This is a genomic window from [Phormidium] sp. LEGE 05292 (genome assembly GCF_015207735.1).
GTDB lineage: Bacteria > Cyanobacteriota > Cyanobacteriia > Cyanobacteriales > Aerosakkonemataceae > Floridanema.
The window spans coordinates 1-57,671 of sequence record NZ_JADEWG010000015.1; the positions used below are offsets into that span (position 1 = coordinate 1).

Sequence of the window (57,671 nt, forward strand, 5' to 3'; positions counted from 1 at the left end):
GGTAGGGGGATGGGGGGAGTTACAGAATTACTCTCTTCATCTCCCCATCTCCCCATCTCCCCATCTCTTCTACCCCTGACTCGTTCCAGGTAAATCTCTACTTGCCCACCATTGGGAGTGAATTTGATGGCGTTGGAGAGTAAATTCCAGATAATTTGTTGCAGGCGGGTGGGATCGCCCGATACTTGCCCAATGTTTGGTAAGACGGCAACAAGCGCGATCGATTTTGCTACAGCAGTAGTTCTAACAGTATCGATCGCAGCTTCAATTACAAAGGATAGATTCACCGAAGAAACATTTAAAGTGAGTTTGCCCCGTAGGATTTTGGCAACATCAAGCAAATCGTCAATTAATTGAGTTTGTAATCTAGCATTTCGCTCAATGGTGGCGAGGGCTTGCTTGAGGCGAAGCTCGTCAAACTTCCTGGTTTGCAACAACTTTGCCCAACCTAAGATTGGGTTTAATGGCGATCGCAATTCGTGAGACAACACTGCCAAAAATTCATCCTTAATTCTGTTGGCGCGTTCGGCTGCTTCTCGTGCTACTTGTTCTTGTTGCAAAAGCCGATCGCGTTCAATTTCCAATTGTTTTTGGTCTTCAATATCAGTTGCCGTGCCAAACCAACTGCTAATTTGACCTTGCACATTCTTTTGCGGAATTGCTTGGTGTAGATGCCAGCGGTACTCTCCATTTGCTCGCCGCATCCGACCTTCGGCTTGATAGGGAATTCCTTTTTCTACTGCCTCAGCCCAGTTTTGACTCATAATAGGCACGTCTTCAGGATGAACAACCGCTGCCCACCCCTCGATTTGGACTTGTTCCAGCGTTAACCCGGTATACTCCGTCCAGCGTTGATTGACATCTATTAACACACCTTCGGCGTTAGCTGTCCAAACCAATTGGGGAATCAATTCTGCCAAACGGCGATAGCGTTCCTTGCTTAAGCGTAAGGCTTCCTCTACTTGTTGGATATCGGTAATATCTGTATTAGTGCCAAACCAGCGCAAGACTCTGCCCTGTTCATCCCGAACTGGAACAGCGCGAGAGAGAAACCAGCGATACTTTCCATCTTTACCACGTAATGGGAAGGTATCCTCCCAAAGTTCACCTGTTTCTATACAGCGACAAAACTTTTTGAGCACCCGTTCCAGATGAGCTGGGTGATGGACTTTCTGCCAGCCCCAACCTTGCATTTCTTCCAGGGTTGTGCCTGTATAGTCAAACCAGCGTTGATTGTACCAAAAGATCCACCCGCTCTCATCTGCCATCCAAGCCAATTGGGAAATGTTGTCTGCCAGGGTACGGAAGCGTTCTTCGCTTTCCGTGAGTTCCTGTTGTGCCAGAGCGAGGTCGGTAACATCCATCACCGCTACTCCGACTCCGATCACTTCACCATTGGGCAAACAAACGGGATAGTGATTAGCGATCGTACTACGAAACACACCGGGTCTGATTTCCCCACTGAATTTCACATTGAAGACAGGTTCTTGAGTTTCCATAATCCGCAGCAACATCGGGGCAAACTGTGGTGCTATTTGCGGCACGACTTCCCACAAGGTTCTGCCCCAATGCTCGCTTAACGGGAGTCCATTGGTTTTAGCTAGGGCTTCGTTGGCATAAAGGAAGCGGAGTTCTCGATCGAACAAAGCTAGAGTAATTGGGGAAGCAGCGATAAATGCTTGCAAGATGGCTTCGCTGCGTTGACGTTCTAGCTCGATTTGTCTGCGATCGCTAATATCTTTAAACAAAATCGCAACTTTGCGGCTTTCTGGTTTTCCAATGCGAAAAGCGGAAACCTCAAACCAGCGCTTCATCACTTCCGAACCATTTTCAAAGCGGACTGGTTCGCCTGTCAGTGCGACTTTACCGTAAGTCTCAAACCAATGATCTTCTAGATTTGGCACTAGCTGACGCGCTGTTTTACCCTGTGCTTGTTTGAGTCCGGTTTGGGATTCAAATAGCGGATTCATTTCCAAAAAGCGGTAATCAACAGGCTTGTTCTGTTTGTCAAACAGCATTTCAACAACACAAAAGCCTTCATTCATCGACTCAAATAAAGCGCGATAACGTTCCTCAGTTTGTTTGCGATCGTGAATATCAATTACTGAACCGATGTATCCTTGAAACTCTCCGTCCTCCCCAAACCAAGGACTTGCAGCATCAATGCAAGAGCGATATTCACCATCCTGACGACGCAAACGATATTCTAGTTGAAAGGCTTCTCGACGCTGATTTGCATTTAAGAATATCTCGCTGGAAAGTTGGCGATCGTCTGGATGCACCGCCTCTAACCACCCAAACCCCAGTCCCATTACTTCAGTTTGCCCCGTGAACTCGTACCAGCTTTTGCTCAGATAAGTGCATTTACCCTTGGTATCTGTCACCCAAATCATCACAGGGGCATGATCTGCCATGTGGCGGAAGCGTTCTTCACTCTGGCGCAAAGCTGCTTCTACTTGAATTCGCTCAGTAATTTCTTCACAAACTGTACTGATGCCAATTACGCGATTGCCTTCCTTCAAGGGCAAAAATTGTTCCAACCAAGTGCGTTTAACTCCGGGTTGTGCCGGAGTTTCACCCTGAATTTTTACATTTAACAGCGGTTCCCCTGTTTCCAGAATCGGGCGCAAAATCTGTTCTAAAGTATCTGCCAGAGTGGGGAACAGTTCTCGCAAGGTTCGCCCAATATGGGCTTCTACAGGCAATCCATTGATTTCTGCTAATCGCTGATTGATCCGCACAAAGCGGAATTCAGTATCTAGTACATTCAAGCCAATGGGGGCGGACTGATAGATAGCTTCAATTTCTGCTAGTTGTTGCCGAATCTGTTGCTCGCTTCGCTGAACCAGTGCTTCACTGCGCTTTATATCATCAATATTAGTAATGGTGCCGATCCAACCTGTGATTTGGTTGTGAGAGTCTCGTGTCGGTATAGCTCTACAGATGAACCAGTGGTACTCGCCATCCCAACGGCGAATTCGGTATTCTGCCTCAAATGTTTGCCCAGATGCGGTTGCTTGACTCCATTGGGCAAGGGTGCGGTCGCGATCGTCAGGATGAACAACACTCAGCCCCGCTGAACCCATCGATTCGGCTTCACTCAAGCCCGTATACTCATACCAGCGTTGATTCCAATAATTCAGTACCCCTGTTGCGTCTGCTGTCCACACCATTTGAGGCATCGCTTCGGCTAATTCTCGATAGCGTTTTTGACTAGCTTTGATCGTGGCGGCGGCTTGGTTACGTTCTGTAATATCTAAAAAGGCTCCGATCGCACCGCGAATCTCGTTCTGGTCGTCTCGTAAGGGAGTCGCATAAGATAATAACTGGCGCACTGTACCATCAGGCGACAAAATCTCAAATTCTGCATCTCGCACCTCTACACCTAGTCTGGCAGCAACTTGCATCGGCAAGTTTTCGCTAAGTATTTCTTGTCCCTTTTGGAAGACTTGATAGGGAGGTTGTTCATCAGCAGGCGCACTTTTCGAGATGTTTTCGCCGTTGCTCATGCCTAACAATTGTCGCAGGTAGGCATTATTCTGCATTTGAGTGCAGGTTGGATCGGTGGCGATCGCAATTCCCACAGGAATAATATCCAACAAGGTTTGCAGTTCCACAACCCGATTTGTCAAATCCCGGTTTAATTTTTGAATTGCTGCTTCAGCTTGTTTTTGCTGGGTTAAATCCACCGCAAACACCATATACTCATCAGTGCTATCCATCCACTCCCAGGCACTGAGTAAAATGGGAACCCGCGATCCATTTGGATGCAACAGTTCCATCTCCGTTAGTGGCATAAAGCCTTGTTGCCGCAATTGTTCTAAGTTCTGTTCTGCCTGCAAAGTCAACTCTGGTGGAATAAAATCATGCCAGTTTATTCCCTGTTGCTCAAATTGTTCCCGCGTGTAGCCGTGCAGGTGCAACATGGTATCGTTCATTACTATCATTTTACCGTTGCGCGAGCCAATACCAATGCCAATGGGAGCGGTGTCAATTAGTCGTTGGGTTCGTTGCTGTTGTTGTTGGACAGAAGTTTGGTACTGTTGCTGAGTGTGTTGAATTTGTTGTTGCAATTCGGAATTTGTGTTGGCGTTAGCCTGTCGTAGGCCGATCGCACTGTCGATCGCTAAATGCAGACTGTCAGGGGTGATTCGGTCTTCGATCAGATAATCCGCTGCCCCATTTCTGAATGCCTGCACCGCTACTTCTGCATCATCACTGCCGATCGCTACGATTGGCGGACAGCGATCGCCCATCTCTGCCTTTAGTTGTCGTAGCGCATCCAAGTTACCAAAGTGCAAAGAATGGAGTTCTAGAAGAATAGCGTCAATCTTCTCTACTTGCGCTGTTACCAGATTTGAGTTATCGTATTTTTCTTTAATAATTGTGTATGTAAAATTTCCCTGTTGCTGTAATTGATACCAGTAATCGTTATTGCTCTCATCAGATTCAGCAATGATAAGAACAGTTCGGTGAGTTGACATACTAGAGATCCTATCGGCAAGGTTTTTCAGAAATTAGGCGATCGGTTAAGACATCGGGACATTTTGCTGAGGCAAGGGAACTCCTGAACAGGGAAAAAATCTTTCGCGTAACCTTGTCTTGGCTGGAGTTAGTCGAGAATACTGGTTTAATTTATTCTAGATTTTATTAGATTTTGTACAGCAAGGGAAAAAATTGCAACATCAAGGAAGTCTGTCCTGCTAAAGTTCCTTTTAATCTATCAAAAAATCACGATTCCTACTTAAATCTAAAGTCCTAAATTGAATCACCAATAACCAATGACACTCCAAGTTCTACTATACTTATCTAGTTATCGGTTGCTGCTATAACCTTGAGCGCATGACAGTTGATTCTTCTATTACTTCGGCATTGGAAAAGCTTCCTGAAACTCCAGAGGAAACAGTTCTGCCCACTGCAATGGAGACGATTACTCAGACTCAAACTAGTGCTGAGTCTGTTACTCCGTTGCAAGTTCACCTGAAAGCTGAATCAGGAAATCTGTTATTAATTTTGCCACCGCAAACTGAACTAAAGGAAGGGCCTGCGGTGTGGTCAGACCTTTGGTTACAACTAAAACAGCGTTTAAGTGCGGGGGAAAAGTTTTGGGAACCAAATACTCTGGTGCATTTAATTGCGGAAAATTGGTTATTAGATGGGCGGCAGTTACAAGAAATTGCTGAGGCGCTGGCGGAAAGTAAACTGGTGTTGAAATTAGTTCAAACTAATCGCCGTCAAACTGCTGTAGCGGCTGCTGCTGCTGGTTATTCGGTAGAACAGGAATCTGCGATCGCTTATATTAATCAATATCAGCTCACATCAACTAAACCAGGACAGCCTTTTTTAGAACCGCTTTATTTGGAAACCACTTTACGTTCAGGGGTAGAAATTCGTCACCCCGGAACTGTCATTGTGTTGGGAGATGTTAATCCTGGTAGTTCCATAATTGCTGATGGTGACATTATAGTTTGGGGTCGGTTGCGCGGTTTTGTTCACGCTGGCGCAAGGGGTAAGCGCGAGTGTTTAATTATGGCATTGCAAATGGAACCAACTCAACTCCGTATTGCTGATTTTGTAGCAAGAGCACCGGAAAATCCCCCGGCACAATTTTCCCCAGAGGTTGCTTATGTAACTGATGAAGGTATTCGCATTGCAAAAGGACTTGGTTTTCAAAGGCCCGATCTTTCTTAAAAATCTCCAAGGGCAGAAGAATTTCCCAATTATCAATTACCAACTACCGACTACCTATTACCTAAATTATGGCGCGAATTATTGTTGTTACTTCTGGCAAAGGAGGGGTGGGAAAAACTACCTCTACTGCTAATATTGGCATGGCTTTGGCATCTCGCGGAAATAAAATAGTGGTTTTGGATGCTGATTTTGGTCTGCGAAATTTGGATTTATTGTTAGGGTTGGAAAATCGCATTGTTTACACGGCTTTAGATGTAATGTCGGGTGAATGTACGCTGGAAGATGCTTTGGTAAAAGATAAGCGTCAACCAAATTTAGCGTTACTTCCGGCAGCACAAAATCGCACTAAAGATGCTGTAAATACTGACCAAATGAAGCAGTTAGTTACAGATTTGGCGCAGCAGTATGATTATGTGCTGATTGACTGTCCGGCGGGAATTGAAATGGGGTTTAAAAATGCAATTATTGCAGCAAAAGAAGCGGTGATTGTAACTACGCCGGAAATTTCTGCTGTGCGAGATGCTGACAGAGTAATTGGTCTTTTAGAAGCCCATAGTATCAAGAAAATTCATTTAATTGTGAACCGCATTCGTCCGGCAATGGTACAGGCAAATAATATGATGTCTGTGCAAGATGTACAGGAAATTTTAGCGATTCCCATATTAGGAATTGTCCCGGATGATGAGAGGGTAATTGTTTCGACAAACAAAGGGGAACCATTGGTTTTAGCTGGGAGTAATTCGCTGGCGGCGATCGCTTATAACAATATTGCCCGTCGATTAGAAGGAGAAAAAGTGCCTTTCCTAACTTTGGAAACTCCACCAGAGGGTTTATGGGAACGGATGAGTCGCTTTTTTCGCAAAAAATAGAGCTAATCTAAATTATTAGCTTCTGTTTTTCTTGTCTCTCTAAGGGATTCAGCATTCAGATAATAGCTTTTTTATGCTTTTGAATAATTCTTACTTTAAAAATCTAAGAATATCTGATTTTATTCTCTTTTGGGTAAAGTATTATGTTCAATGAGTTTCTGGAAAAATTATTTTCATGGAAAAGTGATAATAATAGTCGCGATCAGGTGAAGCGGCGATTAAAATTAGTCTTGGGACACGATCGCACAGGACTTTCTCCCCAAGATTTAGAAGAAATGCGAAAAGAGATTGTAGAAGTAATTTCTCGTTATGTTGAACTTGATACCGAAGAGTTGGTGTTTTCTATTGAAAATAACGAAAGATCTTCAGCTTTAATTGCTAATTTACCAATTCGCCGCGTTAAAAATGAAGAGAAATCAGAGCAAGTGGAAAATGAAGAGAACCTAGAAAATGAAGTTAAAGAAATTCAACTAGAAAATGAAGAGAAAATAGAAAATGAAGTTAAAGAAATTCAAACAGAAAATGAAGAGAAAATAGAAAATGAAGTTAAAGAAATTCAAACAGAAAATGACAATTAATCAATAACTAATCACAAATTAATTATGAAACCCAGATACGCTGTTATTCCTTTAGCAGGACTTGCTTCTCGTTTATATCCAGCAACTAAAGTTGTGCCTAAAGCATTGTTACCAATTCCGGGAAAAGATGGTACATTGCGTCCAGCTGTAGATTGGATTGTGCGGGAAGCTTTAGATAGTGGTGTGGAAGAAATAATATTAATATTATCTCCTCGTGATGGGGAATTAGTTACTCGGTATTTTACAGAACCACCAATAGAAAATATAGAAACTGTTGGGGGAGAACGGATTTTAAATGCTTGGAATGAGTTAAAGGATTTAGGCGATCGTTTGCGGTACGTTTATCAACAAGAACCTGCTGGTTTTGGTGATGCAGTATTGCAAGCAAAAGAAATAGTTGGTTCTCAAAGTTTTGTCTTACTTTTGGGAGATCACCTTTATCGATCGAATTCTCCGATTTCCTGCGTGCAACAAGTGTTGAGTGTCGGAGTAGAATTTGGCAAAGGTGTATTAGGAGTCTGTCGGCGCAATGAATCAGAAATTCATCAATATGGTGTTGTGGGAGTGCGGGCAATTCCTAACCAAACTAATATTTACGAATTAACTGATATGCGAGAAAAACCTTCTTTAAATACAGAAACAGCTACGCTTCGCATTCCAGGAAATCCACCACAATACTTTTGTATCTTTGGAATTTATTTACTTCCAGGTCAGTTCATGGAGTATTTAGAAAATGCTAAACAACAGCAATCTTCCAAAGAATTGGATCTTTCGGCAGCATTGCAAACTTGGATTAATAAAGATGGTGGTTTTGCTTGTGAAGTTGCAGGTAACTTTTTTGATGTGGGTACGCCAGCAAATTTCCGAAGTACAGTTATTAATTTTTCTGAATTATTCTGAAACTGCATAGGCGCAAATAGGTCAGATATATCTAAGATTAGTAGTGCTAGTTGTCAATAATTTACAAATGAGGTGACACAATTGTAATTATCAGTCAATGTGGACTAAATGAAGCAATTATGGTAGTTGCATCAAAATACTGGAGATTGGTGAGACTTGATGCCACAGGTAGGCGCAAAGTCGAAGAGATTGAGTCTGCTAAGGTGTTTTTTCAAACCGAATTTTCAGCATGGTTAAGTCAAGCAGAAATGGACGATCGCACAATTCAAAATCGTCTGTTACACTTGCTGCATGAAAGCGATCGATCTGCGTTAGCGGAAAGTTGTTTGCGCTGTTTTATTTCTAACAAAATCGATCAAATTTGCCTGCAACTAGAAGAATTGTTTGGCAAAAATCATGGTTTTACGCGCTGCGATTTATTTTCTTTCGTTTTAGATGACGTTTACCCTAAGCAACTCAAAACTAAAGCTGAGGCGCAAAATTTTCAGTACAAATCTTTGGCGACGGAAATCTTAGAAACTTTTGATTGTCACAAGGGGAGTTTTAATAGTTGGATCGCTAGATTAGTCAAACATCATCGAGAATTGAATGCTTTTTTATTACAACATGGTGTTTATTTAGTAAGTGATTGGGCGATTTTAAATGACACTAACATCAAACAATTACAGCGAATTTTTTTGGAGTTTCATCATTTAACACCTGGGGAAATTAAACAGTTTAGTTTACTTTTGGAAACTTATCATGCTGTTTATCGTCGAGATAGATTAAAGTTACGGCAAACAGGAGGAAATGGTGGACAATGTTTACCACCCACAAGTCCCCAAATTGAGGAGATGATCTCATATTTTCAGGCTAAATCTGGTATACAGTTACCATCTGAACAAGTGGTGAATCAACTCCGCAAGATGGCAGATAAATTACGAGAATATCGGATCTACATCCGAGGAGGTATGGCTAAAACTGAACCTTTATCTGATAGAGAAAATGTTGATTTAGGAAATAGTAGTCAAGATGAGGAAGAAATAGAGTTTTTAACTGCATACAGAACGGCTTTTCGGAATTGTTTAGACAAGTCTATAGAGTCAGCAATTAGCGATCGCTTAAATCGCACTTCCCGACAAAAAAACTACAGTAGTGAACAGTTTATTTTTGGGATTCATTTGTTTCATTGTCAGCAATTATCTATGAGTGAAATCGCTGCTTTAATCGGACTAGAATATCAATATCAAGTTAGCCGTTTACTCAAATTAAAGGAGTTTCGTGCCGATGTGCGTCAGCGAATGTTAAAGTGCTTACATGATTGTGTTTTACAAAAAGCAACTGCTTACACAGACCCCGATCTTCTGCCTCAATTAGAACAAAAAATCGAAGTTGCCCTCAATGAACAAATTACGCAATTAATTAATGAAGCAGAAGCAGAATCTACTACTCCAAATCGGCGGGAACAAAGCTTATTTGCTGCTAGACTTTGCCATTATTTAAAAAAAGTTTTGCAGAATTAAATTTTCCAGTTTTTCATTGAATCACAAGTATACTTCAGGGGAAAATATGAGCTATTCACCAAATAATTATACCGAGTTTAGTTTAGATTTTACAACTGTACCTACAGAAGCGATCGGACTTTTACCAGAACACATTGAGTCAGCAATAAAAATTAGCAACTCAGTTCAAAATTCAGACCAAAGATGGCTGATTTATTTGCATAGTTTAGCTTTATTTGGATTTGTAGAGTGGGTAAGAGAATGTGCTCCTGAATTATCGATTCATAAAGCAAAATGTTCTGTATTAAATCCTACACTTGCTAATTTAATTCCGGGAGTTTGTAACTTAGAGATCGGCGATTTTAAAATTTGTTTAGTAGTTCAATGTACTTTGGACGATCGAGAAATATATCTTCCCAGAGTTGCGATTGATTTGCCAGAATTTATTCCCCATTTTTATGTAATTGTAAGTGTTAGAGAAGAGTACGATCAGGTAATAGTTAAAGGTTTTATCCGTTACGATAAGTTAACTGAACTAATTTCTGAATTAAATTTACAACCTAACTTAGACTGGACTTATAGTATACCAAGTGAGTGGATAGAAAATGAGACAGAAAAACTATTATTATATTTGCGTTGTTTAGCAGCTACAGCAATTAATTTACCGGAAATTTCAGGCGGGCGCTTAGAAAAATTAGCAAGTATTCAAGCCGAAATTTCCAGTTTATTAAACAGCTTAATATCTCCAGATGTTCCATTGTGGGAAGTTTTAAACTGGGAACAATTAGCTACTATTATTAGCTTGGAATTTGCCGCCATTGCTGAAACAGAAACCGAAGACGAGTCAGCTTTAACTAACTTAGATAGTTTACTGCAAATTCTCACTAGACCAGCGTTAAATGTAGGGCTTTGGTTACAAGATAAAATGGATGAATTAGCCCAGGATTTAGCTTGGATTTTAATGCCAGCTTTCGTTACTAGTCCGGCAGCTTTACGCAGCACTACAGAGGAATTTCAATTAATTGTTGCTGATTTATTAAACCTTGGCGTAGACATTCCTACTCATGCTAGAGGTGCTTATCAAAAAATAAAATTAAGTGAGCAACAATTCAATTTATACGCGGTTACTTGGCCGTTTTTAGCGGAAAATAATGTCCCTGAATGGATGTTATTACTCATATTAGGTGCTAATTATGGCAGTACTTTACCTACTGGTTTAAAACTCCGAGTAAGTGACTCTACAGGGATTTTAGTCCAACGCAAAGTAGGGCCAAATAGTCCTGATAGTTATCTTTATATTCAAATTGCTGGTGCTTGGGATGAAAGATTTTTGGTGACAGTTAGTTTGCCCGATCGCGAAACGGGTCAAATTTTATCTGTAACTTTACCACCATTCACTTTTAGAATGCCACAATAAAAAGGGTGAAATCAAATAATCCTCAAATTTAACATTTAAAATCCAAAATCTAATGATTTCAAAGGCAGTTTACAAACTGAAAATTGAACGGATCGATCGCACCTGTAGATTTGAGTTATCTTGGGGTAACGGACAGCAACTTTTTGCTACTTTAGAATATCCTGAATCATTAACAAAACTTTATCAAGAATGGCAAAGAATTTACCTCAGTTTCTATAACTCAGCATTGCGGGGACGAGTACAAAGTAGCGGTAGCGGTGTCATGCCAAAAGTTGATTGGCACAATAAATTAATCGAAGCAGAAACGGAATTTTTGCAAGCATTTAATCATTGGTTACGTAGTGCTGAATTATTCGAGATTCGCCAGAAAATTATGATGAGTAATTCAGCGAATATTGCTACTGTAACCACTACTATTTTACTTACTTGCTATCAACTAGAATTAGAACGTTTACCTTGGGAAGCGTGGGAAATTTGCACTAATTTGGCACAAAAAAGCCAAGTTAATATTATTCGTACTCCACCCCAAATTCGCGAGGAAAACTTCTCAGAAATTCGCCAAAAACTGCGACAAAAAAGTAGAATTTTGGTAATTGTTGGTGATGATACTGGATTGCATTTTCAAACAGAATTAGCCGCTTTAAAATCTCTCTCTCGCTTCACAGAAATTAAGTTTGTTGGTTGGCAACCAGAACAGGAAGAATATATAATTCGCCAAAATGTTTGTCAGGCGATCGCAGATCCCCAAGGTTGGGATTTATTATGTTTTTTGGGGCATAGTAACGAAGCGGAAATTACAGGAGGAAAAATTGCGATCGCGCCCAATGTTCATTTAACAATTAGCGAAATTTCCCCTTACTTAACCCAAGCTAAACAACGGGGTTTGCAATTTGCGATCTTTAATTCTTGTTGCGGTTTAAATATTGCAGCTTCCTTAATTAACTTGGGATTAAGTCAAGTAATAATTATGCGGGAACAAATTCATAACCAAGTAGCAGAAGAATTTTTTCTGCGGTTTTTACTAAGTTTAAACAACTTTAAAAACGTTTATGAAGCTATGTTCTTTGCTAACGAATATCTCCAGCAAGAAAAACTGAAATATCCCTCTGCTTACCTAATTCCTTCTATATTTGGACATCCCAATGCTGAGTTATTTCAGTTACAACCAAACAGCATTAGCCAAAAATTAAAGCAACTTTTACCAACTCGAAATGAAGCGATCGTACTTTCCATATTAACAGCCGCCAGTTTATACATACCACTGCAAGACTACTTATTAGATCTCCGCATACTTACCCAAGCTGTTTATCGCGAAATCACTAATCAAATTCCCGTTCAAACAACCCCACCTCCCACCTTATTAGTCCAAATTGATGAAAAATCTATAAGGCTAGAAAAAGATATTTCTAACCCTAAACCTATGCCACGACACTATCTGGCAAAGTTAGTAGATAAACTCTCAGAATTAGACGCAAAAGTTATCGGTATTGATTATTTATTACATCGTCCTAGTGAAATAGAAAGTAGAGATAAAAGATTAGCTCAATCTCTGATTAACGCCGTTCAAAAACCTAAACCAAGTTGGATTATTTCTGTAACAAATGAAGGAATAAATGGCGAAAGATTGAAACCTTTACCAGAAATAGTTAGCCCGAATTGGAGTTTACAAGGGGAAATGAATTTAATCGGCGGATTTATGCAACTCGCCACTCCAGAAATTAATGACCCTCATGCTTTGCCTTTTTCATATTTATTAGCGATCGCTTATCAGTTAAACTTTAAAAATAAGAATAATGTTCCTCAACCACAATTACAAAGTCAGCAAGAATTTTTAATTCAGATTCAAGAATCTCTCAAATTAAAAAATAATAGCTTATTTTCCGCTAGATCCTATCTGCAACCACTTACCGAATTCTCTTATATTTTCGGTCAAATGTGGTTGCATCCTGTCATAGATTATTCAATTCCTCCAGAACAGGTGTACGATCGCATTCCTGCATGGCAATTACTCAATAATCAAATTAGCACTTCCCAAAAAAGTCACCTGCAAAAACAAGTAGTAATCATTGCACCAGGAGGTTACAAAGAAGCGGGAGTTGCAGTATCTGGATTAGACTTTTTTTCTAAACCAGCCGCAATTTGTTATTGGCGCATAGATAACGATTGCTTAAATCAACGGCGAGAATTTACAGGTGCAGAAATCCATGCTTACATGGTGCATCATCACCTCAACAATAGTATGATTATTCCTATTCCTGATTTGTGGATGATCGGAATTGCGGGATTGTTGGGTAAATTTACCCTGATAACTTTAAATAACCGTCATCGTCAGCAGGAAAAGCATAAAAAATCACTTGGTAAAAACACTTTGACATCAGAGAAAAAGCAGTGGATAATTTTAGTTATTAGTGCATTGTCTGGATATGGAATAATTAGTTTACAAACTTATGTAACCAGCGGAATTTTGTTACCTTGGTTACTACCATCGGTGACATTTTTTACTTATGCTATACCAATATTTGTGAGGAAGAATTAGCATGATTAACCAGAAAAAATTGTTAATTATATTGCTAACTTTAGGAACATTAATCACCAGTTTATTTACTATAATTGGGCAAGTTTATAGTGCTGATTCTGTTCTATTTAGGCAAGAGAAAAAACCTTTACAAAATCTACTTTTAGCACAAAGAAGACGACCTCCGCGCCCACCTATTCCGGGTGGTAGTGATTTGTATCAGGACTTAGTAAACCAAGCGAAAAAAGAGGAAACGCTTTCAGTTCGTGGAGTGAGAGTATGTCCACTTTCTCCGGGAATAGTAGGGATAAATGATACTTTTAGCGATCGACCTTTGTTCCTTTGGCAAGGAGGAAACATTCAACGAGTAGAATTACGTCGTCCCGGTTCAGAGCAAACTGTATGGGAACAAAAAGTGCCCCCCGGAGAATCAAAAATTATCTATGAAGCAACACCATTAGAAATTGGTCAAACTTACCAATGGTCTTTATATAATTCTGCTAATGATTACGTCAGTTTTATATTTCGTATTATGGGTGAAACCGAGCGTCAAGAAATTGCAGCTGAGTTAGCAGAAATAGAAAAATCGCTCAAACAACAAAACGCTACTCCCGAACAAATTGCTGTCGCCAAAGCTGAATATTTTGGCGCAAAACGCCTTTGGTCAGATGCTTTACGAGAGATTTATTTAGTAGAAAATCCCTCTGCTGCATTAACTAAAACTGCCCAAGAAATTACTAATCGACTATGTGGAAGAAGCATTTGATTCCCAATCCAGATTAACAACCTTTTTTTGATAATTGTAGAGACGTTTCATGAAACGTCTCTACAGCAAGTATTTTCAGGAATAACTATCTAAAACTTCCTCAATTCCCTGAATCCAAGCTAATAACTCTTCGCGAATATCCATTACCATTTCATATTCATCAAATTGTCCTTGTTGATCGTAGATTTGTGCAGCTTGTGTAAAGTCTTCAATTGCTGCTTGATAAGCTAAGGGATGATCGAAAGCGCAGCTAGCAAGACCGCGATGATAATAAGCATTAGCATCAGCCGGATTGAGTTTAATTGCTTGATTGTAATCAGCGATCGCAGCTTCACAATCAGTCATTTCTGCCCGGACAATGCCGCGATTTTTGTAAGCTTTTCCATACTTAGGATTTAGTTTCAAACAGTGAGTAAAATCTGCAATTGCTAATAATTGTTTGCCCAATTGATATTGACTAATACCCCGATTTAGAAAAGCCGAACCATCTTCTGGATTAATTTCTATAGCTTTGTTGTAATCTGCGATCGCACTCTCAAAATTACCTTGTTTAGCATTGGCATTCCCTCGATTGTTATAAGCCGAAGAATAAAGAGGATTGCGCCGCAAAGATTCATCAAAAGAAGCGATCGCTTCAGCTAAATCTCCCAAATAAGAAAGCACAGCACCCCGACTGTTGTAAAATACTGCATCATTTTGCTCAAGCTCAATTGCCCGGTTATAATCAGCCAATGCTGCCTCATAATCACTCAATGCAGTATGAGCATTACCTCGGTTATGATAAGCACCAGCATTATTCGGTTCTAATGCAATTACTCGATCGTAATTTGCGATCGCAGCTGTATAGTTTTCTAATGCTAAATGAGCAGTACCAAGTTGATAAAGAGCCGCAACATTATCCGGATCGTTCTCTAATATCTGATGATAATATTTTAGTTCAGCATTGTAATCTCGCACTTCCAAGCGGACAAACCACTGACTTTTATCAGCAGCAATCGCGTTATCTTGACGATGATTTTCTTGATTATCAGGTGTGCCGAATGAATTTGTTTGGTGATACATAACCTGAATAAAACCTGTGATTTACTTAACTCCTAACTTTCCGCAAACTTTATATACTAGAGCTTCTAAGCTTCTGGATTTTACTCCAAAACCAATGTTGTCCGTCATTACAGACAATATTGGAGTCAAGCGACAAGGTAAAGATATCAATCATTATGTTGGTATAGTGACCTTAAAATTACCTCAGTTTAGCGATCGACCATAACTGATCGACATGATTATCCCACAGGCTGGTGTGATAAAACTCCATTAAGGAGACATATTTCTGGTTTTTTATGTTATTTCACGATTTACTCTATGAATACTGCAAAATTTAACGCTCTTGCTATCAGTCCCAGGAAATTCAGCCAGATTTTTGCCCCATTTTTTCCTACGAGAAGACAGAAGGCAGAAGGAATACAAGTGCCAATCATCTCTAGTGTCGCCGTCGCTGGATTGGGATTTTGGCTACTTTCCGCAATTTTGACCACAATTCCCGCAAGAAGCGCAGAACGAATCGCTGTCGTTTATGGCCCAATACAATTTTCCCTTTCCGTTGAATCATTGGAAGCCTTAGTTAAGGAAGGTAAAGTCACAGAAGAATTGTCTTCATACATTGGTCAAATCGATCCCAAAAACTTAACTGACTTGCGGGAAATTATGCAAAGGCGTTTTGAAGCTAATCCCACTGTAATTTCCCAATTTACTAAAGCTCAATTAGGACAAACGGTATTAGAAAGATTAGGAAGAGTTTTACAAACAGAACAAGGACAAAATGGGGCGAATTCCTTGCGAACTGCTTTTATTGCTGCGGCTGGCGATCCTGAAGGTTTAAACTTACTAAATATGTTACGCAGGTTTCCCGATCGCATTGTCCGTGTAGACTTAACTCAAGGTTTACAAATCATTGGCGAATTTGAAAAAATTCTCCGCAATACAGAAGCCAGCATTAAGCTAATTCAACAAACATCAATAGCCGAAGCATCTGCCAATTCCAGCTTTAGTTTTAGCCAACTTCCAGACTTACGCCGACCAGGATCTTTCACTTGGCAACAAGAAACTCTCACCATCAACGACACCGAAAGAAATCGTCCTTTAATGGTCGATCTTTACCTACCCAAAACTAACACCCCAGCTAATGTAATTGTGATTAGTCATGGTGCAGCGGGAAATCGCAATACTTTATCACTTTTAGCTACACATTTGGCATCTTACGGATTTGCGATCGTTGTCATGGAACACCAAGGCGACAGCTTAAAAAGATTCCAAGATTTCTTCACTGGTTTAGCTGATTCTCCCCAACCCCAAGAATTAATCTACCGACCACTAGAAATTAAATATGTATTAGATGAACTGCAACGCCGCGAACAAACAGAACCAGCACTCAAAGGGCGATTAAACTTACAACAAGTCGGGGTAATTGGTCAATCGATTGGTGGTTATACCAGTTTAGCTTTAGCCGGAGCAAAAATTAACTTTGACTTATTAAGGAAAGATTGCTTAAATAATCAAATTTTCAACTTGTCGTTGTTAGTTCAATGTGAAATTTCTCGGCTAACTCCTGCCAATTACGAATTACGAGACGATCGAATCAAAGCGGTAATTGCTATTAACCCTTTAACGAGTAGTATTTTCGGTGAAACAGGACTAGGCCAAATTCAAATTCCAGTGATGTTTGTTGCTGGTTCTGCTGACATTTTCACTCCCGCTTTCCCCGAACAAATAGCCCCCTTCACCTGGCTAACAACACCCAATAAATATTTAGTTGTAATCGAAAATGCTAGCCACTTTTCTCTATTAGGAGGTCGTGAAGAAGATAACAGTGCTTTACCGCCATTCCCGCGCGAATTAGTCGGGCCAGATCCCGCTTTAGCCCGTCCTTATCTGAATGCGTTAAGTGTAGCTTTTTTCAAAACTTATCTCACTAATCAGCCTGAATTTCAACCATTTTTGAGTGCTAATTACGCTAGAACAATTAGTCAATTACCATTCAATTTAAGCCTTGTAGAAAAGCTTACAGCAGAGCAATTAACCGAAGCATTAAACAATAATTCAAGTAATACTGTGAAGCCAAAAAATAATCCCAATAGGTAAACCTTCGAGACTTCCGACTTCTTGAATAAGTCGGGAGTCTGGATTCTGCTATATCATTGAATTGTTATGTTTCTTCTGACTTTCACCTTGAAAGGTTGTTTTTATTTCTACACTCGCCACCCATGAATCTTCTCCCCATCATAACGGGGGTAGCTAACCCATATTTGGTATAATCTCCCATTCAAGCGACAATCAATTTACGAATTTCATCAGCCATTTTCTGACTCGAATTATCGGCTGTAATTATTTCAATTTGCTCGGAATTTCCCGCACCTAAACCTAATTCTACTGCTCTTTTAATTTGTTCTAATTGCCAAACGGAACCGCGAGAAACTGCCTCGGTTGTTCCTAATGAACGCAAAATTCCCACTGCAACTACATCAACAGCTACACGATCGATCCCTGCCAAAATCACCCCAGATTTAACTAATTTTCCAGTATCAGGCCCCCCATTGACAAGGGCTTCTACACCATCGAGTAAAACAAGTTTTGCTTGGTAAGCTTTGTTAATTTCCGCTATCATTAATCTTTGGTGCGGTGAGTTGTGCAATTCACTCATGTAATTGTAAGAATTTCCAGGAACATATTTCGCCACCATCCCCACAGTGTTTTTTAATGATAATGTGAAATGACCGCCAAAACGATGGGTTTTTAAACAACAAGTATTAATAATTGCCCCAGAATTTAAAATTGGACGGGCAAAAGCAAACCCCTGTTTCCAATGCGTACCTGCTGCGGGAAAACTCTGCCAATCTGCGGCAGATAATTCATCAAAAACAATGGTTTTTAATCCATAACGTTCTGCTAATTGAAACACGCCTTTTTTCTGCATTGCTTGGCGCGTTTCTGCCATGCCAGATCGATCGCCTATTGTAATCTGTTTCCCCCCTGCACTTTGTAACTCTTTCACCAAAGCTTCCAACATTTTGGTATCAGTAGCAGCCGGGGCAGGATCGGCGGTATTATAATTAGGTTTGAGGAAAATTGTTTGCCCAGAAATTCCTTGAGGCTGAAGTAAATCTAAAGCTTTTAAAGTACCAGCAACTCGATCGTCACTGCGAACTAACACAACTTTACTAACATTTTGTCGAGTAGATTGAGCAACAGTACTATACTCAGTTGTGGGAGTAGCAAGTTGTTTAGGTGCAATATTTTCTGCATTCGGTGAAGTAGCTGCGCGACAAGCAACTGGTAATATTGACGCGCCTGCTGCTAATCCAGCAAAACGTAAAATTTGCCGTCTTTTGTACTTAGAAAAGCGTTTGGAATGTGTCATAACTTTGTTAGTGCGATCGAACAAACTTGCCCTAAATCAGATTATAACTACCCATTTCAAAGACAACAATTACATCTGTGTTTATCTGTGGATATTTGTGGTGAAATTTTTCTTAATTCTCCGGTAATAAAGTAGTATTAATTGTGACTCCCGATGCCTGACTTAAAGCTTTTTGCATCGCCCTTTCATCAGTGAATTTTTGCTGAAGCAACCTTCCCTCTAAAACCAAGTTTACCTGACTTTCGCGAAACGGCCAAGGAGACACAGATATTTCTAAAGGATGATTTTCTTTATTCTTTAAAGTTAACGTAATTTCCCCATTAGCAGTAGGTACATTTTCAACTATTTTCTCACCAGTAAAACCATGACAAATAATTAAAGAAAGTGCATCCCAAACAGCTACTAATTTTTGATTACGTTTAACTACTTCTGGTGTAATATATGGCGAATGATAGATGTCTTCTTGCAATTTACTAATCAATTCTTCCTGAAAAGCATACTCATCTTTCAGGAAATTTTCGACTAATTCTTTTGTTTCTGGGAAATTTTCCCAACCGCGAAAGCGTTCATATAAACGAGTACCGTGTAGCGAAATAAGTAACGCCACATATCTACCCCAAGGTAGAGCTAAATTGCTGGCAGTTGACCAAATTTTAATATGATTTTTCGTTGCCAATTCAGAGAAAGAATGAGGATAACCTGTTTGGGGATTTAATGTTGGTGCTTGTTCCCAACTTAACCAACCAATATCATGTTGTTCCGCAGCTAAACAAACTGGTTGATTAGGAAAAACTTGACCAAATTGTTCGTTACCCCACATCCTTGCTAATTGTCCTGAAATCCAAGCATGGTGGGGTTGGGTAATACAAATAACTTCCTCTGGCGATGATAAACGCAGTAGCATAAATTACTCGATTTTGTGCATATTAATATCCTATCGATTTTATGGATTTTTGGTCTGTTGTAAGCGCTTTAGCGCGATTTCTTACTGAAGTAGGAACAACGGACAATTGGGTTTGTTGTAAGCGCTTTAGCGCGATTCCCACTGAAGTGGGAACAACGGACAATTGGGTTTGTTGTCGGCGCTTTAGCGCGATTTCCTACTGAAGTAGGAACAACGGACAATTGGGTTTGTTGTAAGCGCTTTAGCGCGATTCCCACTGAAGTGGGAACAACGGACAATTGGGTTTGTTGTCGGCGCTTTAGCGCGATTCCCACTGAAGTGGGAACAACGGACAATTTAAACTTTTGTTTGTGCTTGAATAGCAGTAATCGCTACTGTGTTAACAATATCGGTGACAGTACAACCGCGACTTAAGTCATTTACAGGTTTTTTCAAACCTTGTAAAACAGGGCCGATCGCTACTGCATTTGCCGATCGTTGTACAGCTTTATAAGTATTGTTTCCGGTGTTTAAATCAGGGAAAATAAATACCGTTGCGTGTCCCGCAACTTCACTACTTGGCAATTTTGTTTTTGCTACTGAACTATCAATTGCGGCATCATATTGAATCGGCCCTTCTATTTTTAAATCGGGGCGTTTTTCTCTGGCAATACAAGTAGCTTGTTTAACTTTATCTACATCTGCTCCGTGACCAGAATCACCTGTAGAATAAGATAACATTGCCACAAAAGGTTCAATACCAAAAGTTTGGGCGGTAGTTGCCGAACTAATAGCAATATCTGCTAATTGTTCAGGCGAAGGATTAGGATTGACCGCGCAATCTCCATAGACTAAAACTTGATCTGCTAAACACATTAAAAATACGCTAGAAACGATCGAACAACCTGGAACAGTCTTAATAAACTCTAATGCCGGACGAATTGTATGGGCAGTTGTATGAACAGCACCAGATACCATGCCATCTGCGGCTCCTTTGTACACCATCATTGTGCCAAAATAACTAAAGTCGTGCATGGCATCTCTGGCAATTTCTTCAGTAATTCCTTTGTGCTTTCGTAATTCTAAATAAGTTTGTACGTAGTCATCTTGCCACTCAGAGAGCAAAGGATCGAGGATATTTACCGGATTCAAATTTAACCCCAAAAGAGAGATTTTTTCTTTTATCTCCTGTTCATTTCCTAATAGAGTAACATCTACAACTCGGCGGCGTAAGAGAATTTCTGCTGCCCGTAAAATTCGATCTTCTGCACCTTCAGGAAACACAATATGTTGCTTTTTCGCCTTGGCACGCTCAATCAATTCATACTCAAACATAATCGGTGTAATTCGAGTAGAACGAGTCACTGAAATGCGTTTTTCTAGTTTGGTTAAATCTACATGAGATTCAAACAATCCCAAGGCAGAAGCGATTTTATTTTGGTTATCAGGGGTAATTTCTGCATGAACTAAACTAACCAATTTAGCGGTTTCGTAAGTATCAGTTTCGACACCAAAAATTGGAGTATTAAATTTGCGGAAACCTTCCAACAATTTCTTAACTTGGGGAGCCATATCAAAACCCCCAGTTAAAATCATTCCCGCTATTTTAGCATAATTTACTGAGAAGGTAGCAGCCAAACATCCTAATATTACATCAGCGCGATCGCCTGCCGTAATAATTAAGCCACCTTCTCGCACATGATCGAGAAAGTTTGGTAACTGCATTGCCGCTACTTTATAGCTTAAAACTTCCCGATTTAGTTGGTTGTCTGAACCATATACTAGTTTTCCATTAATTGCTTGAGCAATTTCTCTAACTGTTGGTTTACCTAAAGTTTCTTTTTCGGGAATAATAAATACAGGGTCTTCATAAATCCAGAGATTTTCTAACTGTTGAGTAACCGCTTCTAATCGCTCAGGATTTACTAAATTGACCATTGTAGCGGCAATTGTACATCCCTCTTCCATAAAAGCTTCACGTTCGGTACGAACTGCATTAACTACATCCTCTGGAGTTTTACCTTGTCCATTTGCCACAATTAATACTGGGGCGGCTAAATGATTAGCAATGCGCGTGTCAAAATTATCCACAAATGCCGGATCAATTTCTGTCGAATCAATCCCTTCACACAGGATAAAATCGCAATTTTTTTCTAAAGCTTTGTATTTTTCAATTACCTGTTTGATCAGTTCATCATAATGCCCATCAGCAACTAAATCTCGCGCTTGTTCATGTGTTAGTCCGTACTGAGATTCGTAATCAATTTCTAGATGGTAACGCTGACGGATCAAGTTGATATCGTTATCTGGTTTTTGCCCTGCATGAATTACTGGACGGAAAAAACCAAGTTTGTGGATACGCTTTGATAACAATTCCATCAGTCCTAGCAGGACAAGCGATTTACCACTGCCTGCTTCAATTGCTGCGATATATAAATTTTGGCTCATCTGAGTTTATTTAATAACTATCTTCTGATCTTCCTTAGTTGTTAGTCCCTACTCCTGATAATAAATCAAGGTTTTTTCAGGAATCAGAAGGCATTGTATTAATTACCAGGCGAGTAAAGTGTCGTCAAGCCAACAATTAGGGTAATCTTATCACTTATTTAATCATGTTAAAGGAAAGTTAAAACATAAATAAAAAGTTAAATTTTTTATCCTATTGCTAGCCATAAGATCCTATTCCTTGTAAGTTCTAAAAGATATAGCAGGCAAGTTAAAAGACAGTTTTTATGATTTGGTCATGACAAGAAGTTAGGAGACTAGCATGAGTTACGCTGCAACTCCGGTACGAACTAGTTCAGGTGTGGTGATTATAGCCCCATTATCTGGTCATTTATTACCGATCGAACAAGTTCCCGATCCAGTATTCGCGCAAAAAATGGTTGGGGATGGTATCTCTATTGATCCTGTAGGTGAGACTTTATTTGCGCCTTGTGATGGCGAAGTGATTCAACTGCATCCTTCCCATCACGCCGTAACTATCAAAACGGCAGAAGGTTTAGAAATATTGATGCACATTGGATTAGACACTGTTACCCTCAGAGGCAAAGGCTTTACACCGAAAGTTAAAGAAGGTGACAAGGTAAAAACTGGAGATGCACTCATTGATTTTGATGCGGATTATGTTGCCTTAAATGCCCGGAGTTTGCTAACTCAATTAGTAATTACCAACGGTGAGAAAGTGGCAAATTTTGCGCCGCGTTCTGGTGTTGTGACTGGGGGAAAAGATGTAGTTTTGGAACTCAGTTTAACAGGAAGTGAGACACCAACTGCCGAAAAAAGCACAACTGGTAAAAAAGTTATTTCCCAAGCAATTGTAATTCCCAACCCCACAGGATTGCACGCCCGTCCCGCCGCAGTTTTAGCGAACTTAGCTAAAAAATATAAATCCGATCTTCGCTTAAAGTTTGGGGAAAAACAGGCGAATGTGCGTAGCGTTGTCGGATTGATGGGGTTGTCGATCGACAATGGTGATACAGTTTATTTGGTTGCAGAAGGGGAAGATGCCGAAACAGCAGTTGCCGAACTGACGAAAGAAATGCTTGCTGGACTAGGGGAAGAAGGATTATCACCTGCACCTGCACCCGCCAGTGTTGCTCAAGCTGAGATTAACACACCTGCACCGCGTCCGCGATCGGAAAATCCCAACATTATATTAGGTGTAGCAGCTTCTCCAGGTGTGGCGGTGGGAAATACTTACCGGATTCGACACCAAGAGATTAGCGTAGCAGAAACCGGAGAAAACCCAAATAAAGAAAGGCGGAAATTGGAAAATGCGATCGCACAAGCCAAACTAGAAATAGAAGCACTCCGCGCCAAAGTACACGGACAAGCAGACGCAGGAAAAGCCGCCATTTTTGCCGCCCATCAAGAACTGCTAGAAGATCCAGAAATTGAAGAAATGGCAACCGCAGCGATTGACGAAGGTAAAAGTGCGGCTTTCGCTTGGAAAAAAACCTACACTTATCAAGCTCAACAACTAGCAAAACTACAAAACGAACTGTTAGCGGCGCGGGCGAATGATTTGCGAGATGTGGGTGGAAGAGTGTTGCGAATTTTAACAGGCGCAACAGTAGAAGAAATTAGTTACCCCGACAATACGATTTTAATTGCAGAAGACTTGACACCTTCCGATACGGCGACGATGGACCGATCGAAAGTCCTGGGTTTTTGTACAGTTGGTGGAGGCGCAACTTCCCATGTTTCCATTCTCGCGCGATCAATGGACATTCCCGCAATTGCTGGAGCAGAACCGAGAATATTAGACCTTCCCAACGGTACACCAGTAATTTTGGATGGTAGCAAAGGCACAATGCGCCTGAATCCTACCCCAGAAGAAATGGAACGAGTCAAACAACTGCAAATCAGATTAGCAGCCAAACGCCAAGCCGACTTAGCCGCAGCATTTGAACCAGCCACAACAATTGACGGTCATCGCGTCGAAGTAGTAGCCAACATCGGTAATATAGAAGATGCCGAAAAAGCCGTTGCTTTGGGTGGCGAAGGCGTAGGTTTGTTGCGTTCCGAATTTGTATTTATGGAACGAGACAGCGCCCCCAGCGAAGACGAACAAACCGAAATTTATGAAAGTATAGCCCGTGTTTTAGGCCCCGATCGGCCCTTAATTATTCGTACCTTAGACGTTGGTGGCGACAAACCTTTACCTTACTTATCCATTCCCCACGAAGAAAACCCATTTTTAGGCGAACGAGGTGTGCGAATAGGATTCGATCGACCAGAAATACTCCGCACCCAACTAAGAGCAATTTTAAGAGCATCTCACGCCGGAAAAGTAAAAGTAATGTTCCCCATGATTGCACGACTAGAAGAATGGCGCATGGCAAAAGGAATGCTAGAAGAAGAACGGCAAAAACTAGGAATTTCGCCCATTGAAGCCGGAATCATGATTGAAATACCCGCCGCCGCAGTCATGGCAGATCAATTTGCCAAAGAAGCCGACTTCTTCTCCGTCGGCACCAACGACCTCACCCAATATACCTTAGCAATGGATCGCGGACACCCCAAACTAGCCCCTTACGTAGACGCATTAAACCCCGGAGTCTTAACCTTAATCGGTGTCGCCGCCACCGCCGCACGCCATCAAGGAAAATGGCTGGGCGTGTGCGGTGGAGTCGCCAGCGATCCGCAAGCCGTACCATTATTAGTAGGCTTAGGCGTTACCGAACTCAGCGTCAGCGTCCCCACCATCCCCAGCATTAAAGCCCAAATCAGAGAATTAAAACTCTCTGATTGCCAGAAATTAGCTAAATTTGCGATCGCTCAAGCCACAGCAGCCGAAGTCAGAGCATTATCTCCCTTACCAGAAGAATAAAGAAAAAACAGCCCACAAATATCACTTTCTCTTTCTTCTCTTTCTTCGCGTTCTTTGCGTCCTTTGCGGTTCATTAAAAAAAACTCTTTCACAACTTAAATAGGACTGCGATAGGAATCCTAAAATATTTTTTTGAACCGCAAAGGACGCAAAGAGCGCAAAGAAAAGAAAAAGAAGAAAAAAGGTATTTTCTAATCTACTTCAACCAAGAAACCTTTATGTGGAAAAAAGCATTTGCCTTACTCCAAAAGATGGGAAAATCCTTAATGCTTCCCGTCTCAGTGCTACCAGTTGCAGGTTTATTACTCGGACTTGGTAGCGCCAGATTTAGTGACCCGAAAACCTTTTGGTGGATACCAGAATTTTTAGCAAAGATCATGAAACAATCAGGCGATTCGATCTTTGCTAATTTACCTTTAATTTTTGCGATTTCGGTTGCGATCGGATTTACCGAAAATGATGGAGTTTCCGCCTTAGCTGCGACTGTAGGTTTTGCTGTATTTGTTGCTTCTTTGGGTGCAGCTTCAACCACTTTATTTAATGTTCCCAGTAGCGAACTAAAACAAGTTTTGGGTATTCCCACTCTGGATACTGGGGTGTTTGGTGGCTTAATTATTGGTTGTGTAGCCGCTTATATTTTTACTAAGTTTTTTCGCATTCAATTACCGCAGTATTTAGGGTTTTTTGCGGGTAAAAGGTCGGTGCCAATTATTACTGGGTTGAGTGCGATCGCGATCGGCATTTTAATGAGTATCATTTGGCCCCCCATTGGTAATGCCATCCAAACTGCTGCTAACGCCGCTGCTTCTGGAAAAAATGTGGCTCTAACTGCGGCAATTTATGGAGTAGTAGAACGCGCATTATTACCTTTTGGTTTGCACCATATTTGGAACGTACCTTTCTTTTTCCAAATCGGATCTTTCACCGATCCTATTACTGGTAAAGTCGTTCATGGTGATATTACTCGGTTCTTTGCTGGAGATAAAAGTGCTGGGATTTTGGGCGGTGCTTATCTGTTTAAAATGTTTGGTTTACCAGCAGCAGGTATTGCAATATGGCATTGTGCCAAACCAAAAAACCGCACCGTCACAGGCGGGATCATGATTTCAGCAGCGTTCACTTCTTTCTTAACAGGAATTACCGAACCTTTAGAATTTTCCTTCATGTTTGTTGCCCCCATCCTTTATGTAATGCACGCATTTTTAGCGGGGTTTGGTGACTGGTTATTTGTTACCCTTGGCGGTAGAATGGGTTTCACTTTCTCCCAAGGTTTTATCGACTTTTTCCTATTCTGGAAACTGGGAACTAATGTCTGGTTAATTTTAGCTTTTGGGCCATTGTTTGCCGCTTTATACTATTTCTTGTTCCGCTTTACCATTAAACGGTTTGACCTGAAAACTCCGGGAAGGGAAGATGAAAATATTATTGAAGGTGTGGAAGGTGGAACTGCGATCGCAGCAGCAGGTATGACTATGGCAGCGGAGTTAGTAAAAGCTTTCGGTGGACGCAGCAATATTGCTACTTTGGATGCTTGCATTACCCGTTTGCGAATTACTGTCAATGATATGTCTAAAGTAAACAAAGCTAAGTTGAAAGCTTTGGGTGCTTCCGGTGTTTTGGAAGTTGGTAATAATGCTCAAGCAATTTTTGGGCCAAGGTCAGAAAACCTGAAAACTGATATGATGGAATATCTCAAAATTGCTGGCCCAGAAGCAGATATAGTAGATCCACCATCAGTCGAAACTACCCCAGGAAATACTTTAACTGACAATGGTGTTGCACCAGCTGTGGTTCGAGATCCTAATGCGGCGCGTCGGGTAAAAGATTTAATTCATGCCCTTGGTGGTGCTGCTAATATTCGCAATGTAGAACCTGTAGCTTTAACTCGTTTGCGTTTAGAAGTTGCTGATAATTCGGCAATTAATCAAGAAGCTTTAAAAGCTGCTGGTGTGGAGGGAATTATGCAATTGCCAAACCATAAATTGCATTTATTAGTAGGGTTGAATGCCGATCAATATGCCGCAGAAATGAAGGAACAATTAGCCAAATCTTGACCTGAAACCCGACTTCTTGAAGAAGTCGGGTTTCTAATTTATGTATACTTGCATTTACAAAATGCTGTAAATTAAATTGCTGACTAATGAGAGTGCTAAGGCTCCAATTACTGCACTCCACAAGCCTGCACGTAGGCGAAAACCTTGGACTAAAGAGGCTGCGATCGCAAAAGTGACAGCCGCAATAATAAATGTGGAAATTCCCGAAAGTAAGTTAAATGTCACCAAATTAGGAATAAAGAAAAATAACCCTAAAATTGGTCTAACAATAGCAGCTACTACACCAATAACTGCTGCTGAAATGTAAGCTTTAGCTGGACTATCAATTTCTACTCCAACTGGCAATTTAGTAATAATTAGCAAACTAGAGGCGCTAACTATCCAAGCAATTAACAGATCAATAAAATCCATATTTATTTCCCCTCTCATCTCATCTGTGGCTGTTTAAATTCACCACAACAATCACGTTAAATTGCCAGATTCTAAATTTCCTCTACAAATTGGTGTAAATATCAATCCATCTGAAGGCACAAAGAAGAAAGGTAGAAGGCAGAAGGCAGAAGGCAGAAGGAAAGAAAGGGACAAAGGGTAAAGGTGAAAGGGGTATATTTATTATCTCCCCTGCTCCCCTGCCCCTCTGCTCCTTAACGCGATCGCGGACTCTCTGGTGTCACCCCAGGAGTAGCAGTTGTCGGAGGAAGCGTTCCGGGTACTTGTGCGCCTGGGGTAGGAAATGTTCCTGGTACTTGTGCGCCTGGGGTGGGAAGAGGAAGCGTTCCTGGAGTTCCTGTACCTGGGGCAGGAAGTGTTCCGGGTACTTGTGCCCCTGGCGTGGGGATGGGGAGTGATCCGGGTACTCCGGCATCTGGGGTAGCAGTGGGGAGTGTGCCAGGAGTAATGACACTGGGAACGCTTGTACTTGGGGTGGGGAGGGGAGATGTGCCAGGGGTTTCTGATTCAGGTAATGTGGCTAAGGCTACGCGATCGCCTCCCACTGCCTGCATTTTGTCCAAAACTTGCACCACATCATTATAAAAAGCTGTTTTGGAAGCATATAAAACCATTATTCCTTGGGGATTTTTTTGATTAAATTCCCCCAATTTTTGTTCTAATTGTTCTGGAGTTACTAATTGATTCTCTACATAAATTTGATTGTAGGGATTGATGCTGACTAATAATCTAGAAGCTATTTGTGGTGTAGTCGCGTTACTAGCTTGAGGCAAATCCACAGTAATTGCTTGCTGTCTAGTTAAACCCAAGGCTGCCAACAAAAAGAAAGTCAATATACAAAATATGACATCAATTAGCGGCAAAAGTTCTATTCTGGCTTCATCAGATGCGTTATCAAGATTTATTTTCATGGGTGTACAAATTACCTAACTCAAGATTACTGAAAATTTTTTTTATTAATAGGGAAGTTTTGGGAAATCTTTAAACTATCTCCTCTGTTCCTCTGCTGCCTCAACAAGCAATTTAAAAGATTAATAGCTTAGTGCCGATGTCAGTGCATGATTGCAGCTAAATGAATCGGCACTCAACTTTTGATGGAGTTTAATCTTTTCTACTGTCTTCTACTGTCGTGTCTGAATTGGAAGTAAAGTGGCTTTTATTAGTATCGGTACGATCGTCTACATGGACATTTTCTGAAGTCGTTGATGCTTCCGTTACATGAGCGGCTTCTGTATAATTATCGGCAATCGTTGCTGTTTCCGGTGTTTGTGTGAAATCGCTTTCTTTATAATTGTCGGTAATTGTTTCTGGTTCTGGTGTTTGTGTGAAATCGCTTTCTTTTACCTCTGAATTATCATTTTTGAGCCGATTTCGCAATCTTTGAAATAACCCAGTTTTACCCGGTGTAGTAGGATGATTTTCCTCTGTTGGAGTTTCTCTTATTGGCAGTGACGAATCTATTTCTGGAGTTTGCACAATGGTTTCTGCCTGCATTTTAGTTGTTGATTCTGGTTCAGCAAAATCTCTGTTATTTTTCGGAGAAACTCTCTCTTCTTCTGGTTGAATTACTGGTTTTTGTGGTGGCGCATTTCTCTTTTTGTTTTTCCGACTTGAACCTGAACTAGATTGTGACCAATATTGACGATAAAGTAATTCTAATTCGCTACCAGATCGATGAAAAATTTTCATCTGATTAAAGAGCAAAACTTGAAACAAACGGTAGAAAGCTAATGTGAAGATCGCCACTACTAACCCGGAAGCTGTACTAATCAAAGCTTCCCCAATTCCCAGAGTTACCCCACTCGTAGAAGGGGTTCCTAAATCGCTAATCCGAATCGATCGCAACGAAACAATTAAGCCCCAAACTGTACCAAACAAACCCAACAAGGGCGCTAAACCAATAATCCCTTCTAAAATTTTGTCTCCACCGCGCATCGAGTTTAACTCTTCATGGGCTGTACTTTCCAGCGCCAGCTTAAATATCTCTGGATCGGGTTGTCCCAAACGCAAGGGTGCATACAAAAACCGACCGATCGGCTTATTGTTGGCACGTCTGGCAATTTCCGTCGCCGCTTCCCAATCCTGCACCGCCGCATCTAAAACTCGGTTAACGATATCCCTTTCTTTGCTGAGAATTCTTGCCCAGAACCACAGACGCTCCAAAATCACGGTCAATGACAGGATCGACAGACCTAGCAAAGGCCACATTGCTGGCCCACCTAATCTAAAAATTTCTACGATGTTCACAGTTTTGGGTTTCCTCCGTACTTTCCTCTTTGCACAAAGTTCTGTCGCCCAGGTCGCTGGTAACGAGTCTCAGGCAATTTACAATTGTAAAGAAATAGAGAGCAGCAATGACGGTTATTACCTAAATTAATTTCAGAAAATCTAATGAACTCTGGGAAAAAGAGCAACAAAACCTAATGACGGATATCCACACCAGTCTCTTAATGTGGCTTTTGTCACAATGAAAGTAGCTGGAGGGTAAATAAAAATGAAAAATTTCCTTGAATCATTTTACAACTGGTATCGCGGCACAATTCGTAATCCGAAATATCGCTGGTGGTTAGTTTTAGGAACTTTGGCTTATTTGTTTAGTCCAATCGATATTGCTCCTGATTTTTTGCCCATCGTGGGATGGATTGATGATGCAGCAATTACGGCGCTCTTAGTTTCAGAAGTATCTCAGATCTTCATCGATTATGTCAAATTACGCCAAGGTCAACAACCTAGCGAAGTTGGCGATCGTACTGCGGAAGGCAACCAAAGTGTTGATGATACAGTGGTGGAAGTAAAAGCAGTTTCTGTCGAATAAATTAAAGATCCATAAGCTGTAACTAACCCTTTCCTAGCAGGTGAAAGGGTTTATTGTTTTGTCTGTTTGTTAATTTTAAGATGAAATGAGTTCTTTTTTTATTGGTCAATTCACTTCACTAACCAAGCCGAGAAAAATGTAGTAATTACAGCGATAATTGTTGTCAATAACACAAGTTGCTGGTTATATAATTAATGCTGGGATTAGGTTCGTTGTTGCCCTGTTTTCGCTCTTATCCTTGTTGCGATCAAAGCGAAGACAGGGCAATAACATACTCTTACGCAAGTAACTAGCTAATTGAGTTAATTAGTTATTTCTGCCGCGCTGCAATAGTTTATTCGTGGTTTGAGATATCATAGATTAGCTTACCGATTTGCAGTAATAGTAGCTGGAAAGTGATTCTGCGTCAGCCGATCGCTTAAAGTAGTGAAACTTGTGTAAAGTAAGTGTTATTTATTACATAGTATGACTGAAGCAAATATTCCCCAACCTTATGGTTTAACTGGACTGACTGAGGATGAGGCGATCGCTCGCCGTGCTGCTGGAAAAGGTAATAATGTTAAACTACAAACCAGCCGTTCTTATAAACAAATTCTTCAAGAAAATCTTTTTACTTTTATTAATTGGATTTTCTTTGCGATTAGTGCAGTATTTTTTCTATTAGGTAGAATTGGCGATAGTATCCTTGTAGTAGTGGTAATTTTGGGTGGAATATTAATTAATATCTACCAAGAAATTTGGGCTAAAAGAAAGTTAGATGAAATTGCTTTACTCAACAGACCAAAAGCTACTGTAATTCGAGAATGTAGAGAAAAAAATATTGACCCCACAGAGATTGTTTTAGGAGATATCCTACTAGTTAGGTCTGGAGATCAAATTGTTGTTGATGGAGTGGTAGTTGGCGAAGGTCGCATGGAAGTTGATGAATCTTTGCTAACTGGTGAATCAGATATGATTCTGAAATTAGCGGGACAATCTGTTTTTTCTGGTAGTTTCTGTGTTAGTGGTAGTGCTTGCTGTGAAGTCCAAAAGGTAGGAGCAGAAACATTAGCTTATCAATTAACAACTGGTGCAAGAGCTTATCGGCAAGTTCTAACTCCTCTTCAGAAAGAGATTAATGTGGTAATTCGAGTTTTCATGTTAATTGCCTGTTTTCTCTGGATTTTAGTGAGTATTAGTTTTCTCAGTCGTTCCTATTCTTTATCTGATTTGTTGCAGAGGGCTGCGGTAATTGCGGGGTTAGTACCAGCCGGGTTGTTGTTAGCAATTACTTTGTCTTATGGGCTAGGTGCTGTGAAAATGATCGGGCAGAATGTGTTGATTCAGCAAGCGAATGCGGTAGAATCTTTAAGTAATGTTGATGTACTTTGTTTAGATAAAACTGGGACTTTAACGACTAATGAAATTAATTTAGAAAGGATTTATCCTTTAGATATAAATGAAGGAGAGTTACGATCGCTTTTAGGAGATTTCGCCGCTTCTACTAAAGTGGGGAATAAAACTAGTGATGCGATCGGTTTAGCTTGTCCGGGAACAGAGCGATCGCTAATTGCTGAAGTACCTTTTTCTTCTAGTCGCAAATGGAGCGGAATCGCATTTGACGATCCATTAAAACCAGTTATTTATGTTTTAGGCGCACCCGAAGTTTTGGCAAAAGATATAGATTTAAGTCCAGAAATAAGTGAATATATCGCTGGCGAAACTAACAAAGGTTTACGAGTTGTATTGTTTGCTTATAGTTCTGATATTGTAGCAGTAAAAAACAGGCGAGCGGAAACAAATAATCAACCAGTAGATGTAGCATTACCAGCAAATTTAATTCCTTTAGCAGTAATTAGTTTGAGTGACCAATTGCGCCCCGAAGCTTACGAAACTATTCAGGGTTTTGCTAAAGCTGGAATTGAAATTAAAATTATTTCTGGCGATCATCCCCAAACAGTAGCCTCATTAGCAAAACAAGCAGGTATAGGGAATGATTTAGCCGTAGTTTCGGGACAAGAATTAACTCAAATGAGTCCGATTGAATTTACCCAAACTGCTAAAAACAGCACAATTTTTGGTCGGATTACTCCAGAACAAAAAGCTAGATTAGTGGAAAGTTTACGCAAAACTGGACACTATGTAGCGATGATTGGTGATGGGGTGAATGATGTGCTTTCCTTAAAAAGGGCAAATTTAGCGATCGCAATGGAAAGCGGTAGTAAAGCCACTAGAGGCGTAGCTGATATCGTATTACTTAAAGACTCTTTCGCAGCTTTACCTTATACTTTTTTGGAAGGTCAACGAATTCGCAATGGCATTTTTGATATTTTAAAATTGTTTTTGGTACGGGTATTTTGTGTAACTTTACTAATTTTTGCTACCGCAATTGTTACTGATAGCTTTCCCTTGGAAAATAAGCAAAGTGCTTTAGTTTCCTTAATCGGGGTAGGATTACCAACCATTTGTATTCCTATATGGGCAAAACCGGGAATTTTCCCAAGGCGGAGTATGGTACAGTCAATGCTGCATTTTACTATTCCAGCTACTATAACAATTACTTTAACTGCCCTCTTAGTTTATTTATATTATTTAGTATGGGCTGTTTTAGATTTGCCGCCTGGTGCGGATATATCCCAAGTTGATTATTCAATTCCCCGCAGTGCTTTAGCGACAATTTTAATTTTATGTCAATTGTTTTTAATTCTCTTTTTGAAACCACCTACTAATGCTTGGGTAGGTGGAGAAAGATTAAGTGGTGATTGGCGATATACTATTATTGCTGTCGGTTTATTATTAGTATATATCGTAATTATATCCGTGCCACCTTTACGGAAATTTTTTGAACTTTGGCATTTTGGAGCTTTGGATTATTTATTTATGGGTTTAGTAGCATTAGAATGGTGTTTGATAGTCCGGTTTATGTGGCGAACTAAATTTTTAGATAAGTTTTTGGGTGTAGATTTGGATTAGAAAGTTTTAGCTAATTAATTAATAATGAACGATGAAGATTTAAAACCAAAACAACTAGATCGAGTTAAGCTGTTAGATTGGGTGATGATTATTGGTGGTGCGATCGCCCTCGTCACTACAGGTATCATTGGATTAGGCATCAAAGCTTATAATAACGCCCTAGATCCCGAACGAGCCGAAGCAGTAGCTAAAAGTATTATTGATTATCGGATTCCCAATGGTTCTAAAGGGAAATTCGGCATCAAATTTGCTGGAATTAAACTTGCCATAGTTCACAGCAAAACCTCGCCGCCTGATGTGGAAATATTTGTCATGCAAACACCTTTAAACCGCGATACTCAAAACCAAGAAGATATAGAAAGACTCAGAACTCCTATCGAACCGACACCAACAGAATTTGAAATTTCTTCTTCCTATAACCAAAGCTTGAAATTTTGCAATCAACCGCTGAGTGTTACCATTGACGAAGGTCATTATACCTTAGAAGATCAAAGCTCAAGTATCCCTGCTGTACAATATAGTGCTAGTACTATTATCAATAATGAAAGACTAGTGGTAGAAGTACAAGCACTAGGGAAAAATGCTAAACAAAAAGCTTTAGCTGTTTTTAAATCAATCAAGTGTAAGTAATTACTGAATCCTTGATTTTTAAAGTAATGTTTGGGGAGAGTAGCCTAAATCTTCAATAAATTGAGTACAAAATTCTTGAATTTCCGTCGTAGTTGGGCTACCGTGAGCAACTACAGCTACCTGATAATTGGCAATTACATAGAGGGGAGATTTCCCAATTTCTAAAGCCCACATTGCCATTTTTATTTGAATTTCCGGTTGATAAACAATCCCAAATTCATCTAAGATAGCGCGGAAATCGCCTTCTTCTTCCGAACTTAAATGCCCCAAAAATTTGATTTTAACTACCCAACCATCTAAGTCATGAATCACGGTAATAAAATTAATTCCTAACCAGGGTCGAGAATTTAAGTAATCGATGATTCGCAAGGTTAAACTAGCATTTGCGAAATAGTAAATGTATTCCATAAATTCACCTAATTTTCTCAAGTTTAATGAGTCCGAAACATTCTCAGTGATTAGTTGAAAATTAACCAAGTATTATTGAATTTTATAAAAATTTGTTGCTAGTGTTGCTAGCTTTTTCTGTGCTGTAACAAACAATCGCTTATCCCAAAGTTGAATATACCTTTCCTCAAGTCTTCCCTTATATCTTTCACTAAAACAGTCAGAATCTAACACTTCTGTTAAAATATATTTTAATACTTTAAAGTGCTTGTTTAAATCCTCTTCATTAGCCTTATCGGTGATGATTAATTCTTCCACCAAATTCCAATAATCTAAATAACCGTTTAATACTCCCAAGTCAATATCGCGAACAATTTCCCAATAGGGAATCGCATCAGGTTCAGACAAAAAATTTACTTCATCAAAACTAGTATCTGGGGAAGAATGTTGCAAGTTTCTACTCTTCAACTCGTCTATGCACAAAGTCGCAAATTCTTCATCGGACTTTAACAGATTACTCAAGAAATTATACGCCCATAACAGGTTAGTGTACTTGTCTTTTTGTTCGGCTAACAGATGAGGATGATCCTTAACGGATTTTATATGTTTTCGCATTAACAGCTTAACTGTACAATAAGCGTCTTTCCCTGACATATTGGTTCTCCAAGGAGGTTGATCGGAAACGGTAAAGGAAGAAGTAAGTAGATATGTTACCTAGCCATACTTTTAAAGTAATATTTGTGACTATATTTAGTCTTCACCAAACCAGGTGAAATATTATCACCCAACTAGGTGAAGGGGCGAAAATTTGACATTAACGAAGAGTATCTTTATTAATTGTTTAACTCAGATCTTGCTCCAGAAAGGAGGTAGAACCTCTGGGGATCGCGTTCCTGGGTTGAACCTGGGAACGAGAAATAGAGGCTCCGATCGGGAGTGCAAGATTTCAGTTAAGTCGAATGCCCTGATTTCCTTGCCTTTAGCTGATCTCCGGTAAAAGATCGATCCCGAAGTCAGACCGAAGAACAGGGATAATAGTTTAGGTATTCAGACGGACTCTCTCATACTTTATTATTTGCAACCAAATCAATGTGGAAGCCTCGTTCACTTCGGCAATTAATCTGGGGAATATCGATTTGCAGTTTTTTAGTGGTAGTAGGTTTAGCTGTTGCTTCCGGGAGTTACAAGCATCGCCCGTTGTTGGCGTTGTTGAATTCTTTTTTTGCTGAGGAAGAGCAAACACCAAAGGACAATACTTCTGGGACGTTATCGCTGTTACCTAATGGTAGACCGCGACTCGATCCTTTACCTGCGGCGAAGGAGGTTTGGCAATGTGAAGTGGTTGTGGTTGGTGGTTCTTTGGGTGGGGTGGCGGCGGCTTCCCAGGCGATGAAATCTGGGGCGAGGACTTGCTTGATTGAGTTAACGCCTTGGTTTGGGGGACAGATTAGTTCGCAAGGTGTGTCTGCGATCGATGAATCAGACACAATGATCAGGCGGGATAATTTTTCCAAGAGTTGGAATTCTTTTAAGCAGTTGATTGAACGGCAACAGATTAAGTTGCCTGCTTGGTCTAAACAAAAGCAAAAACTGACTGTTGATGATACTAATAGTTGCTGGGTGGGAAAGCTGTGTTTTCCACCAAAGGCGGGAGAACAAGCTGCGCGACAATTGCTGAATTCTTCTGCTAAGTCTGCGCCTGGAAGTCGTTGGGGGGCGGGAATTGCTTTTAAGGGGGCAGAATTTGATGCTACAGGTAAGTTGATTACGGCGATTTATGGGGTGCGACGAATTCCACGCGATCGCAATTATGTACCTAGCGGTCGCCTTTCGCAAGATTTAAACTCTTGGTATTCTTGGTCAAGTACTGATGTTTATGAGAAAGTACCAATTCGTTTGGAAGCACCACCAGGGAAAAGATTGATGGTGATTGATGCTACAGATACAGGCGAATTGGTAGCTTGGGCGAGAATTCCCCATCGCGTAGGTTCGGAATCATACACTACTACTGGGGAAGTTAATGCTTCACTCAAAGATAATCCTGATTGTACGCAAGCTTTTACTTTTACTTTTGTTTTAGCAATTAAAAACGATCGCGGCATTAGTCGGGCGGCTTTATCCCAATATAAACCGATATTTTCTAGAGAGGAACATCGGGAGCATTTTGATTTAATCGGGTTTCCCATGTTTGATGGACGTAGCCTTTTTAAATATCGTCGAATTATTAGTGCTAGGGGTAATCCGAAATTTGAAGGTAGTCCATCTTTTGGCGATATGACTGTAGTTAATTGGTTTCACGGTAATAATTGGAATTTGATGAATCCACCTTTGTTAATGGGTGAGGCTAGGTTGATTCAAACAGGACAATACCTTAATTGGATGGGTGGAATGTCTGCTACTGCGTTGCAGCATGGCGAGGATCGGGCTTTGTTATTTTCTGAGTGGTTAATGGAAGTACAAAGTAAGACTAATTCTCAGTTTCCTTTGGCACATTTATCAGGTAAAGATTCGCCTATGGGTACACTTTCTGGGTTGAGTATGATGCCTTATTTTCGCGAGGGAAGAAGGATTATTGGGAGAAAAGCTTACGGACAAACTAATTTTATGATCCGAGAACAAGATATCAGGAAAGATATGACTGGGGGGCGGAATTTTCAACCGACTGCGATTGGTGTTACTCATTATGATGTGGATATTCAAGGTTGTATGTATCGGAATTGGGTTCAACCTTGGGAAGCGCAAAGTGCAGGAACTATGGAAGATAAAGTTAAGCCTGTAATTATCCCTTTGGAAAGTTTGATTCCGCAAGGTGTGGATAATTTACTGATTGGAGGAAAGGCGATCGCTGTGACACATATTGTTAATGGTGTAACTCGCATTCATCAGGGAGAATGGAGTATTGGTGGTGCAGCGGGCGCAACTGCGGGTTGGATTTTAAAGCAGAATAAACCAAAGTTAACGCCAGCTGCGATCGTTCCTAGTAAACTAATGCCCAAGTTACATCAATACTTAAGAGATCAAGGGTTACGCTTTACTTGGTATCAATCGAGATAAATATTATATTCATTGCTAGGGAACTCTTCAGTATTTTTCCTGTGGCGCTGTTAGCATTTAAAGGCGTATATATATTAGGTAATCAGTCTTTCCTGGTAGTCTGATATCTTTGTGTTGTTTAATGTTAGTTAGCAAGCTAATTAGGGAATAATAGGTTTATCGGTAAATAGTGAGAAGAAATGTGATGCCATCAAAAAGTCGATCGCTCAAAATAGTATTACTAAATACATGATTCTTTTAAATAACGTTACAATCCTTTACTTTACCGCTAAGATTAATGAAGACAGCTAACGAAACTAACATAGCTCTTCGGCATAAAAGTATGAAAATGCTTCTTATAGAAGACAATTTAGATGATGTAGAATTAATTAGGAAAATATTGTTAGAAACCTATACAGAAACGAGCTTAAATTTTACTAATGTTGACTGTCTGCAAGCAGGTATACAAGTTTTAAGTGAAACAAAGTTTGATGTAGTTTTATTGGATTTAACGTTACCTGATAGCCAAGGATTAGAAACAATTATTCATGTGAAAAATTACGTGGCAAAAACTCCGATTGTGGTCATGTTAACAAGTAATGACCAAAAATTAGCTTTGTCAGCAATTCATGGAGGCGCACAGTTCTATTTAGTAAAAAGCAGTATTGATAGTCAGATTTTACTTAATGGTTTAGAATATGCTGTGGAACGCCAGCGCACAGAAAATGAAGTTCATTTATTGTTAGAAGCAACTACGGCTATTAGTCAGTCCCAAGATCATAATGAAGCTTTAGCAGTGACTTTGGATTTATTGTGTAAGCATATCAATTGGGATTTTGGTGAAGCTTGGATTGCTAATGATTATCAAAAGTTAAATTATAGTCCTGGTTGGTATATTGGCGATCGCCGATTAGAAGAATTTGTCGAACATAGCCAAAATTTAAAACTTTTACCCGGTGAAGGCTTACCTGGCAGAGTTTTTTTGTCAGGTAAACCTGAATGGATAGAAGACCTTTATTCAATTGAAAAATCAAGTTTTTTGCGGTTGGAAATTACAGCTAAATTGGGGTTAAAAAGCTGTTTCGCTGTACCGATTATTGGCGATACTAAAGTATTAGCTGTCCTAGTCTTTTTTAAAAAAGAGAAAACTGGCGAAGACCAACATTTGCTAGAGCTTTTAAATGCTGTAGCTACACAGTTAGGTTCACATATTCAACGCAAAAAAATCGCAGATGCTTTACAGTTAAGTGAGGAACGGTTACATTTAGCGATCGCTGCAAGCAATTTAGGTTTATGGGATTGGAATATTAGGACAGAAGAAGTATATTTTAACTCTTACTGGAAGCAGATGTTAGGTTATAAAGAAACAGAAATAGAGAATAATTTTACGAATTGGGAACAACTTATACACCCTGAAGATTTGCCGAGAGTATTGCAAATTTTAAATGATAATTTAGAAGGTTCTACTGATTGCTATGCTGTGGAATTTAGAATGCAAACTAAATCTGGCGAATGGAAGTGGATATTTTCTCAGGGAAAGGTAGTATTGCGGGATGAGTTGGGAAAACCTTTACGGATGACGGGAACTCATCAAGATATTAGCGATCGCAAAAAAGCAGAAGAAGCTAACTCAGAACTGACACGCAAGTTTCAAGAGTCCCAAAAAATTGCTCACATTGGCAATTGGGAATTCGATGTATTGGCAGGAACAATTACTTGGTCAGATGAACTATCTCGAATTTTAGGTGTAACATCAAATAAAATAGCCAGTTTTGATGAACTAATAGAATTAATTCACCCTGAAGATAGGGAAGCATTTTTAAATGTTGTAGAAACAGCCTTAACTGAAGGTACACCTTATGAAATCGATCATCGAATTATTCGTCCTGATGGAGTAATCAGATATCTTAATAGTAAAGGAAAAGCATTACGCGCTAACCATAAACCTCAACACCGCAATAAATTCGGCTATGTATTGCGGTTATTTGGTATTTCAATAGATATTACAGAACGTTATCAAGCAGAAGCAGCTTTACAACAGCAATTTTTAAGACAGCGTTTATTAGCTGCAATTATGGAACGGATTCGTCAATCTTTGAATTCGGAAGAAATTTTACAAACAGCAGTAGAAGAAGTGAGACGGTTTTTGTTAACCGATCGCGTAATTATTTACAGATTTAATCCTGATTGGAGTGGCATAACTGTTGTAGAATCGGTAGGTGAAGAATGGATGCCAATTTTAGGACTTGCAATTCAAGATAATTGCTTTGTTGAAAAGTATGTTCCGCTTTATCAACTGGGAAGAATTCGAGCGATAGAAGATATTTACAATGGTGAATTATATAGTTGTCATGCTGATACATTAGCAAAATTCCAAGTAAAAGCTAATATCGTTCTTCCTATATTACAAGGTGAAAAATTATGGGGATTATTAATTATTCATCATTGTAAAAGTATGAGAAAATGGCAAGATTCCGAAATTGATTGTTTAAAGCAAATTACTGTACAACTAGGAATTGCTATTCAGCAATCAACTCTTTTTGAACAAGCGCAAATTGAAATTGTTGAACGTCAAAAAGCTGAGTTAGCTTTACGGGAAAGTGAAGCTAAATTGCAGGAAAAAAATCAAGAATTAGAAATTACCTTAAAAGACTTAAAACAAACCCAAAGTCAATTAATTCAAAGTGAAAAAATGGTGAGTTTGGGTCAAATGGTAGCCGGAATAGCTCATGAAATTAACAACCCAATTAGTTTTATATATGGTAATCTCAATTATGCTAATCAGTATGTTCAACATCTTTTTAAATTAGTGCAATTATATGGTAGTTATTATCCTAATCCACCTGATGAAATTCAGCAGCAAATCGCCGAAAATGACTTAGAATTTATTATGGAAGACTTTCCTAAACTTTTGATTTCTATGCAATCCGGTGCGGAAAGAATTGAAAAGATAGTAAAATCATTACGCACTTTCTCGCGCTTGGATGAAGCAGATATGAAGTCTGTGGATATTCATGAAGGGATAGAAAGTACTTTAATGTTATTGCAAAGTCGTCTGAATTGTCCAGAGAAAAAATTAAAAATTCAGGTAATCAAATATTACAGCGAATTACCATTAGTAGAATGTTATGCAGGACAGCTAAATCAGGTAATTATGAATTTGCTATATAATGCGATTGAAGCATTAGAAGAAAAGCAAAAAAAACTGAGTATAAAAGAGAATTCTCCCGACCTTAGTACCATTACTATTAGGACTTATCTTTCTGCGCTCGGATATGTAGCAATATCAATTGCTGATAATGGTTGTGGCATACCTGAATCTATTCGTAAACGAGTATTTGACCCATTTTTTACTACTAAACCTGTGGGTCAAGGAACAGGTTTAGGCTTATCCGTTTCTCACTCAATTATTAAACATCACGGCGGTCAAATTATCTGTAAATCCACATTCGGAAAAGGAACAGAATTTATTATAGAAATTCCTCTAACACAATGTAGTTCTATGGTACAAATGCCATTACAGCAGCAGGAGAACCCGAACCATCTTTCAATCGTAAAATACCAATAACTAAAGTTGTTCCTGTGGCAGGTAACTGTTCTAAATTAGTAAGATTTTCCAAAATAATTCGAGGTTTTTCTAACATTAAACTATTAACTGTAAAACAAGTATCTTGCCCGGAATCTACTCCATGAGTATCAATTCCTAAACCAAAAATTGTCCGTTCTTTGAGTAAAAATAAAACCGCTTCTTTGCTAATTCCCGGAAAGTGCATTTGTCCCGATAAATCGGAATTTAAAAACTGTTCATTGTCTAACCATTTTTCTTGCCAACCCGTATAAACTAGTAAGATGCTATCAGCAGTAATTTTACCGTTTTGTTGTTCCCAATCCCAAATATCATTGATAGTTAAGAGATAATCAGGATTAGTTTTTGCTTGATAACTAATATCAATTACTATCGCTGATTTAACCAAAGATGATGCTAAATATCGATCGATTCCAATTCCAGAACTGTGAAAACTTAAAGGTGCATTGATATGTGTTGCGCTATGTTCTCCAAGGGAAAAACGCCGCAAATAGTAACCATCTTTTGCTAATTCGGCAACAGTTTCTAATTCTACTGTTGGGTCTCCAGGCCATTGGGGAATGTTAGTATCTATAATATGGCTAAGATGAATAACTTGGGAATATTTAATTGTTTTTTGTGGGGTTTTTGCATTAATTAATCTTTGCAAAGTTGCAGCTTTAATTTCTTGAGTTTGTCCAGAGACAGTAAAAACTAATGCTTCTCGATAAACTCTTTGTGCTGGATGAGATTTTAGGTTAGCTGCACCACTAGAAACGGTAATTGCTGCATGAGCGCAACGTACTGCTAAGGCGATCGCCCAACTCCGCAATTTATGTTTCTCTACTAATGGCAAATCTGTGTTTTCTTGTGCTTCCTTAATTGCTTGACGACAATGATTAAATTCTGAATATAAATTAGCAAAACTTTCCTTAATAAAAGACAAAGATTTAGTTTTAGTAGCAGCTTCTACAATATCAATTCCTGCCAAAGCACAACCTAAAGCTAAAAAAGTAGTTTGTTTGAGGATACTTTTGCGATCGTTCTCATGAATCCAACCTTGAGGTTTAATAAAAACAACTTTTTCCTGTGCTAAAAACCATCCCTTCAAATCAGCAGCAACAGTATTAGTAGATGCCATCGCCGCTAATTTCATCGGTGCATCAAAACTGATTAAACCTTGATTTTCCTGCTGAATTTCTACTAAAGGAACTACACCAAAAACCGCTTCACCATTAGGTAAAGTAGCAGCAACAATAAAATCAGAAAATATTTTCCAACCAGTTACCCAAGGTACTGTTCCTTCTATTAAAAAACCCCCTGTTACAGGAATTGCTTTAACAAGTGGTTCGCCATCCCGTCGCAAATGAGAAAAACCAATCCCTAATAAACGCTTTCCCTGACTCATCAAAGGCAAATATTCTTGTTTTAAAGCCAGGTTTTCACTTTGAGAAATCATCGCCGCTGCACTTTGATGTTGAGTTTGCAAAAATGCCAAAGCACCAGAATATCTAGCGATTAACTCTTGGTAATCATCAAATGTTTCTTGATTAACTGCTAAACCGCCCCATTCTTGAGGAATTCTTAAGCCTAATAATCCTAACTCTGCAAGTCCGTTGAGTGCTTTTTGCAATGCTTGAGAGTCATAATCTATCACTGCGGCGTTTGGTGCGATCGAGTTAATTAAGTAGGATTTAGTTTGCTCTAGCAAAGTATGTAATTGATTCATTTTCATGATAATTATAACAGTCCGTTGTAACGACTTCAGTCCTTGTCTTGTTAGCTAGTAGGACTAAAGTCCCTACAACGAACCAAATTGATCGCAGTCCGTTGTAACGACTTCAGTCGTTGTCTTGTTAGCTAGTAGGACTGAAGTCCCTACAACGAACCAAATTGATCGCAGTCCGTTGTAGCGACTTCAGTCGTTGTCTTGTCAGCTAGTAGGACTGAAGTCCCTACAACGAACCAAATTGATCGCAGTCCGTTGTAGCGACTTCAGTCGTTGCCTTTTCAGCTAGTAGGACTGAAGTCCCTACAACGAACTAAATTGATCGTAGTCCGTTGTAGCGACTTCAGTCGTTGTCTTGTCAGCTAGTAGGACTGAAGTCCCTACAACGAACCTGTTTGATTAGAGAGTAATTGCTTCTAGATTAATGTTGAATTTCTTATTGATTGTTTCTATCACCTGACTTTCTTCCGGGGTAATTACTCCGTCTAACTGAGCAATTTTTTCACATTGCGCTAACAGAGGAACAGCAAAATCACTATTAATTTGAGCTAGCAAACTTTCTAATGATGGGGGAGAATTACTATTAGCGGCTATCGCCTCCAAAGATGCTGGGCTAAGATTTAAAGTTTTTAATTCGGGCAACATTTCTTCCCAAGTTTTTTCGGGATTTCCAGCTAAATAAACATGAATCAAAATTTGATCCATGATGACTTCTTGGGAAATTGCACTCTTTAAAAATTTTTGACTTTCTGACTGAGCAGTTTCTAAAGTCGCTTCCATTGTAATAGTTGGAGTTAGTTTTGCTTCATAAAAATGACAAGCTGCATATCCCAGTGCATAAAGCAATGCTGCATTTGTACTTGCACCAATTGCGGCTCCAGCAAGAGGTATATTTCTGAGAAAACCCAATCCTGCTTTAACTGCATAACTGCTACCCAAATTTAAAGCTTGACTACCACCAATAGACAAACCAAAAACAGCGAGAACTTCAGCTTTTCTTGCTGGTTCTCGTAAGTCAAATCCGTAAGCACAAGCAATTTGTAAAATCATTTCTGCTTGTATTGCTGTAGTTGCTGCTATATCAACAGCAAACATAGCAGCTGCTAATCCGGGAACCAAACTAGTAGCTAATCCTGACCCTCCAACATAGATAACTTTTTCTAGCATTATGCGATGTGCGATCGCATTTGGCTGTTCATGAGGATATTTTTCCTGAAGCCTTCTGACCTGAGTTTCAGCTTTAACTATATCAATTTGATCTAAAAGTTTTAGCAACCAATCTACTTGTGGTAGAGCTTTGGTAAATTGTTGTAATTGAGGATTGTTAGTAACTAAATCAAGGACATATCCTACGTTTTCTGGTGCTTGCATCGCAGCGTTACCAATTGCACCACCAACACCAACAGCAGTTTCAGCAACAGCTTTACTGGCACTAACAGCAGCACTTCCAACTACTCCAGCAGTTCCAACAGCTGCACCAGCGACACCTTTACTGGCACTAACAGCAGCACTTCCAACTACTCCAGCAGTTCCAACAGCTGCACCAGCGACACCTTTACTGGCACTAACAACAGCACTTCCAACCGCTCCAGCAGTTCCTACGGTTGCACTAGCGACACCTTTACTGGCACTAACAGCAGCACCTCCAACTGCTCCAGCAGCACCCTTCACTGCTCCTAACCATCCTCCCCAAGAAGAAGGTTGTTTTTTTACAGTTAATTGACTTGCTGGTTCAACATTGACAATAGCAGCAGAAGATTGATCTTCATCAACTATTTCCGGTGTAATTACAATTGAATCTACCTGTTCATTTAACTCAAATTCTTCTTGCCAGTCAGGGAAATCATCGCCCGTCTGTTGTCCAAAAATCTTAACTTTTTGGCAGAATTGAATACCTAAATCAATCAATCCCTTACGAATAACTGAAACTACATAAACTTGCTCTGGAACTTGGGCTGATTCTACTTTTATTTGCAAACAATCATTTTTTAGAATAGCTTTTGCAGTACAGTCTTGTGAGTTCAACCACTGATTAATCAGTTTAATCAAAGCATTTATATCACCTTGTTTGGCAAGTTCTTCAAAGTTCGGTACATTCTGCGTCGCAACTTCAAATTCCTCATTCCAAGCAGGAAATTCTTCGCCTGTCTTTCGCCCAAAAACCTTAACTTTTTTAATAGATTCAGCCCCTAAATTGCTCATCCACTTATTAATTAATGGAACTAATAACTGTTGATTTGGTACTTGGGCAGCTTCCAGCATGATTTGTAAGCAATCGTTTTTCATGACAGCTTTCGCTGTAATACCTTTGGGTTGCAGGAAACGATTCATGAAAGTTGCGATCGCTTGTGCATTTCCCTGTTTAGCAAGTTCCGAGAGATTTTGTTGTTCCATATTTAGTTAGGTTAATCACACCTAACTCAAGTATTCCCAGCTACAACAGAACACTAACACATTTAGCAAATTTCAGTGTTATGGTAATCTTAGAAAGTTACAGTCGAGACAATAGGTGTATCTAGGGGCGATGAGTTTCTAACCAAACTGGCAAATCAGGAATAGAATCAAAATCCAAAAGTGTTGATAGCTGTCATGATAGAACAGCTACCATCTAAAGTCCAGGTTGCTGCTATAACAAATAATCAACACAATAGCAGTTAGTGCCATCACCTATTACCTAAGATATTCCGCAATGAAAGCCGATCGTAAATCCACCACACCCAACATTAAAATCCCCGAATTACTCTCACCTGCGGGTAATTGGGAATGTGCCAAAGCAGCAGTTGAAAATGGCGCAGATGCCATTTATTTTGGTTTAGAACAATTTAATGCAAGAATGCGGGCGCAAAATATCACCACAGCGGAATTGCCCAAATTAATGGCATATTTGCACCTGCGAGGAGTCAAAGGTTACGTTACCCTCAACACCCTAATTTTTCCCCAAGAATTAACTCAAGCAGAACAATATCTTCGCACAATAATTGCTGCTGGAGTTGATGCAGTCATCGTTCAAGATATCGGAATTTGCCGTTTAATTCGCCACCTTTCCCCAGATTTTCCTATCCATGCTTCTACCCAAATGACTATTACCAGTACAGCAGGAGTAAAGTTTGCGAAAAGCTTGGGTTGCGAATTAGTTGTCCTCGCCCGTGAATGTTCGATAAAAGAAATCGAAAAAATCCAAAAACAACTCCAAGAAAAACAAATTTCCCTCCCCTTAGAAGTCTTCGTTCACGGCGCTTTATGTGTGGCTTATTCTGGGCAATGTTTGACTAGCGAAGCATTAGGAGGACGATCGGCAAATCGGGGAGAATGTGCTCAAGCTTGTCGAATGCCTTACGAATTAATCGCAGATGGTAAATTGGTGGAATTAGGCGATCGCAAATACCTGTTAAGTCCCCAAGATTTAGCTGGATTAGATGTACTTCCCCAATTAGTAAAAGCCGGGGTAACTTCTTTAAAAATCGAAGGTCGATTGAAAGCGCCAGAATATGTCGCCAACGTGACTCGCGTTTATCGCCAAGCATTAGATCGAATCAGCGCCCAATTATCTGATCCCCCTAAATCCCCCTTAATAAGGGGGACTTTGAACAATGAATTAGATCCCCCTAAATCCCCCTTAACAAGGGGGACTTTGAACAATGAATTAGATCCCCCTAAATCCCCCTTAATAAGGGGGACTTTGAACAATGAATTAGATCCCCCTAAATCCCCCTTAATAAGGGGGACTTTGAAGAGCGAAAACTTGAATCCTGTCCCCCCCTTATTAAGGGGGGCTAGGGGGGATCAAAATGTTATGAATCAAGACCAAAAGACTAATATATACAATGTTGGAGATTCGATCGATCGCTACAACCTAGAAATGGCATTTTCTCGCGGACTTTATACAGGTTGGTTTGCAGGAATTAACAATCAAGAATTAGTTCATGCCCGTTTCGGCAAAAAGCGGGGAGTTTACTTAGGCGAAGTTACCCAAATTTTTCCAGATAAAATATCAATCAAATTACAAGCACCAATTAAACCCGGAGATGGTGTAGTATTTGATAGCGGACATCCCGAAACAAAGGAAGAAGGCGGCAGAATTTATGCTGTAGAAACTAAGGGGAAAGAGACAATTTTAACCTTTGGTAAACGCGATATTAACTTTCGACGGGTTCAAGTTGGCGACAAACTTTGGAAAACTTCCGATCCAGAATTAGATAAACAATTACGCCAAAGTTTTAACGGCGAAATTCCACAATTTCAGCGCCATTTAAAATTAGAAATTCATGGCGAACTCAATCAACCTTTAATTATCATTGCCACAGATGAATTAGGCAACGTTGTCCAAGTAGAATCTGCCATTAACTTAGTAGAAGCACATACCAAACCTTTAACAAATGAGCGTTTACAAGAACAATTGGGAAGGTTAGGCAATACTCCTTTTTACTTAGAAAAACTGACTAATCATCTCAATGCTGATTTGATGTTACCCGTGAGTGAGTTAAACCGTTTACGCCGAGAATTTGTCACTCAATTAGAAGAATTACGCCAACAACCAAAACGCTGGCAATTAAACTCAAACGTTAAACTCTCAGAGTTATTACCTACCAAAGAACCCTCAAGTTTAACCAATCCCAACTTAATCGTTTTAGTCCGCAACCTCGAACAATTACAAGCAGCTTTAGAATCAGGTATTTCCACAATATACTGCGAATTTGAAAACCCAAAAAACTATCAACCAGCAGTAAAAATCGCCAGAGAATTTCCCAATACCCAGTACCCAGTACCCAAAATTTTCGTCGCCCCCCCAAGAATCACCAAACCAGGAGAAAATTGGATTTTGCAGCAAGTTCGCGCTAGTGAAGCTGATGGTTATCTGGTGCGAAATTATGACCAATTGGAATTTTTTGCTGGAGAACTTTGCATTGGTGATTTCTCTTTAAATTTTGCTAATGGATTAACGGCTGATTACTTAAAAAATCGCTATGGTTTGTCAAGGTTAACTGCTTCTTACGATCTAAATATTTCTCAATTAGAAGATTTACTCGCTAGTTGTCCAACTGATTGGTTTGAGGTGACAATTCATCAATATATGCCCATGTTTCACATGGAACATTGCGTTTTTTGTGCTTTTCTTTCCGAGGGAACTGATTATACTAATTGTGGTCGTCCTTGTGAAAAGTATGAGGTGAAATTGCGCGATCGCACAGGCACCGAACACATCTTACAAGCTGATGCAGGTTGTCGCAATACTGTATTTAATGGTAAGGCGCAAACTGGGGCGGAATATGTGCAACGTCTGCTTGAGTTGGGGTTAAGGAATTTTCGCGTTGAGTTCATTAATGAAAGTCCTCAGCAAGTTAAGGAGATTATTTATCGTTACCATCAATTGTTATCTGGGGAAATTTCTGGTTCTCAGCTTTGGCGGAATTTGAAGTTGCAAAATCAGTTGGGGGTTACTAGAGGTACTATGGGGAATTAGTGGTTTTTTACCACAGATGAACACAGATGTTTATGTGAGATTTTGGCTGGGTGGATAATGCTTTTTTTCAAACGCAGATGAATGCAGATGAACGCAGATGAACGCAGATGTTATTGTGAGATTTTGGTGGGGTGGTTAATGTTGGTTTTTTGTAACCGTACATAATATAATTGCATTTTCAACGGTTATAATTCAGATAGCAGCGGCTTGTGAAATTATTTATTTACCATACTCCCGAACTCACTCCTTCTAGTGAAGTTCCTGATTGTGCGATCGCAATTGATGTTTTAAGAGCTACAACTACAATGGTGACAGCTTTGGCTGCGGGGGCTGAAGCGGTGCAAGTTTTCAGCGACTTAGATAAACTGATGCAAGTAAGCGATGCTTGGCCTACAGAAAAGCGGATTCGCGCCGGAGAACGGGGAGGCGCAAAAGTAGCTGGCTTTGATATGGGTAATTCTCCTTTGGATTGCACTCCTGAGCAAGTCCAAGGACGACGTTTGTTTATTAGCACTACCAATGGTACACGCTCTCTGGAACGAGTCCAAAAAGCTGCGGCTGTTATGGCTGGCGCTTTTATCAATCGTCGGGCTGTGGTGAATTATATTTTGTCTGAGCAACCGGAAACTGTCTGGATTGTCGGATCGGGCTGGGAAGGTAGTTTTTCTTTAGAGGATACTGCTTGCGCTGGTGCGATCGCTCAAAGTTTGATCGATGAACTGAAACTACCAATTGATGAACTCGCTGGCAATGATGAGGTTGTTGGCGCAGTCTCTTTGTTCGATCGGTGGAAGGACCGATTGCTAGAATTAATGCACCACGCCAGTCACGGGAAACGCCTACTGCGCTTGGACTGCGATGAGGATTTGAAATATTGTGTCCAAATGGATCTGTTGGATGTTCTCCCAATCCAACGCCAACCAGGAGTTTTAATGAAAAAATGATTAAATACAGCAGATTTTTCGCTTGAACCTCAAAGGGGAAATTTACTAAAGTTAAAGGTTAAAGATTAAAGAGTAAAGGTAAAGCTTTCCTTTACCCTTGACAACCACCCTAGCGAATCGGCGTTAAATTATCTAATGAGCCTCTAAAATCAAACCATTGGAACTACCTTTAAAGATATGCCCAGATCACAACGTAACGATAATTTCATCGACAAAACTTTTACCGTCATGGCAGATATGATTCTCAAAGCTCTGCCTGCTAATAAAAAAGCAAAGGAAGCTTTTGTTTACTACCGTGATGGGATGTCAGCGCAGGCGGATGGAGAATATGCCGAAGCTTTGGACAACTACTACGAAGCTTTGAAATTGGAAGAAGACCCTTACGATAAGAGTTATATTCTTTACAATATTGGGTTAATTCATGCTAGCAATGGTGAGCATGAAAAAGCTTTGGAATACTATTACCAAGCTATCGACTTAAACCCCCGTCACCCTTCAGCTTTAAATAACATAGCCGTAATTTACCATTACCAAGGAGAAAAGTTGAAAGAAGCGGGAAATTCGGAAGAAGGAGAAGCTTTGTTGGATAAAGCGGCTGAATACTGGCGAGAAGCAATTCGCATTGCTCCGAATAACTATATTGAAGCGCAAAACTGGCTGAAGACGACTGGGCGATCGCAAATTGACGTATTCTTTTAATCTTGCTAAGATCCCCGACTTATAGAAGAAGTCAGGGATCTCAATGACTATCAACAATTAAACCAAAATTATGAGTATCGATCGCGAACAAGTCCACAAAGTTGCTTTACTTGCCCGTTTGGAATTAACCCCAGAAGAAGAAGAATTATTTACTACCCAAATGGGCAGTATGTTAGATTATTTTCAACAATTGAGCGAGTTGGATGTGAGCAATGTTCAACCAACAACTAGAGCAATTGATGTGAGTAATATAACCAGAATAGATGAATTAAACCCTTTTGCAGAACGGGAAGCTATTCTGAAAAATGCTCCCGATCAAGATGGGGACTTTTTCAAAGTACCACAAATTTTAGGTTCAGATGAATAAGCATTGATTGTAAATATAAAACTTGGAGGAAATGCAGCTTTTTTTGAGTTAGCATTTCTTCTTTTTTTTATGCACACTGTTCCTTTTTAGACTAGCTAATCTCCAACTTCCGCATTAAGATAAGAAGCAGGGGGAATTGCCATGTCAACCACTGTTCAAGAAGTTTACAATCAAATAGTCTGTAACCTTTCACCAACTGAGCGACTACGATTAGCAACTCTTATTCTCAACGATTTGGTGCAAAAAAATCTGTCTATTGTCGAGCAAAGTGATACTTGGACTGAGCAAGATCAAATCGATATAACAACTTTTTCCTTGCAATACGCAGCTACCCTTTTTCCTGAAAACGAGGAGATTTAAGAATGTCGTTTAATCCTGGTGATGTGGTGACAGTAGATTTTCCTGGTGTCACGGGTATTAAACGTCGTCCTGCTGTAATTATCTCGTCAGCTACCTACAATACAACCCGCCCAGATGTAATAGTTGGACTTATAACTACCCAGACAGATGCTTTAGGCGTAACTGATTATATACTTCAAGATTGGGAAACAGCAGGTTTAAGAGTCGCTTCTGTTTTTCGTAGTTTTATAGTTACTCTACCACCATCCGCTAACGTAATTTTAATTGGTCATTTGTCAGAACGTGACTGGAAGGAAGTTCGCGCTTGCTTGAAAGTCGCTCTTGCAGATTTAGAATAAAAAACGTATGTTCACAAAGGATTTAGCATCTCCTTTTCTCTTTTATCTTAATCTAATGTTTAGGTGGGCGATCGCCCTAATTTAAAACTTGCTAAAATCAGCTAAATATCTAATTCATTACGAACAATTACAAACGCTTAAAAATTTCCGAAGTTTGGTTTTGGGAAGACGGACAATTATCATTTTACGTTCTGAGAAATGAAGAATACGAAAATGTTTCCCAGTCGCAACTTCTCCCCAACTTAAACGTACCTCTTCTCATCCGCTGTATTAACCTGACCAATCACACACAAGCCCTGCGAGAATTTCGCCAAGAACTCCAACCTAAATAATAAATCTCTCTCTTCTTTCCTTCTCTGCGTCCTCTGCGTCTCTGCGGTTTAATAATTATTAATCCCCTGAAATATGCACTAATAATTCCCTTTGATGACTTCTTTGGCGATGTTCCCAAATATAAATACCTTGCCAAGTTCCTAACGCTAACCTACCCCGATAAATTGGGATTTGTTCGGAAGTTTTGGTTAAAACTGTGCGAATATGCGCTGGCATATCATCTGACCCTTCGGTAGTATGAATATACAAGCGATTATCTTCGGGTACTAATTTAGCAAAGAAGTTAGATAAATCTGTTAATACATCTGGATCGGCGTTTTCTTGAATAATTAAACTCGCAGAAGTATGGCGCAAAAACAGCGTACAAAGTCCGGTTTCTATGCCAGATTCAGCAACTACTGATTCTATTTTAGAAGTAATTTTATATAATGATTTGCCTGCGGTTTTAATTTGCAAGAGTTTTTGATAGTGAGGCATGATTATTTGGGTAGTGGGTAGTTGGTAGTTGGTAGTTGTGAAAATAGAATTAATTAGTTTTAAAATAGTTAACTATGGTTTGAGCGATCGATTCTGTACCATCTTTTTTAATCATACTTTCTGATTGGCGGGGTGGTTGTAAATCTTGCCGTAAAAATGCCCATTCACTCTCGAAAAATTCCCCAGGCTTAATAATTTGATGGTAGCTGTAATTTTGAATGCCTTCTAATAATAATGGTGATTCCGCAAAACCTTCTCTGGTTAAAGTAACAATGGGAGTATTTAACCTTAATGCTTCGGAAAAAGTGCTAAATCCAGGTTTAGAAATTACTCTGCCACAGATAGGCATAAAATCTATGGGGCGATAGTTATGTTCGGTGATTTTAATTATATTAGGATAATCGGGCGCAAGACGATCGAACATGATAAATGTCCAATCAGGAAATTGCTGAATATTTTGATAGGGAATTTGTTGTAATCCTAGACCACCAAAGCTGAGTAAAATAGTTTTTTCTTTTGGGCTATTAATGCCAAATTTGTCGCGTAATTCTTCTGAGTTGTAGCGGGGAGTACCTCCGGTTAAACCACGATCTTCTATAATTGGAAATGCACTCATTGGTTCGTGCATGGGAAGGCGAAAAAGGCGATCGCATTGACTAAAACAATCATGAATCCAATCCGCTATTTCAACAAATTCTCCTCCCCAAGCACTATAAATAAAATCCCAACCAAAATTACTAATTATCCAACAAGGAATCCCCGCAGTTTTTGCGATTACTGGTGCGAGTGGGGGAATATCAGCTAACATCAAACTCACGCGATTTTGCTGAATAAAACTGACTTCGCCTGCAATTATCGATCGCTGTTTTTCCCTAATTTCTCTGAGTTTTTGCAAAGTCGCTTCTAGATCCATATTGATGCTATCAAATTGAATCACACCAATATCAAATCCGCGAGGACGATGAATAAAATCTCCCGGAATATAAGATTCCAACAACCAACGAGGCGCAGTTGTTACCAATATTAGTAATATTTCTGGATTTAACTTTTGAATTTCGGCTGCAACAGAAGCGGTTCTAGCTGCATGACCAAAACCGTGATTAGTGATAGAAATGTATATGCTTGGTCTGGAAGTCATCAAAGATTTTTAATTGAAAATTCAGTATATATGAGCGCACAGATTTCCATTATATTAGGATACCATAAAAATAATTAATTTGGTAAAAGCACACCCAAACTTACATTAAAAAAACATTAACCACCCCACCAAAAACTAACGCTAACATCTGTGTTTATCTGTGGATATCTGTGGATATCTGTGGTTAAAAACAATATTAACCACCCACCCAAAATTAACGCTAACATCTGCGTTTATCTGCGTACCCTACGGGAAGGCTATCGCCTACATCTGCGGTTAAATTTCCCAATTTCCTTCACCAACCGATCGATTTCTGAAGGCAAAGTAAAGTAATGAACACAAGCGCGGACACAATCAGGATAACGCAAAGTGCGAATCTGAAAACCTTGCTTTTCCAAACTTTGTACTAATTCCTGATGGGAAACCCCTGTAACTTGAAAAGAGACTAAGCCAGACTCAGGTGGAGACTTCAACAAACAATTAACATCTGGAAGTTCGCTTAACTTTTCCCAAAGATACTTGCTTAAATGGCAAATTTGCTGATAGCGTTCTGCGGGAGAAGCGAGCGATTGATGAATATTAATTGCTGCGGTTAATCCACAATATAATGGATAGGCGGAAGTGGCAACTTCAAAGCGTTTTCCATCAGGTTTCCAAGTAGTAGATTCTCCTATTTTACTACTAATAATTCCCCGCCAACCAATAAAAGTAGGATGTAACCTTTCTAAACTTTCTGGGTTTACATAAAACCCGCCCACACCTTCTGGCCCACATAACCATTTATGACCTGTAAAAGCGTAAAAATCAACGCCTGTTTCTGCCAAATTTAAAGGTAACATTCCGACTGATTGGGCGGCATCAATTAAAACTTTGGTTTCAGGGGAATTTTGCCGACAAGCTTGTACAATTTCAGTTAAAGGTAAAACTTGTCCAGTGTTCCAAATAACGTGACTTAATACTACTAGTTTGGTGTTAGGTTTTAAGTGTTTGGCGATCGCCTCTAGCAAATCTCCACCATTCACAGTTTCTAACAGATTACAGCTATCAATTTCAATACCAAATCTGCGTTTAATTTCCCCAATAGCTGCCACAATTCCAGGGTGTTCGCAATCAGAGAGAAGTAAGCGATCGCCAGCTTGCCAATCAATTCCCCATAATCCAATATTGCACCCTACAGTAACATCTTCAGTTAAAGTAATAGTTGCAGGTGAGACATTTAATTCTTTAGCGATCGCTTCCCTAGTTTGCTGCGATTTTTGCCCGATCCAAGCATCAGCTTCCTGAGAAAAAGGCCCGGAATTTTGTATATACTGAAATGCTTGAAAAATTGCCTCCAATGCTACTTGTGGCATTGGGCCTTGACCGCCATAATTAAAATAAGCTTTACTTGCTAAAGCTGGAAATTGTTGGCGAAATTGTTCTAATGAAGTTAATGTGGGGAAAATGCTATTCATAGGGATGTATTTAAACTTGTAAATCTTGCAAGGTAGCTGCAATAAAGTTAATCAGCAGCACTCTTTCTACATTGTTGCCGCAAATCATCTTCACCATCAGCAATTCTTGGAAAATATCTGTGGCAGGATCTAAATAGAAAGAACAAGTCCAACCAGACATCAAAGCCCTTTCATCTTTAAAGAATTCTACCACATCAGGTCGTGGATAACAGGGTTTACATTTTTGTACCAACTGTCCATTTAAGAGAACTTGTATTTCTTTAATTTCATCAGTCCAACTGGTATCTGCTGCCCAACCTTTGAGGGTAATCTCATCATGTTTGCTGTAAGTACAAACATCAACAAAACCCCTTGGTCTTACCCCAATATTTAAAGAAGAAAAATCTAATTTTGGTTCATTAACGACTAAATACAAATCCTGAATTAATAAGCCTTTTTTTATGCGATGATATAGTGCTTTGCCATGGGAAGCTTTAGCGATCGCATCAGCAACAAAAGATTCTGTCACCCAAGTCGATCCATACTCATCTTTATTTAAAGAACGACTCTCACTCTGAGGTAAAAAACAAATACCTGATTCTGGCATTACCTGTTCTTGTGGCATCAAGATCGCATCATGAACGGTAAATATTAATATGCCATTGGGAGACAGCATACTATATAGTTTTTCTAACCAAGAAACAAAGTTTTTTTCTGGTAAATGGGTGAACAAAGAAAATACAAAAATACAATCATACTTTCTCTCTACCGGATAGTCGTTTGGATTAATGACTGAAACAATCCCATTCACCCCAAATTGCAGTTTTTGGAATTCCACTGCTTCAGCATAAATATCCGACACCCAAATTTTTTCTGTTGACATCTTTTGGACTAAATAGCGAGTAATTCTGCCATACCCGCAAGCAAAATCTAAGAAAGAATTAACATTTTCAAAACCTTGGAATTTCCAGTTAATAATAGTAGTAATTCTGTCGATTACTTCCTTTCCCGATCTGAAATACTCCAGCAAAGCTCGATTTTTATCCCCATAAATAACATTTCGCTGATACAAAAACATTTCGTCTTCGGCGCTAACGCTGACGTTAAAAGTGTCAGGTGAGGCAATTTGATCTAAGACAAAGGCTTTGATAATGAAATTGTTTTCTTCCCAAGTGTGTACATAATTAAATTCCACTTTCTCCTCACAAGTTCAAATTGGATATATTAGATTTAAAATAATAGTAGGCTGTATAACTTACTTTAGAGTTAGCGATCGCAAATCCGCTACAAAAAATCTTCCATAGTTTAAAATAATGCTCATAACTGCTGAACTGCTGCTGCAATACCAACGCTGTCATCGACGGGCGTTTCTCGATCTTTATGGAAACAAGCAAGAACTAGACCCGCCAAATGATTTTCAGTTAAAACTACAACAGGATCGTCTAGCACATCAAAAAATTGTTCTCAGCGAACAAACATATCACAAACCAGAGTACCCGCACAAAGATTGGCAAGCTGGCGCACAGGCTACTTTAACATTAATGCGTCAGGGTGTCGAGCGAATTTACAAAGGAGTTTTAATTACCGAGGTAAACGAAAATTATTTTCCCAATTATCAGTCACCAGTACCCATTACCATACTAAGTTTTCCCGATTTATTAGTAAAACAACCAGGAAATTCGATTTTCGGAAATTGGTGTTACATTCCAGTACAAATTGAATTAGGAAAACGTCCCAAGCAAGAATATAAAATTAGTGCCGCATTTCACGCCCAAGTTTTAACTGTAACACAAGGAGTAAAACCCCCCGCTGCTTGGTTAATTTTACGCGAAAGAAAACCCTATTTTGTATCGTTGGAAAATTGGCTACCGCAAATGCAGACAATTTTCCAAGAATGCAGTCAAACTTTACAGCAAAGTGAAACCCCAGAAGTATTTATTTCCCGGCAAAAGTGCAATCTTTGTCATTGGTATAGTTCTTGTTATGGCATAGCCAAATCTCAAGAACATCTCTCGCTTTTACCAGGAGTTACTCCCAGTCGCTATAGTTATTTGCAGCAAGTTAATATCAATACAGTGGCTTCTTTAGCCAATGCGAACTTTGCTGATTTAGAACCAGTTTTTGGTAAGGAAATCACCGAACAATTATTACGGCAATCCCAAGCAAACCTAAACAATCAAATAATTTTTAATTCAAATTTAGCCATAAATTTACCAACTTCAGATATTGAACTGTATTTTGATATTGAATCTCAACCAGAAATAGATTTTGCCTACCTTTTAGGTGTTTTACTTGTAGATAAAAAAGCTCAAACGGAAAAATTTTATCCTTTATTGGCAGAGGATTTTTCAGAAGAAGCGGCGACTTGGCAGCAATTTTTAAATTTAGTTTGGGATTACCCACAAGCACCAATTTTTCATTTTTGTGATTATGAAGTATCTATGGTTAAAGAATTAGCTAAACGCTATCAAACACCAACCCACTTATGGAAACCTTTGTTAAATCGCTTAGTCGATGTACATGAAAAAGTCACCCAAGCAGTAACTTTGCCAACCGAAAGTTATTCATTAAAAGCGATCGCACGTTGGCTAGGTTTTAATTGGCGCAATCCTTCAGCCACAGGTTCCCAAGCAATTTGTTGGTATGATGAATGGTTGAAGACAGGCGATCGAACTTTTTTAGAAAAGATTGTCACCTACAACGAAGATGATTGTTTAGCAACACATATAGTTAAAAATTGGTTGAGTAAAACCCTAGAAAAAAGTCCGTTGTAAGCGCTTCAGCGCTGCACCCACTGAAGTGGGTACAACGAACTGATTAACCTTTTACGCAAAGGACTTGTTTCAAAGTCGCTACAACTTCCACCAAATCAGATTGATTTGCCATCACTTGTTCGATCGGCTTATAAGCCCCAGGAATTTCATCTAAAACTCCCGTATCTTTGCGACATTCAACACCTTGAGTTTGAGCGATCAAATCATCCAAAGTGTAGATATTCTTTGCCTTATTTCGAGACAATAACCGCCCTGCACCATGCGAGCAGGAACAATAACTTTCATGATTACCCTTCCCTTTAACGATGAAAGATTTTGCTCCCATCGAACCAGGAATAATCCCGTAATCTTCCTCTTTTGCTCTTACGGCACCTTTGCGAGTAACGTAAACTTCCTCACCAAAATGCACTTCTTTTTCCGCATAATTGTGATGACAATTCACCTCCAATAAAGCTTTAGTTTGCTTTCCGCCAGCTAAATGTTTTTCCACAATTCGCTTAACTCGCGTCATCATCACATCACGATTATAACGAGCGTAATTTTGCGCCCATTGTAAATCGTGCCAGTAAGCAGCAAATTCCGGTGTTCCCGCTACAAAATAAGCTAAATCTGGATCTGGTAATTTAATGTTTGCCAATTTGGTTAAATCTTTCCCAGTATCAATATGATTCTGAGCTAACATATTTCCAATGTGACGGGAACCAGAATGTAACATTAGCCAAACTTGGTTTTCTGTGTCTAGACAAACTTCGATAAAGTGATTCAATTTGTTACTAATTGCTTGCTAAGTTTTTTCAGTCTCCACAGTCTGAGTTCAATACTGCTTTGACTTCTACCTAGCACCTTCATCGAATGCTCGATCGAATGGGTAGTAATAAACTGATCT

Annotated in this window: 42 protein-coding genes (1 of these 42 running past the window's edge); 24 read left to right on the forward strand and 18 right to left on the reverse strand. The window is 39.6% G+C overall.

From position 1 onward, the window contains the following. Nucleotides 1-4,484: PAS domain S-box protein (locus IQ264_RS06685; RefSeq protein ID WP_193979826.1), on the reverse strand; the 4,484-nt coding region annotated here is incomplete at its 3' end. Nucleotides 4,485-4,920: 436 nt separating this feature from the next. Here IQ264_RS06685 and minC point away from each other — a divergent pair. The 8 genes from minC to IQ264_RS06725 all read left to right on the forward strand — a co-directional run bounded on the left by minC (nucleotide 4,921) and on the right by IQ264_RS06725 (nucleotide 14,217). Further along, nucleotides 4,921-5,691, forward strand: coding sequence for a septum site-determining protein MinC (gene minC / locus IQ264_RS06690; RefSeq protein ID WP_413470336.1), 771 nt, complete (start codon nucleotides 4,921-4,923; stop codon nucleotides 5,689-5,691). Between the two features lie 68 nt (nucleotides 5,692-5,759). Then, nucleotides 5,760-6,560 carry a septum site-determining protein MinD gene (gene minD / locus IQ264_RS06695; protein WP_193979830.1) on the forward strand — a complete coding sequence of 267 codons (801 nt, stop codon included), beginning with the start codon at nucleotides 5,760-5,762 and terminating at the stop codon, nucleotides 6,558-6,560. Between the two features lie 143 nt (nucleotides 6,561-6,703). After that, nucleotides 6,704-7,138: a cell division topological specificity factor MinE gene (gene minE, locus IQ264_RS06700; RefSeq protein WP_193979832.1), complete on the forward strand. Its 435-nt coding sequence runs from the start codon at nucleotides 6,704-6,706 to the stop codon at nucleotides 7,136-7,138. A 24-nt stretch (nucleotides 7,139-7,162) separates the two neighbouring features. After that, nucleotides 7,163-8,038, forward strand: coding sequence for a sugar phosphate nucleotidyltransferase (locus IQ264_RS06705; protein ID WP_193979834.1), 876 nt, complete (start codon nucleotides 7,163-7,165; stop codon nucleotides 8,036-8,038). A gap of 119 nt (nucleotides 8,039-8,157) precedes the next feature. Beyond that, nucleotides 8,158-9,540 carry a hypothetical protein gene (locus IQ264_RS06710; protein WP_193979836.1) on the forward strand — a complete coding sequence of 461 codons (1,383 nt, stop codon included), beginning with the start codon at nucleotides 8,158-8,160 and terminating at the stop codon, nucleotides 9,538-9,540. 46 nt (nucleotides 9,541-9,586) lie between these two features. After that, complete coding sequence (locus IQ264_RS06715; RefSeq protein WP_193979838.1) at nucleotides 9,587-10,936, forward strand: DUF1822 family protein; 1,350 nt, start codon at nucleotides 9,587-9,589, stop codon at nucleotides 10,934-10,936. A 52-nt stretch (nucleotides 10,937-10,988) separates the two neighbouring features. Further along, complete coding sequence (locus IQ264_RS06720; RefSeq protein ID WP_193979839.1) at nucleotides 10,989-13,472, forward strand: CHASE2 domain-containing protein; 2,484 nt, start codon at nucleotides 10,989-10,991, stop codon at nucleotides 13,470-13,472. Between the two features lies 1 nt (nucleotide 13,473). Next, on the forward strand, nucleotides 13,474-14,217 hold the full coding sequence (locus IQ264_RS06725; protein WP_193979841.1) for a DUF928 domain-containing protein: 744 nt from the start codon (nucleotides 13,474-13,476) through the stop codon (nucleotides 14,215-14,217). 75 nt (nucleotides 14,218-14,292) lie between these two features. Here IQ264_RS06725 and IQ264_RS06730 read toward each other — a convergent pair whose 3' ends face one another. Further along, nucleotides 14,293-15,279, reverse strand: a complete 987-nt coding sequence (locus IQ264_RS06730; RefSeq protein WP_193979843.1) for a tetratricopeptide repeat protein — start codon at nucleotides 15,277-15,279, stop codon at nucleotides 14,293-14,295. A 16-nt stretch (nucleotides 15,280-15,295) separates the two neighbouring features. Between IQ264_RS06730 and IQ264_RS06735 the strand changes: the two genes are divergently transcribed. Both IQ264_RS06735 and IQ264_RS06740 read left to right on the forward strand, forming a co-directional pair. After that, complete coding sequence (locus tag IQ264_RS06735; protein WP_193979845.1) at nucleotides 15,296-15,484, forward strand: hypothetical protein; 189 nt, start codon at nucleotides 15,296-15,298, stop codon at nucleotides 15,482-15,484. 92 nt (nucleotides 15,485-15,576) lie between these two features. Then, a complete protein-coding gene (locus IQ264_RS06740) occupies nucleotides 15,577-17,352 on the forward strand; it encodes an alpha/beta hydrolase (protein WP_193979847.1) in 1,776 nt (591 codons plus the stop codon). A gap of 181 nt (nucleotides 17,353-17,533) precedes the next feature. Here the strand turns inward: IQ264_RS06740 and IQ264_RS06745 are convergent, their stop codons facing one another. The 3 genes from IQ264_RS06745 to pta all read right to left on the reverse strand — a co-directional run bounded on the left by IQ264_RS06745 (nucleotide 17,534) and on the right by pta (nucleotide 21,959). After that, entirely contained in the window at nucleotides 17,534-18,628 is a 1,095-nt protein-coding gene (locus IQ264_RS06745) for a DUF362 domain-containing protein (RefSeq protein ID WP_193979849.1), read from the reverse strand. Between the two features lie 112 nt (nucleotides 18,629-18,740). Continuing rightward, nucleotides 18,741-19,532 carry a DUF3891 family protein gene (locus tag IQ264_RS06750; protein ID WP_193979851.1) on the reverse strand — a complete coding sequence of 264 codons (792 nt, stop codon included), beginning with the start codon at nucleotides 19,530-19,532 and terminating at the stop codon, nucleotides 18,741-18,743. Nucleotides 19,533-19,868: 336 nt separating this feature from the next. Next, complete coding sequence (gene pta, locus IQ264_RS06755; RefSeq protein ID WP_193979853.1) at nucleotides 19,869-21,959, reverse strand: phosphate acetyltransferase; 2,091 nt, start codon at nucleotides 21,957-21,959, stop codon at nucleotides 19,869-19,871. Between the two features lie 319 nt (nucleotides 21,960-22,278). On the opposite strand from pta, the gene ptsP reads away from it, so the two are divergent. Beyond that, nucleotides 22,279-24,846, forward strand: coding sequence for a phosphoenolpyruvate--protein phosphotransferase (ptsP, locus tag IQ264_RS06760; RefSeq protein WP_193979855.1), 2,568 nt, complete (start codon nucleotides 22,279-22,281; stop codon nucleotides 24,844-24,846). Nucleotides 24,847-25,064: 218 nt separating this feature from the next. Then, nucleotides 25,065-26,900, forward strand: coding sequence for a PTS glucose transporter subunit IIBC (gene ptsG / locus IQ264_RS06765; RefSeq protein WP_193979857.1), 1,836 nt, complete (start codon nucleotides 25,065-25,067; stop codon nucleotides 26,898-26,900). A gap of 54 nt (nucleotides 26,901-26,954) precedes the next feature. Here the strand turns inward: ptsG and IQ264_RS06770 are convergent, their stop codons facing one another. The 3 genes from IQ264_RS06770 to IQ264_RS33835 form a co-directional block, all read right to left on the reverse strand. Continuing rightward, nucleotides 26,955-27,311 carry a phage holin family protein gene (locus IQ264_RS06770; protein ID WP_193979859.1) on the reverse strand — a complete coding sequence of 119 codons (357 nt, stop codon included), beginning with the start codon at nucleotides 27,309-27,311 and terminating at the stop codon, nucleotides 26,955-26,957. A 233-nt stretch (nucleotides 27,312-27,544) separates the two neighbouring features. Further along, on the reverse strand, nucleotides 27,545-28,261 hold the full coding sequence (locus IQ264_RS06775) for an ExbD/TolR family protein (RefSeq protein WP_193979861.1): 717 nt from the start codon (nucleotides 28,259-28,261) through the stop codon (nucleotides 27,545-27,547). Nucleotides 28,262-28,451: 190 nt separating this feature from the next. After that, the gene (locus IQ264_RS33835) at nucleotides 28,452-29,597 is read right to left on the reverse strand and encodes a MotA/TolQ/ExbB proton channel family protein (RefSeq protein ID WP_193979863.1); all 1,146 of its coding nucleotides are present in this window, start codon (nucleotides 29,595-29,597) and stop codon (nucleotides 28,452-28,454) included. A 247-nt stretch (nucleotides 29,598-29,844) separates the two neighbouring features. Here IQ264_RS33835 and IQ264_RS06785 point away from each other — a divergent pair, with 247 nt between their 5' ends. The 3 genes from IQ264_RS06785 to IQ264_RS06795 all read left to right on the forward strand — a co-directional run bounded on the left by IQ264_RS06785 (nucleotide 29,845) and on the right by IQ264_RS06795 (nucleotide 33,747). Beyond that, entirely contained in the window at nucleotides 29,845-30,165 is a 321-nt protein-coding gene (locus tag IQ264_RS06785; RefSeq protein WP_193979865.1) for a YkvA family protein, read from the forward strand. Between the two features lie 465 nt (nucleotides 30,166-30,630). Further along, nucleotides 30,631-33,117, forward strand: coding sequence for an HAD-IC family P-type ATPase (locus IQ264_RS06790; RefSeq protein ID WP_193979867.1), 2,487 nt, complete (start codon nucleotides 30,631-30,633; stop codon nucleotides 33,115-33,117). A gap of 24 nt (nucleotides 33,118-33,141) precedes the next feature. Further along, complete coding sequence (locus IQ264_RS06795) at nucleotides 33,142-33,747, forward strand: hypothetical protein (protein ID WP_193979869.1); 606 nt, start codon at nucleotides 33,142-33,144, stop codon at nucleotides 33,745-33,747. An 18-nt stretch (nucleotides 33,748-33,765) separates the two neighbouring features. Here the strand turns inward: IQ264_RS06795 and IQ264_RS06800 are convergent, their stop codons facing one another. Together IQ264_RS06800 and IQ264_RS06805 are read right to left on the reverse strand one after the other, a co-directional pair. Beyond that, entirely contained in the window at nucleotides 33,766-34,155 is a 390-nt protein-coding gene (locus IQ264_RS06800; RefSeq protein WP_193979871.1) for a hypothetical protein, read from the reverse strand. Nucleotides 34,156-34,227: 72 nt separating this feature from the next. Then, a complete protein-coding gene (locus tag IQ264_RS06805) occupies nucleotides 34,228-34,788 on the reverse strand; it encodes a hypothetical protein (protein WP_193979873.1) in 561 nt (186 codons plus the stop codon). A gap of 435 nt (nucleotides 34,789-35,223) precedes the next feature. Here IQ264_RS06805 and IQ264_RS06810 point away from each other — a divergent pair, with 435 nt between their 5' ends. After that, nucleotides 35,224-37,188, forward strand: coding sequence for an FAD-dependent oxidoreductase (locus tag IQ264_RS06810; RefSeq protein WP_193979875.1), 1,965 nt, complete (start codon nucleotides 35,224-35,226; stop codon nucleotides 37,186-37,188). Between the two features lie 322 nt (nucleotides 37,189-37,510). Beyond that, nucleotides 37,511-40,735, forward strand: a complete 3,225-nt coding sequence (locus tag IQ264_RS06815) for a PAS domain-containing protein (RefSeq protein ID WP_193979877.1) — start codon at nucleotides 37,511-37,513, stop codon at nucleotides 40,733-40,735. Here IQ264_RS06815 and IQ264_RS33645 read toward each other — a convergent pair. Then, entirely contained in the window at nucleotides 40,668-42,467 is a 1,800-nt protein-coding gene (locus tag IQ264_RS33645; RefSeq protein WP_193979879.1) for a cyclase family protein, read from the reverse strand. The two genes, IQ264_RS06815 and IQ264_RS33645, sit on opposite strands and share 68 nt — an antisense overlap. 393 nt (nucleotides 42,468-42,860) lie before the next feature. Next, nucleotides 42,861-44,855 carry an EcsC family protein gene (locus IQ264_RS06825; protein ID WP_228061333.1) on the reverse strand — a complete coding sequence of 665 codons (1,995 nt, stop codon included), beginning with the start codon at nucleotides 44,853-44,855 and terminating at the stop codon, nucleotides 42,861-42,863. Between the two features lie 295 nt (nucleotides 44,856-45,150). On the opposite strand from IQ264_RS06825, the gene IQ264_RS32785 reads away from it, so the two are divergent. From IQ264_RS32785 to IQ264_RS06860, 6 genes are all read left to right on the forward strand, one after another. After that, on the forward strand, nucleotides 45,151-47,922 hold the full coding sequence (locus tag IQ264_RS32785; RefSeq protein ID WP_228061334.1) for a U32 family peptidase: 2,772 nt from the start codon (nucleotides 45,151-45,153) through the stop codon (nucleotides 47,920-47,922). 209 nt (nucleotides 47,923-48,131) lie between these two features. After that, nucleotides 48,132-48,866: a 2-phosphosulfolactate phosphatase family protein gene (locus tag IQ264_RS06840; RefSeq protein WP_193979880.1), complete on the forward strand. Its 735-nt coding sequence runs from the start codon at nucleotides 48,132-48,134 to the stop codon at nucleotides 48,864-48,866. 177 nt (nucleotides 48,867-49,043) lie between these two features. Further along, on the forward strand, nucleotides 49,044-49,565 hold the full coding sequence (locus IQ264_RS06845) for a photosystem I assembly protein Ycf3 (RefSeq protein ID WP_193979882.1): 522 nt from the start codon (nucleotides 49,044-49,046) through the stop codon (nucleotides 49,563-49,565). Between the two features lie 70 nt (nucleotides 49,566-49,635). After that, on the forward strand, nucleotides 49,636-49,932 hold the full coding sequence (gene gatC, locus IQ264_RS06850; RefSeq protein WP_193979884.1) for an Asp-tRNA(Asn)/Glu-tRNA(Gln) amidotransferase subunit GatC: 297 nt from the start codon (nucleotides 49,636-49,638) through the stop codon (nucleotides 49,930-49,932). Nucleotides 49,933-50,073: 141 nt separating this feature from the next. Next, a complete protein-coding gene (locus IQ264_RS06855; protein WP_193979886.1) occupies nucleotides 50,074-50,292 on the forward strand; it encodes a hypothetical protein in 219 nt (72 codons plus the stop codon). Nucleotides 50,293-50,294: 2 nt separating this feature from the next. Beyond that, nucleotides 50,295-50,630 (forward strand): type II toxin-antitoxin system PemK/MazF family toxin, encoded by a 336-nt coding sequence (locus IQ264_RS06860; RefSeq protein WP_193979888.1) that lies wholly within the window; start codon nucleotides 50,295-50,297, stop codon nucleotides 50,628-50,630. A gap of 390 nt (nucleotides 50,631-51,020) precedes the next feature. On the opposite strand, the gene IQ264_RS06865 is transcribed toward IQ264_RS06860, so the two are convergent. The 4 genes from IQ264_RS06865 to IQ264_RS06880 all read right to left on the reverse strand — a co-directional run bounded on the left by IQ264_RS06865 (nucleotide 51,021) and on the right by IQ264_RS06880 (nucleotide 55,206). Further along, complete coding sequence (locus IQ264_RS06865; protein WP_193979890.1) at nucleotides 51,021-51,440, reverse strand: secondary thiamine-phosphate synthase enzyme YjbQ; 420 nt, start codon at nucleotides 51,438-51,440, stop codon at nucleotides 51,021-51,023. Nucleotides 51,441-51,489: 49 nt separating this feature from the next. Beyond that, on the reverse strand, nucleotides 51,490-52,578 hold the full coding sequence (locus IQ264_RS06870) for a glycosyl transferase (protein WP_193979892.1): 1,089 nt from the start codon (nucleotides 52,576-52,578) through the stop codon (nucleotides 51,490-51,492). A gap of 257 nt (nucleotides 52,579-52,835) precedes the next feature. Continuing rightward, entirely contained in the window at nucleotides 52,836-54,032 is a 1,197-nt protein-coding gene (locus IQ264_RS06875) for an aminotransferase class V-fold PLP-dependent enzyme (RefSeq protein WP_193979894.1), read from the reverse strand. Nucleotides 54,033-54,042: 10 nt separating this feature from the next. Further along, nucleotides 54,043-55,206, reverse strand: coding sequence for a class I SAM-dependent methyltransferase (locus IQ264_RS06880; protein ID WP_193979895.1), 1,164 nt, complete (start codon nucleotides 55,204-55,206; stop codon nucleotides 54,043-54,045). A gap of 118 nt (nucleotides 55,207-55,324) precedes the next feature. Between IQ264_RS06880 and IQ264_RS06885 the strand changes: the two genes are divergently transcribed. After that, entirely contained in the window at nucleotides 55,325-56,785 is a 1,461-nt protein-coding gene (locus tag IQ264_RS06885; protein ID WP_193979897.1) for a TM0106 family RecB-like putative nuclease, read from the forward strand. Nucleotides 56,786-56,828: 43 nt separating this feature from the next. Here IQ264_RS06885 and IQ264_RS06890 read toward each other — a convergent pair whose 3' ends face one another. Continuing rightward, on the reverse strand, nucleotides 56,829-57,551 hold the full coding sequence (locus tag IQ264_RS06890) for an RtcB family protein (RefSeq protein ID WP_322744620.1): 723 nt from the start codon (nucleotides 57,549-57,551) through the stop codon (nucleotides 56,829-56,831). Further along, a protein-coding gene (locus IQ264_RS06895; RefSeq protein ID WP_193979900.1) for an LAGLIDADG family homing endonuclease crosses the window boundary here: on the reverse strand, nucleotides 57,548-57,671 show its final stretch. Its footprint extends 683 nt past the window's final position; only the last 124 of its 807 coding nucleotides appear in the window; the start codon falls outside the window, past its right edge; the stop codon is at nucleotides 57,548-57,550. The genes IQ264_RS06890 and IQ264_RS06895 overlap by 4 nt, the downstream gene beginning before the upstream one ends.

Bases quoted from the DNA above. Each gene is read 5' to 3' on its own strand.
- minC (WP_413470336.1), top strand. From the start codon at position 4,921: ATGGAGACGATTACTCAGACTCAAACTAGTGCTGAGTCTGTTACTCCG.
- minD (WP_193979830.1), top strand. From the start codon at position 5,760: ATGGCGCGAATTATTGTTGTTACTTCTGGCAAAGGAGGGGTGGGAAAA.
- minE (WP_193979832.1), top strand. From the start codon at position 6,704: ATGTTCAATGAGTTTCTGGAAAAATTATTTTCATGGAAAAGTGATAAT.
- IQ264_RS06705 (WP_193979834.1), top strand. From the start codon at position 7,163: ATGAAACCCAGATACGCTGTTATTCCTTTAGCAGGACTTGCTTCTCGT.
- IQ264_RS06710 (WP_193979836.1), top strand. From the start codon at position 8,158: ATGGTAGTTGCATCAAAATACTGGAGATTGGTGAGACTTGATGCCACA.
- IQ264_RS06715 (WP_193979838.1), top strand. From the start codon at position 9,587: ATGAGCTATTCACCAAATAATTATACCGAGTTTAGTTTAGATTTTACA.
- IQ264_RS06720 (WP_193979839.1), top strand. From the start codon at position 10,989: ATGATTTCAAAGGCAGTTTACAAACTGAAAATTGAACGGATCGATCGC.
- IQ264_RS06725 (WP_193979841.1), top strand. From the start codon at position 13,474: ATGATTAACCAGAAAAAATTGTTAATTATATTGCTAACTTTAGGAACA.
- IQ264_RS06730 (WP_193979843.1), bottom strand. From the start codon at position 15,279: ATGTATCACCAAACAAATTCATTCGGCACACCTGATAATCAAGAAAAT.
- IQ264_RS06740 (WP_193979847.1), top strand. From the start codon at position 15,577: ATGAATACTGCAAAATTTAACGCTCTTGCTATCAGTCCCAGGAAATTC.
- IQ264_RS06745 (WP_193979849.1), bottom strand. From the start codon at position 18,628: ATGACACATTCCAAACGCTTTTCTAAGTACAAAAGACGGCAAATTTTA.
- IQ264_RS06750 (WP_193979851.1), bottom strand. From the start codon at position 19,532: ATGCTACTGCGTTTATCATCGCCAGAGGAAGTTATTTGTATTACCCAA.
- pta (WP_193979853.1), bottom strand. From the start codon at position 21,959: ATGAGCCAAAATTTATATATCGCAGCAATTGAAGCAGGCAGTGGTAAA.
- ptsP (WP_193979855.1), top strand. From the start codon at position 22,279: ATGAGTTACGCTGCAACTCCGGTACGAACTAGTTCAGGTGTGGTGATT.
- ptsG (WP_193979857.1), top strand. From the start codon at position 25,065: ATGTGGAAAAAAGCATTTGCCTTACTCCAAAAGATGGGAAAATCCTTA.
- IQ264_RS06770 (WP_193979859.1), bottom strand. From the start codon at position 27,311: ATGGATTTTATTGATCTGTTAATTGCTTGGATAGTTAGCGCCTCTAGT.
- IQ264_RS06775 (WP_193979861.1), bottom strand. From the start codon at position 28,261: ATGAAAATAAATCTTGATAACGCATCTGATGAAGCCAGAATAGAACTT.
- IQ264_RS06785 (WP_193979865.1), top strand. From the start codon at position 29,845: ATGAAAAATTTCCTTGAATCATTTTACAACTGGTATCGCGGCACAATT.
- IQ264_RS06790 (WP_193979867.1), top strand. From the start codon at position 30,631: ATGACTGAAGCAAATATTCCCCAACCTTATGGTTTAACTGGACTGACT.
- IQ264_RS06795 (WP_193979869.1), top strand. From the start codon at position 33,142: ATGAACGATGAAGATTTAAAACCAAAACAACTAGATCGAGTTAAGCTG.
- IQ264_RS06800 (WP_193979871.1), bottom strand. From the start codon at position 34,155: ATGGAATACATTTACTATTTCGCAAATGCTAGTTTAACCTTGCGAATC.
- IQ264_RS06805 (WP_193979873.1), bottom strand. From the start codon at position 34,788: ATGTCAGGGAAAGACGCTTATTGTACAGTTAAGCTGTTAATGCGAAAA.
- IQ264_RS06810 (WP_193979875.1), top strand. From the start codon at position 35,224: ATGTGGAAGCCTCGTTCACTTCGGCAATTAATCTGGGGAATATCGATT.
- IQ264_RS06815 (WP_193979877.1), top strand. From the start codon at position 37,511: ATGAAAATGCTTCTTATAGAAGACAATTTAGATGATGTAGAATTAATT.
- IQ264_RS33645 (WP_193979879.1), bottom strand. From the start codon at position 42,467: ATGAAAATGAATCAATTACATACTTTGCTAGAGCAAACTAAATCCTAC.
- IQ264_RS06825 (WP_228061333.1), bottom strand. From the start codon at position 44,855: ATGGAACAACAAAATCTCTCGGAACTTGCTAAACAGGGAAATGCACAA.
- IQ264_RS32785 (WP_228061334.1), top strand. From the start codon at position 45,151: ATGAAAGCCGATCGTAAATCCACCACACCCAACATTAAAATCCCCGAA.
- IQ264_RS06845 (WP_193979882.1), top strand. From the start codon at position 49,044: ATGCCCAGATCACAACGTAACGATAATTTCATCGACAAAACTTTTACC.
- gatC (WP_193979884.1), top strand. From the start codon at position 49,636: ATGAGTATCGATCGCGAACAAGTCCACAAAGTTGCTTTACTTGCCCGT.
- IQ264_RS06855 (WP_193979886.1), top strand. From the start codon at position 50,074: ATGTCAACCACTGTTCAAGAAGTTTACAATCAAATAGTCTGTAACCTT.
- IQ264_RS06860 (WP_193979888.1), top strand. From the start codon at position 50,295: ATGTCGTTTAATCCTGGTGATGTGGTGACAGTAGATTTTCCTGGTGTC.
- IQ264_RS06865 (WP_193979890.1), bottom strand. From the start codon at position 51,440: ATGCCTCACTATCAAAAACTCTTGCAAATTAAAACCGCAGGCAAATCA.
- IQ264_RS06870 (WP_193979892.1), bottom strand. From the start codon at position 52,578: ATGACTTCCAGACCAAGCATATACATTTCTATCACTAATCACGGTTTT.
- IQ264_RS06875 (WP_193979894.1), bottom strand. From the start codon at position 54,032: ATGAATAGCATTTTCCCCACATTAACTTCATTAGAACAATTTCGCCAA.
- IQ264_RS06885 (WP_193979897.1), top strand. From the start codon at position 55,325: ATGCTCATAACTGCTGAACTGCTGCTGCAATACCAACGCTGTCATCGA.